Genomic DNA, 57,671 nt, shown 5'->3' on the forward strand with positions numbered 1-57,671 from the left:
CTGCCCTTTGAGTTCAGTATGCGAGCGGTTTAGAGCCCTAATATTAACGCTAACATAAGTGGTACTATGCAGGAGCGATTAATGATAGTTGACCACTTCAGCTTGAATTTAATAGCTTTGTTGGATATCTTGTTTTTATATCGGAAGTCGTGAGGCTCTCTCAGATAAAGTATCCAGATCAATAATTATCTGTTGCATATCGTCAATTTCTCTTTGGGAAATGCCATCCCATAATTTGAGGTGACGGTCAAAAGCAACCCATTTAAGTGCATGAAAACCATTCCAAGCCAATCCTAGCCATGAAGCATAATTAGCATTCAAAATATTCTTTGTAATATACATTTTTCCTGCATTAATTGAGCTACTAGTCCCATAAGCTAAAGCGAGCACTATTCTGAAGCGAGGGTTTATTTTTAATGGCATTGTATCCATGATTGATTCACCAAAAGGCCTATCGTACAATTTCATTTGTTTTATAACATAAAAAGCTCGCAGCATTACTTCCATTATTGTCATTGGAATGCTGGTAACAACGAATTGCCTAAAGTCATATCCATTTACATACATAGACTCTATTTGCTTTCCAAAGTTTGAATTGCCCACAGGTATCCCTTCAAACATGCGTAGGATACCCATGAAAGGTGCGGGTAATCCCATTCCTCGATTGCCTTTCGCAGAAGGTGCATTAACATCTGAAAGCAAATGTCCTAGCATTCTTCCCAGAAGCTGAAAAACACTTCCTTCTGTTGGTGGCTTTGTACTAGGAATACTTTTTATGGTGCCATTAGTCACAACGGTGCAAGTTCCATTTAGCATATCGATGACACCAAATATGAATCCCAAAATTGGGTCATGGGCTAAAGATTTCAGCCTATGATTGAGTGGATTTATGGATATTGGTGGTGCACCAACAAGGTCAGCAATAGTTGATGAGTCTGGTGCACCAATTGGGTTGGCCTTACTGAGTGCATTACTTAAATCAGGAGGAATAATCTTGTTGAACGCTTGTTGAACCCATTTATTGAATACACCATCAACTTCTTGCTCCCATTTTACAGTCGGTTTAGGTGGAGCTTTAACGCATAAAATATCTAACATCGCAGCAAAAAGGCCGCACGAGCCTGCAATTGCATAGTCCCACCTATCCAGCCCATATTGGTTATTAAATGCTTCTACTCGCAAATTAATTTTATTATTAATTTCAAATGAATCCTGCTCGGTTAATACATCACTTAATGAAATCCTATCTTTATAATTGCTTTCAGCCGTACTATGGATTTGTTCTAAGCTAGAATCCTTCAACTGACCAATACCTGACATAGACTCTAGGTGCTTCTTCTTATTCTTAATAAAATCAGGGGAGTTCAGAACCTCTTGGTTATCTATTAGTCCTGACAATGCTGCCTTTATTGACTCTAAATCAGTATTTATTAACTCATGGGTCATAGATATTTCTGATGACCTTTCCTGTAAAAGCTTTATTGCTTTCAGCTCTTTCTGATATGAGGCTTTTTTCATTATGGCTTTTTCTTTGTAAGAAGATCTATTGTCGCCTTAATGCTTGCTATTTCTTCTTTGAAGTATTCAGCATTTTTTATAAGTCTTTCTTGTACATCATAAAGCTTTTGTATTGCAGTACCCAAAGCTGCAGCTAGTTTTGCATTTTTCTTCTTCTTAGCAATTGCATATGCACCAACACCGAGGATTGCCACAGGTGCAGCAAGAACTCCTATTCCTGCAACCATACCTCCACCCACAAGCGCCCCTGCTGCGGATAAGCCAGAAGTTATTCCAGCAGCAGATAAACCGACGACTTTACCTCCAAAATAAAGTGCTCCTAATGAGCCTAGAGCTCCTGTGCTAGATCCCAAGACAGTAGCTAACCCTTCAGTAATTCCTGGGTAATCCTTTTCCAGAGAGTTGAGGGCAGATGAGACATCTTCTGTTGCTTGTATTCTGATTTTCTCGACTTGCTCCTGGGACATATGTTCCATATTTTCTCCAAATTTAACTAGTTTTTATTTAATTATTTAATAATCTTAACCTAAATTAAACTGGGTTGTTATCGATTTTCCGATTCCTTAGGTAGTAAATCGTTAAACTTTCATAATTAGAATCTCGTTTATCGTATTTTAAAGTCTAGTGATGTGGTTGGGTTTACTTTTTGCTCAATCACTTCTTATCGATTCTTAGTGCGGTACCTTCTCAGGAATAAAAATGTATCTTAAAATTGATGAAAACTTTAAATGTTTCTACTTGCAAAGCAGGCTAACCAAAAAAACAAAAATAGCAGATCATTCAATCTGCCACTCGTTATTTTGATAGATAGCTAAAAAATTATTATTTTTTCCTTGCCACACTCATCTTAGCCAACTCTGGGTTACTAGCCTCAAAGATCGATAGCGGTAACTCAACCTTACGACCATTCTGATCTTCCACCGCTTTAACCACTTCAAATTCAGCAACATCCTCACACGGAATTTCCAATCCTGCAAAGGTGGCACGCGTTGCACTAGAATCGCCAAAAGGTTCCACTTCCAGTACCGTATCCCCTAATACTTTTCCTTTTCCATCTTTCATTCGCAGCGTGAGTTCAAGCGCACCAAACTCCGCGTGGTCTAGAACCATATGACTACCGCCATTATCGAGGGTAAATGAGTAACCACAGTAGCCTTGGTTAATAAAATTTGAGCTGGTATGTGTGATGCTCGCATAACGCTGTTGTTCTTCAGCCAAACTAAATGCACTGACTGCCAATAGTCCTATCGCAAATAGGCTTTTTATCTTATTCATTACGTTACCTTTTGTTATCTTGTATTGTCCTCGCTATCGTAAGTAATGGTAGCGAGAATATAGATTTATTGTTGATTGGTTTGCAATCCACCTTTAGTACGGTCTTTTTCTTTCCAGCGCGGTCGATTCTTGCCTGAGAACTCTTTTTGCATACTCCAATACCCAATGGGGTAACGAGCTACAATCGTCCCGCCAACACCAATATCGACTGAGGAGTACTGACCATTATTAATGGTTCCTTTTTGGACGTAGGCGTTAGGGCTACAAGTGCCCGTATCGCGTTGTTGCCAATTTCCGTCAGTTCTTGCCACGATATAAAAATCACCAAATGCACAACCTGACGCAGATTTATGATTCAGTACAGCAACATAATGCTTGGTTGAGCCCACAATCCTACAGGTACTATTTTGGCTTCCACACACTTGCCATAAGGTTTTACCGCCATCCCCTTTATATTCCCAAATGGTATTTTTAGGGGGCTGGCTGGTGGCAGAGGCGGGTGATGTCATCAACCACAGTGAGGCCAATACAGTTACAACTACATATTTTTTCATTATAAATTCCTATCAATATAAATAGAAACGTCAGATTGACGCTTGATGAACACCGTCTAATGGGTGCTTGGTTTTCCCTGATATGGCGTATTCGATGGTTATCTGGCGAATGGTGAATAAGGTATCCACAACAAAAATTGCTGATCATGGTTAATGTGATGACTGACGGTTTAGTCGCACTGAAATCCAGTGACGAATTCGCCGATGAAGATAAAAGGCAGTGCCAGTGGCGATAAGCAAATCAACCAGTAATATCGTGGTGGCGATACCTTCAGTAAAACCGTATAGCCAACCGGATGACATGATAATCAGTAGGCTAGAGAGGGCTAATCCGATAATGATGGACGAGATAATGGCAACTAATTTGGGGTTGAAATGGATTTTATAGTCAACCCCCTTAAAAGCACTCAAAACCCATAGGCCTAATTGCGCCAAGAGTTGTGGGGTAACCAAAGCCAAGAGGTATAAAACGAAGTACATCAATGTGATCCCATACGGGTTCATGATAAGGGCGATAAGCTGGAAATATGTTAACAATGCGCCAGTGATCCAAAGGCATAACAACATACTGATAACGATAGCGATCCGTTCAAAACCCAGTTGTAAGTGTGAAACGGTGTTCATATTTTTAAGCTTCCTTATGTGATGATGAATTCACGATGTGAGGGTGATTTTGAATAGGCACGGCCCATTCGTAACCGCAATCGCGGCATATCCAGCCCGAGCCCCATGCAATGATATCTTGCTCAGAAGAACAGTGAGGGCAATGTGTGGGATGCGATGCTGGTGGGGTTAATAGCGTCATGGTCGGCTCCTTTCTTTGTGTGATGGAAGAGAGGTAATTACTTGTGATATCAATCGAAAATGCGGTAAGGCAGCGATAAAACTGTTTTGTTGTGACAGTTGCATTACTTCGTTTTTTGGTGTGAAAGGGATATTGAGTGGTTGAACTTGCTGGATATCCTCCAACAACAAGACATGGACTTGCTGGTGATATTCAGCCAGTAAATACCATTGACCTTCACGGTAAATGAGTTGATAGGGTTGTAGTGGATTAAAACGACGTTCAGGCGTAAGTAAGCTAATAGATTGCTTACTGGTAATGGCATACACCAATTGATAGAAATGGTCGGCATGTAAAGCCGAAATCTTATGGGCGTGGTGCCAAATCAAACAAGGCGCATGGGGTTGCTGAGTTAACAGTAACCCGAGTAAGCGGCTGTCTAGCCCCGGGAACAACCGAGTCATCCCAATCTGTTTCACAAAGGTAAGAACATCTTTGTCTCGGTAAGCTTTTAGCGTATTGATGGGCAAGCGATAACAACCTTGCCGACCTTCTACACCCAGATAAGCCAAGCGTTCACGTAAATCCCGTTGTAACGTGCGTTCAGAAACATTGAACTCTTGGGCTAAATGCGAGAGCACAAGGCTTTCGCCTGCCATTAAGCGGGCAATCAGCGCAGAGAGTCGCACAGCCATGCGGTCATATTTTCGGTTGGTCTGAAACATAACGTATTGCTCTCAATAACAGACAGTTAGAAATTACAGGAGTGAGGGAGTTTAACTTAGGGGATTGACAGTTTATGTCTGTTGGGAAAAATTCTCATTAGGCATTTTAATGAAAAAACACTATAAGTAATTCATTGATAAATAACGTTATGCTTTTTATTTGAACGATAAGAAAGTAAGGCGTAACGACACAACCTGTCAGGGCGGGAAAATTAGTTGGGATGGTGAGGAGTGAGTTGGTTAAATAAGGTATCCGCCATCACCCACAGCGCTTTATTGAGTTTGATATCACCATCAATCCCATTCACCGAACGAGTTCGGGCACGTTTACCTTTTGCGGTACGACCTGATAATCCCCCTTTAATCAAGTTCTCTTGTAAACGTTGGTACACCGTCCAAAGGTCTTCTTTCTTATCTTCAACGCGTCGAGGCTGTAAAACTTGCTCTCGTGTAACGGGTTGATGTTCTTCACCAAAGCGATAAGTCAACGCTGCTTCCGCAAAGGCTTGCTGGGCTGGTGGGGGTAACAATAACGACTGCATACTTTCGCGTTTTTCAGCCACTTGCTCAAACGTATCGAGTACCTCATACGCCCCCTCAATCACTTTCCCCACCACATCCCCTTTATGGGGTACTCGCACTTCCCCTAACACATCACCGCACACCAAACCGTTAGAACAGACGGCTCTAAAGAGTCCCGGTAACATCTGGTAGCTGCTTGAGCCATCATGGCTATTAAGTAAGATGATTTCAGGCACTTGTACGCCTGTAATTTGGTCATGACGACGCAGCCTCAACATATGCTTGGTGTGCTCTCGACGGCTGATATCACGAACACGAGTTTGACAGGCAAAGAACGGATAAAAGCCTTCTTTTTGCAGGCTATCGAGTAAGGTAATAGTTGGAATATAAGTATATCGTTCACTGCGTGAATCGTGTTTTTCTTCAGAAAACACACTCGGTACAGTACGGAATAACTCTTCGATGGTAAGTGGACGGTCACGGCGAATACTGTTAGCAGAGCCAAAACGCGAAGCTAATAAACTCATGATAAAACTCCGGATTAATCAATTAAGTGGAAAATGGCAGAGGATTCTGGATGTTGTGAAGCGTAGTCACGCAGCTGATAAAAGCGGTCACACATCACTTCGCTTTCTGTTTGGAATGACCAGATGCTGTACAGGATCAGACACACCACAATCCCTGCCGCTTCTTGGCTCACCGTGGCTTCATTGCCGTTGTGCATGTTGAATAGGGTTAAAGTGTCTGCGTTGATATCGGGGAAGATAAAGGCACCGCCATTATTGAGCGAGCCGTACTCCCAGTAACCGCCATGATATTCGTCGCAGAATTGACCCATCGTGGTGAAGATGACCACTTCAAAGGTGGCCCAACCTTTTACTGCACCAAAATGGTTGAACCAAAAATCAAGGCGTTGATCATCAGGGACGAGTGTCATTGCAATAGCGGATTCGGTTGAATGATTCATAAGTTAATGCTCCAATAAAAAGAAATAAAAAAGCGCCAATCCCGTTAAGGATTGGCGCTTGATGTCATCAATGTTGCGTTAATTTAAGAAGCTAAAAGAACAGGCTCCACAGCGATTTAGCGACGGAGACGATGCTGTTTTTGACTGTACCAATAGTGCTTTTTATCAAGACAGGCAGGGGAAGGATGTCTATCAGCGTATCGACGATATCACTGACGCATTGTCCAAAATCGTTACATGCAGAATTTTCCACAGATTGCGTCCGGTAAGTGCTGTTCAGTTGCCTAGCGACACCGCTACTGGCTTGCGCTGGTAACGCCTGTATTAATTGCTCTGCTAATTCAGTGAGTTGAAAGCTTTCTGCCGCAGAAACGGTCATCACAGGATGATGCGGCTTAAATGCTGTTATCATGGCTTGCTGCTTCAATTCTAAGTTAGCCACTTGCTCGGGAGATGGCTGGTGGTACAGTTCATCCCACTGACGACAAGGCTCTATTTTGTCGGCTTGGTTCAACACAAATAGAAATCGCTTAGGTTGATAGCCACATTGCTCAGTGAGAAAGCGATAACACTGTTCATCGGAAGACCATGCTCTGTCATCGGCTTTAAGTACCCAAATGATTAAATCCAGTTCTGGCAATAAGTTATGATAGAGCTGGTGGTATTCTCTATCTCGCTCAAGGCTTTCCCCTACGCCGGGTAAATCAATAAATGTCATCACATGGCAGCCCATCGCCATGGTGAAACTCTGGGCTTGGCGGGTACAGCCGGATACATCACTTACAGGCGATAGGGGCGATTGGAATAGTGCGTTAATTAAGCTGGATTTTCCAGCCCCTGTTTTACCCATCAGGCCGATGGTGGGAGAGTAGCTAATTAGGTGATTGAGTTGGTTAAAAAAAGAGGTTTGGAATGAATGAGGTAGTGCTGATAAGAGGGGTTTAAAGTAAGACTGCTGAGGCATATGACTCCTTGAAATAAAAGAAAATTATGATTATTCAAAGAGATAATATATATCTGAGATTTTTTAACTTATATGTAATTATTGTAAACAATAAGTTGACGAAAAAATATTATATTTTCTTATGTATTTTTGGTGGACTATAAGAATCAGTGGTATGGTTACTATTAGTTAATGAGGTCAGCATTAATCTTTATTATTCAGGAGGGGGGGGGATAATGGCAAAGGGTTTAAAAATGTTTTTTGCTAGACAATCTAAAAACGATGATCAATTGGTTTCTATTTCTGCGATTACAAAAGATAGTAAAGATGGGCTTATTTGTGAGTATTGCGATGCGAATGTGACTTGGGTGGATTCTTTTGTGCGTTTAGGTAGAACGATATCGCCATATTTACGCTTAGGCCCTAATCAAGAACATTCTGCTTCATGCAAAAATAATGTTAGAACGGCGGTAGAAGTATTGGTTGCAAAGTCTACAAATATTGAAGATACCAAAGATATTTTTCTTTCAGAGCAAGGTACATTCACATTTCGGATGAATGTATTGTTAGAGGCTGAATCAGATTTCAAACGAGCAAAAAAAGCGTATGAAGATGAATGTGATAGTGAAGTTAGAGTGCGTAAAAATCGAGAGTATAAGGCATCTGAGAGAAGGCTTTCTAATTATTTTAACTCTGCAGCAGGCATAGCAAAAATTTGGGAAAGAATAGAAGAGAGTTCAGATAAAAAGCTGTTATCTGAACTTGTCGTTATCGAATTTAATGGCAAAAAAATCAAATGGAATAATTTTTTTTATGATGAAAGTCGATATCCTATTTTGCATAAAAAAGGGGATGGAATTGAGCATCCCGTCGCTATTGCTTTTACCGTGAAGGAAACAAGCAAACATATAGATACTGATAGCTCAAATTTTTATACAGTCAAAGGGGACAAGTACATTGTCCATTCGGCTGAAAAACAAGTAATACATTATGTACCGTCATTAAATGCTCATACAGATGATTATTTTAATAACTTACAAGAGGGAGATGAGCTTATTATTATTGGTAAACCTAAGTGCCCAATAGGAGAACCTTGGCGTCATCTTATTTATAAAAATCTAAAATTTTGGGTATCGAATGAAAAACAACTGACAAAGCTAAGTGAATAACGCCTTTAGTATTTCTGGTTGTTTCATGTTTAGGAGAGAGTAGTGATGCAACCATTTATTTATACCTCTGAACTTTGCTGGTCACCTCAAGAACTAGACTCAATGGCCCAAGCGATTGAATCTTGCTTTTTGCAATACCAAATAAAAGGTGAGGTTGTCGGTTATGATGAAGGTGCAACATTTACACTCTTTAGAATCGAACTGGGCAGAGGGATAAAAGCATCTCAAGTGACAGCGTTAGTGCCAGAATTGTGTCGTTTCCTTAGTGTCATTGATATAAAAGTTATTGATTTTATTGTGGGTACACCTTATATCGGATTGCGCGTGACCAATACCTACCGTAGAGCGGTGCCTTTTGTTGAATGCTTTAATCAATGGTGCGGAAACAATGGGTTGTCTTCGCTTTCTATCATGTTAGGAGAAGATATTATAGGGGATCCAGTTGGTTGGGATTTGGCTCAAATGCCGCATTTACTGATTGCGGGCGTGACGCGCGGAGGCAAGTCAATGTTAATGCATTCACTGATAATGAGCATTTTGTATAGAAACTCGCCGGATAAAGTTCGCTTTGTGATGTTTGATACAAGCCAGCTTGAACTCAGTTTATACAATGATATACCCCACTTATTATTTCCTTCCGCTTCTGATCCCGTTGAATCAATAAAACCATTAACGTTTTTGGTTAATGAGTTAAAGCGTAGACAAAAATTATTTGGAGCATTAAATCAACGTAATTTGAGTGGCTACAATAAGGTAATATCAAATGCGAAAGAGTTAGGTAGACCTATACCGGATCCCTTCTGGCACCCTAATGAAAATTATAGTGAGCATCCTTATTTAGGTAGTGAGCCTGAAATTGTTGTTTGTGTTGATGATTACGTTCAATTCATTGGCGAGTATAAACAAATAGGGGAAATGTTAGTTCTATTGAGCCAGCAAGGTCATGCGGTTGGTATTCATCTAATACTAACGACTCGTAGCCCTTTATCCACCGGTATCGGTTCACAGCTTCGAATTAATATTCCTACGCGTATTGCTCTTTCTGTGTCGTCTAGGGCTGATTCTAATTTAATCCTTGATCAATATGGTGCCGAATCACTATTTGGTTTGGGGGATATGCTATTTGCATCACCGAGTTTATCTGAACTGACTAGGATCCAAGGTACTTATGTGAGTGATTTAGATATCAGGAATACCGTCGATTATTGCAAACGATGGGGAAACGCGAGTTATCTTAATCTTTATGATGATGCCCAGAATACAAGTATGTCAGATGAAGAGCTTGACCCATTATTTGTTCAAGCAGTTGAGTTTGTTGTAGAAAAACAGCGGGTTTCTATTTCAGGAATTCAGCGGCAGTTCCGAATCGGTTATAACAGAGCCGCAATGATTGTAGAGCAGTTAGAATTGCAAGGCATAGTCAGTGAACAAGACCATAATGGTAATCGCGAGGTATTAGCTCCACCGTATGAGTAGTCACTAATATCTATATGTTGTATAGGTGGCCCTAAGGCCACCACAAATATCAATACTGACTACGCCCTAAACTACGACGGACAGGACTGTACTGTTTGGAGTATTCTTTTGCTAAATAACTTAATCGTTTCATGACTAATTGGTAATCGTCAGAAAATGATGATGAAAGTTTATTTAAGCAATATCGGCAGTTTTCTGGGTAGTGTATTAATGTGCCTGTAACAAAAGAAGGATCAAATTCGAGCTGTAATGCATTGTACCAAGCTGTGGTGATCATGGTCCGTAAACTAGGCTCGGACAAATTGTAGTCCCCTAAGTGGTAGTATGCGTCTTTATTGAAGACTAAAAATACATGGTAGTGAGGGAGTGTCGCGGTTGCAATTTCTTTTACCCACATATAACGCATGTTGTTTTCAAAAGTACGTTTACCTTGAAGCTTTTTACGGTGTTGATCGTGCTTAAGTTTAGCCTTTAAGGAATCAGTAAATCGGGATATAGGACTTCCTTCTAAATAAGGGAAACATGTCGGCATATCTCCATTATCGATAATAGGCGGAAAGTGAAGGTCAACTCGTATTACAGTGATACGAGAGTATTCCTTTAAAGCATAATTCAATGTATCAGCAATGCATTCTAGATAAAATTTATTATATTCATTTTTAGACATGAGTATTCCCTAGAGTAATATTAACTTACCCTTTAATATGATTAAAGTAATATAGGGATAGGGCAAAGGAGCTGCGTTATCCCTTTTTGTATAATTATAGCTAATAAGGTTTAAAATGGTTTTTTATTAAATTAGATATCGTCTTCTTGGTGGTTTTTTATGTAATGTATCCCTGCTGTATTTTTATTATTTGCTAGTTATAATAGATGGTATATATAATACCTATCCAACACGAAAACTATATTTAGAGTCGCGCTGCAACTGCATTTCCTATTAATTAATGACTCTGGAGTTAGCCCTATTCGAAAATATCTTTATTCCAGTGTCGCTTTATAGTTGAAAGACTAATATTAAGTTTATTTGCTATCTCCTGCTGTTTATATCCTTTGCACTTCAGCTCGTAAATATAATACTTATACTTACTTCCTGCTGGTCGACCTAATGACTTATTTTGGGATAACGAAATGTAATGTCGCCTGCTTAGTTTTAGTGCTTCATAGCTTTCTTCTAAATCATTTAATAGATTCAGTACGTCTAGCAAGAAAAATTTCTGTTCAAATATATTCGTGATAGACTGATTAAGGATGATAACAGCCATACCAAGTTCGTGGCATCGAGATAAAATCTGTGCAGCCTGCTGAGTATTATTTCCTATATCATAGAGACTCCTTGTTATTAAAGTGTCTTCTGGTGTTAAAATATGGTCAATATGCTCCATAAGTTGTGGTGGAGGAAGTTTCACATCAAGCAATGATTGACGTTCAATGATGATATTATCCTTAACCTCAGGGCAAAACGTGACAATTTCCTGTGTGTATTGCTCAAGATTTGCTAAGGCGTCACTGTCATCATGTCTTACTCGGATATATGCATAATGGCTCATTTTATTCCCTTAGGTATCAAAAAACGTATTAATGACCTGTTATAGTGGGTTTATGATTATGGTGTTTGAGCTTGTGTCTATTCTTCTGTTGGCATTGTTCCTATCAATAACTCCAATTAGAATGCACTGATGATTTGTGTGATAAATGGGTATAAAAGCCTCATAGGTATGTTTTAACTGTACCTTACTTTTCTTTATCGCTTCTTCAGTGCCAAAGAAAACAATATCATTCATCGGTATGTTAATGATCCCATTAAAGTCAAAAACATAATTTTTATACTCAGTGTTTTTAATTAAAATCGTATTTGATAATCCACCTGCTTTATGTAGCTTATAGTGAACATGCCTATCAGTATAAATAAAGATAGCTTTCTTAATATTGGGTTCGCTAATATAGTGTTCTAGTTCTTCTTGAATGCTTATTTTTTCTTTGAGGCCAACTTTAGGACTTTTAAATGCATGAGGATAAGCATGTTGATCAATAATGATACCTTTTTCTATTATGTGCGTTTGCCATATATCTAAAAGATGTTCAGCTAAAGAAAATGTCGATGCTTTCCCTTGATAATTCATTGCAGATTTATCAGGGGAAAATAATTTACTTTCAAGTTCGTTAGTTAATTGAGTGTATTGGTTTATCTCTGAAAGTAATGGGCAAGCACTCTTTAATATACTGGATATTAAAGATGAACGTGAAGTTTTATGCTTACAGCAGTACTCATCTATCTGTTTTAAACTGTCTTCATTTTTTACAGTAATAGTTATCCGTTGAGACATGATAGTTATCCTCTCTTAAGTTTTTTATAAATAAATTTTAACGTTATTGAATAGTCAATATTCGATAATTTAGGCCAGTTTTGGTTTTACTTCTTTAACTTCTTCACAATAATAAACATTCTCAATAAAACATTAATATCGTTAATGATAAAATAATGACTAGCTAAGTTGACTCTCGTTGAAGTAACCAATCGTTGATTTCGGATTCGATCCAACCAACAGATTGTTTCCCTAATTTTTTTTGTTTAGGAAACGTTGGGTCATACCTTGGTGATGTTGGGTTGATCCAGTCATAGATGGTGGAACGACCGATACCAATACGTTCGATTACAGTGGGTAGTCGAAGAATCATGATATTAGATTGATTCATAGTGTAATTTCCTCTATTTATTAAGTTATGTCTAACTCTGTAATAACTATTCTATTGCAGCTTAGAGATAGAAAATATGGGGGAAGCAAAAATAATATTGAGGGTGTTTTAAGTGGATGATTTAATTGATTTAATACGTGTCGTTTGTAAGGCAACTGAAACTAAACAGGCACAATTTTATGATGAAATAAATAAAGGAGGGTGGAGAGGTTTAAAAGCTGATTCAACGCTAAAAGTTTTAGGCATGTTAAATGGGGAAGATGATGAAGTTAAAAAGTATGCAACAGAGCTATACGCCAAAATATCAAATAATAAAGACCCAGTAGGTAGTTATCGTAGACGAGTTAGGAGCCTGCATCTTAAATTTAATGATAAAGATAAAGGCGTTAATGTTTATCTTTTAAACAGTGTATTTTGGTCAAGTGTTAATTTTCAATTAGCGATGAACTTTTATGAGAGAAACTCCCCATTCGATCATAAAATTATCGTTGTTGAGTGTTTAATGCAAAGTCTAGAAGTGGTAAGTGAGATCTTTGGATTAGGCGTCTATAGTTATTTTAGTGAAGATTTAAATCGATTGAATAGACAGCGATCTGAGGCTGCTAAAAAGGGAATCCGAACTAGGCGCGATGGCTACGCTAAAATAAGACAAAAAGCATGTGAGTTGTTAGGTGAATGGCAGCCTAGGCCTTTAAAATGGAAAAATAAAACTGTTGCAGCGAAGGGCATTGCAGAATATTTATGGGAGTATATTGAAGTAGTAAAAAATAAATATCCACAAATAGAGATCAAATATGATGATTTAACTAACAAAATTGTCAATTGGTCTAGAGATTACGATGATGTCAGAGCTGCCATGGAGGAAGTAGCTATAACCAGAAAGTATAAAAAGAAAAATGCCAAGAAAAGATCTAAGTGAGTATGATTAAATAAACCAGTTTTGATAGCTATGTTGATATACTATTGGTTTAGTTATGATTATTCTAAGCTAATAGTCTCAAATTAGAGAGGCCTGAGCTTGTTAGGTGGTACTGAATTACTAAAGGTTAGGCATCCCTATAGTAGATTGAAAAAGGAACTATAATGTCAGAAGCAACTACCACCACACCATTATCTGGGTGTATATCACTTCGATTTATTGAGCTTTGTCAGTTCCGCCGGCTTGGTAAAATTCAACTGGATGTTGACCCTAAGACTACTATTCTAGTAGGTGCTAATAACAGCGGTAAAACGTCAATTCTAACAGCTCTACGTCATTTTCTTGCAGATGGGGCATCATTTAGTGCTTTTGACATCAGTATTTCTCAATGGTCAAAATTGCGGGAACTTGGAAGAGCTTGGGATGTATTAGAGGAAGATCCGTCTACGTCTGGCGCATCTGAAGATGAATGGGGAGAGCAACTTGGAACCTTACTTTCGGCGATGCCAACGCTGGACCTATGGTTCGATGCTAAGGCCGGTATGTTCCATTATGTCTCTCCGTTTCTATCAAAATTTAGCTGGAAAGGTGGCGCAGTAGGTGTCCGATTACGTCTGGAACCTGCTACTAACATTGAAGATCTGAAGCAGTTGGCTTGGAAGTATCACTTGGCGAGAATACCAGTGAAGAATATGGGAAAGGATTCACTTGTATGGCCAATTGATCTTCTTGATTTTTGGCTACGAGAACCTTCTCTACTCGGTCAAGTTCGGGCCTATAAGTTGGATGCCGATAACAATCCTTTGGACGGAATAAAGACCTATGTTAGCCAGATACTAGATGCTGACTCTAACCCAATTGATCGTAAACATCTGCAGAAACTCATAAAAGTAGACTTTGTGGCTGCGCAGCGTGGGCTTGGTCGTGAAGAAGCTGATTCCCGATCTGCTTCTGGCACCCATCGCATAGGTTTATTCTCTAATCAGCTTCTCAAATTTGCTCGACAGCATCTAAATGTGGCAGCAACGGGTCATGGGCATCGAGCTGATCTCATAAAAGCTATTGCTGAGGCACAACAGGAACTGGATAAAAAGATTCATGAGGCTATTGGACCATCGGTAGAAGAGGTTAAAGAGCTTGGGTACCCAGGTTTGCATGATCCCCAAGAGATTCGTTTCCGAACGCGTATACAGGCAGCTGAATTACTCGACCATGGGACAGCCGTTCAATACAGTATGCAAAAGGATTCGTTAGAAGAGCTTCTCCCAGAATATTCCATTGGGCTAGGTTATCAGAATTTACAATCCCTTAGTTACCAATTAGTTTCTTTCAAAGCTGCTCGTCTAAATCCTGAAAAGGGCGCTCCAGCACCTGTTCATCTGGTTATGATTGAGGAACCAGAGGCTCATTTGCACGTACAGGTACAACGCATTTTCCCGGGTAAGGCACATAAGTTAATCAGCCCTAATGGTAGCGATGAGTTAGGTCTTAAAAGCCAATTGATTATCAGTACTCATTCTAGTCATTTAGCTCATGCTGAGAATTTTGACCGGCTACGATATGTTCGCCGTATTGCTAAGGGTGAAAAACAAATCATGCCTACTACTGAGGTGGTCAATCTTGGTCAAGTTTTTGGTGATGATAAAACGACCCGTCAATTTGCTGAGCGTTATTTTCGTGTTCAGCATACAGACCTTTTATTTGCCAATGCTGCAATCTTTGTCGAGGGGGTTGCTGAGCGTATGCTGTTACCTCTTTTCATTGAAAGAGATTTTCCAATACTCAACAACCGCTATCTGTCCTTCCTTGATATTGGTGGTAGCCATGCTCATCGGCTAAGGTCTCTCGTTGAAAGACTCCGTATTCCAACTGTAATTATTACTGATATCGATCCAGTTGAAGAAAAACCAGGTAAGCCTAAAAAAAATGGGGAGCCGACTACAATCTTGGTTGCTGTAGCTAATACAGGACAATCTGGGCTGCAATGTGGGAACCCGACTCTTCGCGGATGGCATCCTAAGCTGCAGCAACTTGAGGATTTCAAGAACCCGAAAGATGAGCATCTTGTCTGGAGCGAAGTAGCTGATTGTTCTGTGCGTTTCGCATGGCAATTGCCTGTAACCGAAGCTGATAGTCAGTGGCCAAGTACTTTTGAAGATTCTCTAATTCTTAGAAATATCCCTTGGTTTAAGCAACTGATTGATGAAAAAGTCGATAGTGATGGGAAGAAAATCAAACCACCGAAGGGGGCGTTGGGCTCTGTCGCTAGAAAGGTTGCCGATAATGATAATATTCCAGATCTGCTCGCAGCTTTGCATAATCTAATGCATGGGGCTTTTAATAAAGGAGACTTTGCCGCAAGCATCTTTGAAATGATTGCGTTGGATGAGCCGATCGTCTGTCCCAAATATATTGAGGATGCATTGGAATGGCTCCAGACACAGCTTGAGCCAAGCAAGGAGGTAGCGCATGACTAACTCACCAATCCTTGATAGCAATGATCGCGATGTAGGGGTAGTAGAAGAGATTTGCGGCTACCTTACAGATACTCCACCTCGTAACTACTTCCTTTTTGCGGGGGCAGGTTCTGGTAAAACACGAACTTTGGTGGAAGTATTACGTCGCCTAACTGGTGTAACTGAGCATGATAAGGGTGGGCAATTGGCACGGTCCCTGCAGATGTACGGGCGTTCGATTAGGGTGGTAACGTACACAAAGAATGCTGTCGCTGTCATCAACAGACGTCTTGGGGATAATGACTTAGTCAGTGTGTCTACAATCCATTCATTTTGCTGGGAGTTAATTAACGGGTTTAACGATGATATCCGTGAGGCTCTTATTGCATTAAAAGAAGCACGTCTTGCTAGAGACACAGCGGAGGCTGAAGCAAAACCGAGAGGTATAACTGCAGCTAAACAACGCGCGCTCGACGAAATTATAGATGAAATAGAAATTCTGCGAGCGACAGAAGTATTCATATACCATCCCGACCATAATACGTATGGTCCTGGAGCTCTACCACACAATTATGTACTGGACGCAACTGCGTGGTTGCTTCAGAATAAACCAACACTTCAAAACATTCTCAAAGATCGACATCCAATCATACTTATTGATGAGTCGCAGGACACGATGAAAGGTGTACTTGACTCATTGATGTTACTTGCCGAAAAGCAGGAGCGAGATTTGACTCTTGGTTTGCTGGGAGATCATCGACAACGAATTTATACAGATGGCCATGCAGATCTTCCGAGCATCGTTCCTGAAAATTGGGCAACACCTGAATTAAAAATGAATCATCGTAGTCAGCGGCGGATAGTCACACTGATTAATAAAATCTGGGAAACTGAGCTGGAAGGTAGAACCCAACCAACAAAAGGTTCAGCACAACATCCACGAATGGAAAAAGCTGGTGGAACGGTTCGGCTCTTTTTGGGGGATACATCACGAAGTCCAGAAGATAAGGTGCTTAGTGAACGCTTGTGCGCTGAGCGAATGTTTAAAATTAGTGGTTTAGCAGATTGGAATCAAGGCCAATATCAGTTGCTTGCGCTTGAGCATAAGCTTGTCGCCACTCGTGGCTCGTTTCTTGATGTTTATGAGGCAATGGTTCTGTTAGATCCTCACTCAGCAGCTCCATCTGGCAGCGGTGATAATAAGGGGCCTTCATCTGTACAAACATTGCTTAATGAACTTGGGCATTTAGAAGCCTGCGTGAGTAATGAAGGAATTGTGAATGAGTTCCAGGCTACCGAAGTTTTTCGACGTTATGGCGGTTTGGACAATATGCCAGAGGACTCGGACGCAAGAATAGAACGTATGGATGAAATGCTTGAGGCGATAGAGATATTTGCATTGGCTTGTGCTAACACAGAGTCAACGGTCGCTGAGGTATTAGCACCAGTTTTAAAAGCAAAATTATTTGAAGTAGATCCTCGTCTCCAGGAGGCTTATGACGATAAGTCACCAGCACCTCCAGCTCCAAGACGAGGTGAGGATGAGTCAAAACAAACAAGAATGCGGCGTGGATGGTGTGCACTGTTTGCGGCCCCATGGAAACAATTAAAGTGCTATCGGAATTACCTTGCAGGGATTTCAGAGCTTGCAACACATCAGGTAGTTAAAGGTTCTGAGTTCAAGCATGTCATGGTTGTAATGGATGATTCACTTGCAGGTGGATTCCTTATTTCTTACGACAAGTTTTTTGGTGGTACGGAGCTAAGTAAAACGGACAAACAGAATGTTGAGATGGGTAAGGAAACAACTATTGACCGGACTTTACGCTTACTGTACGTAACTTGTAGCAGGGCGCAAGAATCACTCGCTTTAGTGCTTTGGTCATCCGATCCTACCGCTGCAATGGTTCGAATTAAGGAGAGCGGTTGGTTTGCTGAGGATGAAATACTGATAATCCCATAATGTTTCACACATGTTTAATATTTAATTGGCAGATATTCTATACCTAACAATGGATTTAGTTGAGGTTATTATCTGCTTTACACGATTTGAATATTGAAGGGTAATGTGGCAAGAACTGAAGAGGTAATTCGGTTAGAAGGAATGTGGTCACTGCTCGATGTCTATCGAAAGTTCAGGCTGTTATTTAGACGTTTGCTACTATCCACCCCTTTTAGAATCAGACCGCTAAAATTGGATAGTCAGGCCTGAGCGAGGAGCGGAAGTTTATTATTCATGCCTGTTTTAGTTCCACACTCCTTTTGAGAGTTCAGATTTTTCATACATCAGTAAGCACTCTTCGGGTGTGCCTGAGAGGCGCATTCCAGATCCAAATTGTGTCTCTCTCATCGCAAAAAAACTCCTTGTACCTTTTTCCTAAGGTGTCCTAGGTGGTTCAGGTTTGAGCGAGAAGTGGACTTTACTCTTGGAACTGATGGCTCAGAAGTGGCAAGATTATTTGTGGAAATTTAAAACACATTTTCGACGAACTACGGATGAATGTTGTATCGGTCAAAGGTGATAAATAATGAAGAACGAACGTTACCCGTTGGACTTGGCTATTTCGGTTCAGGACTTCAATACGTCAGACTGGAAGGATTCAATTGCGCAAGCTGCCCGCGAAGGATATTCGGCGATGTGGCAAGCGCTGTCGGTTGCTGCGCGTGATGCCATTGAGCAAGGACGAATTGAACACGGCAAGGTATTATGGTTGCTTGCAGATGCTTGTTCGATGATGCTTTCACCGTCGAGTCCTAATGAACCCTTTAAGCCTTTTGCTGTATTCCATGACCGCAGGTCAGTCGTCCCTGAGGACTTTTCTGATTCAGATATTCTGTTCTTTGCGGAGATCGTTGATGAGGTAGACAACGATTGGCTGAAGGCGCGACTCAGTGATTTGGTCTGGTTGAAGAGTAAGCCTCGTAACATCGAATTCGCTTTGAAGGCTATCGACGCTTACTGCTGCCTTCCACTAGACACTGATACATGGATACATGGAGGTCGGGACTGTTGGCCTCGTGCCATAAGCTTGGCTCGAATGCTTAAAGGTGGCGCTGGAGATAGACTCCAGCAAATTGAGACGAAAATCTTTGCTGCGTTTCATGCGTCAATTCGAGACGACGGTTTTCTTGGGGTTTGGTTGGCCGACCTTCTAAAATCGAACCGCTTGGGGTGGTCACATCGAACGGGTGTGTCGACGAAGCTAGAAACGTTGGCCCGCGAGTTTGATGATGAAGGGGATTTGCATAAGGCGCGGGAGTATTTTTCTGCTGCTGCCGAGTGGTATAAGTCTATTCCTGACGAGGTCAAAGCTGCAGGAATGACAGTATTGGTTGCTGAAGGGTGGGTCAAAGAAGCCGTTGCGCGAGTAGCATCGGAAAGCCCTAGCCACATGGTGGCAGCGAGCTTTTACGAAAATGCCATTCAGATATACAGAACGATTCCTCGGGCCGAACGCTCTGCACATCAGGTCGATGAGCGAATTGCCGAGTTGCGAGTCCACCTAAACAATTCGGGTGAGAGAGCTATAGGAGAGATGGAGCTCATTCAAACTTCTGAAGTAGATCTCACTCAGAACATCGAAAAGGCGAGGGAATCCGTCACCGGAAAATCTGCACAAAATGCGTTGCTCGCATTTGCGAACTTACATCGTGGCGTGAATGCAGAAAAACTGCGCAACAGTACATTGGAAAGAATGCGTCAGCATCCCTTGCAATCACTGTTTACCGCAACCTTGATGAGTCGCGATGGCAGAGTCATTGCTAAGCGCCCTGCGATGGGACTCGGTGGAGAATTGACAGAGGACGACAAAATTGCAATTCGCGCCGAGATGATTCATGACTATGGAATCTTAGTGAGTATTGTGGTTCAAGCCAACATCTGGCCAGCCCTTGAAGTACTTTTGCTTGAGCATCGGTTGCGCGAGAGCGATTTTATCGAGTTAGCTCGCTATTCACCCATTGTGCCAAAAGAGCGAGTTGGCCTTTTCGGCAAGGCACTATTTGCAGGTTACGAACGTGATTTCGTTACCGCGCTTCATTTACTGATCCCTCAGATTGAGCACTTGGTGCGAGTGCATCTTAAGCAAGCAGGAACCAAAACCACTAACCTCGACAAGGATGGAATTGAGAACGAGAATGGCATGAGCACGTTGGTGGGTTTGCCAGAAGCCGAGCAAGTATTTGGTAAAGATCTCGTCTTTGAGTTCGAATCGTTGTTCTGTAACGCCTTTGGTCCAAATTTGCGGAACGAATTGGCTCATGGACTATTGGATGAGGATGGATGCAATTCCCCTTTCGCTATTTATGCGTGGTGGCTAGCTTTAAGACTAACATTCAATACATGGTGGAACTCAGCAAATCCTATTTCTGAGCCTCAATAAAGTAGCGACGAGCAAGCAGTGATCTAGTAATCCCTATGAAAAAGCGGAGCGTATATAAGTAAAATTACCTATTAACCTGAATATATGGGGTGACCTGTGTATACACAGGTCACCCCATTCAATCACACACAGCGATGTTTGTAGTGTCCGCTTTTGGCACTAAGCTGTTCTCAAACAGCGCTCAATGGTCTGATTTTAGCGAGGAATGGACGTTAAGCTTCAACTATTTATTACAGGCCTGAAGCCTGAACTACAACATTAATTGTGATTTCCTTATGTCTGCACCTGCTATATATGGTCAAAAAAACTCTTCCATTATCATAAATGATAGCTGAGTGCCCTGTCTTTCAGGCTTTAAATGCGGGGCTATGTTGTTATTAAATAATTTTTTACAATCTGCTAATTCGTCATCTGGATAAATTAGTGTATAAACCCCATGCTTATTAAAATACTCTCTATGCTTCGACATTTCCTTTGAAAAGTTATCAGCAGCCATTTCATTAATTTCTTTTTGTGTTAGACCTTTTATTTTATGAAGATAACCATGTGAAGACCATGGTGATAATTCAAAACCTACACGATTTAATGTATAAGGGTTAGTAATCATAAAGTCTAAGCGATATTTATGTTGCTTCTCCAGTCCACGATACCTGAACTCTGGGATCATCAACGGAACAGATAAAGGATCATCTGAGTCTCTAACAAAGTTATTATAATAGCCGGAAATTTCATACTCGTATTTAGACCCAGAATTGCGAACTAATACATTTCGGAAAAATGTTAGGTAACTTTCAACACTATCAAAATTGACCTTTTCGTTTTGACCGGGGATAACTAAACCGGTGGTTAATACATGACCTATCGTCCAGTAACCCTGATTAAAAGCTCTAATCTCACTCCGATCATTTTCCCACTTCCCATTTTTGAATCGTGGTGTAACCAATAGGCCATAATTTGCATTTTGCTGACCAATCCATATTTCTGAATCATCTTCATCGGGGCGGTTCTTTGATAGTTCATCAAAATGCTTTAAGAAACTCCTTTTAAGAAATAGTAATAAGTAATTTTTAAAATTAACACTACTTTTGGATTGTTCATCAATCCATTCATAAGCAGGTCCAGCGCCACCTTCAATTGCTTGTTTTAATCCACTTAGCCACTTGATAGTAAACTCATTATCGGAGTGAATTACTTCTGTTTTTAAATCAAAAAAATCATCTGTTTTACTGCCTATTTTGGCATTTAGTGAAGCCTCATTTTCTACACCTGTATCATTCAAAACAGATGGAAGTAAATCCCTTAGCTCGTCCTTGATTTTTTGAATTATTCTATTACGCGCCGACTTGTTTGGGTCTCTTCTAGCCATGATGCTACATTCCTTTTTTAATGATATAAATTGATGGGCTGAACTTTCCCTTCTTTCGGGTTGGGAAGATCATTTATCACTTTTACACTCATTTTAATTATCGAGTTTATATAGTTTTATCAGTTAACCAGAGAGAAAAAACCCAGATAGTTATGAATTCACAATAAAAACTATTATTAATCTAATTCGGATAACGTCCGATCCTGGCACAAAGCTGACATTTGGTCGATGCATCGTTCTGTGCCCTTATAGTACCAGCTCAAATCTGAGCTGGTATACAGTAAGTTACCCAACTAATGATATCCCCCTTATCCCGCCTTCTATAATACTTCCCCTGTCAGCTTCTTCAATAAAATCAGCCCACCATTGCATCATAGGGCGTCTTTGCTCTAGGTAATCACTACGATTATAGGCACGTCTAACTTCATTTTTATCAACGTGGGCGAGGGCGGCTTCAATAACGTCAGGTGGGAAGCTTTGTTCATTGAGAGCGGTGCTAGCAATTGAGCGAAGGCCGTGTGAGACCAGTACACCACCGAATCCCGCGCGTTTTAATGCAGCATTGACGGTTTGGCTATTCATCGGTTGAGTCGGCTTGATACGGCTAGGAAAGATAAACTCACGATTACCACTGAATGGTTTCATTAGTTCTAAAATAGCTAAGGCTGCGTCAGATAACGGAACTGTATGTTCTCGGTTCATCTTCATTCTAGCAGCAGGTATTTTCCATTCCTTGTTTTCAACGTTGATCTCATCCCAACGGGCTTCAGCGGCTTCGGCAGGGCGGGATATGGTAAGCAGCTGCCACATAAACAAGCATCGAGTGGATAGGCTAATACTAGCTGTACGCATTGTCTGCATGAGCTTTGGTAGCTGATCAGGGGGAATACTTGGCATATTCTTTTTCTTCGGTTTTTCAAAAGCTTTACCAATGTTGATACTTGGAACGGCATCAATTAAGCCAGTATTTTGAGCATAGATCATGACTTCGTTAATACGCTGACAAAGACGACGAACAGTTTCTAATGCACCTCTAGCTTGAACTGGTTGTATTGCTTGGACCAATATATGCGCTTTGATATCAGTAACGCTGATGTCACCAATGGCAGGGAACACGTCTCGTTCAAGTGAGCGCCAGATATCATTACCGTAGTCTTCTGTTACAGTGGACTTCTTCACTTCCCACCAACGTTCAGCGACAAGTTGGAAGGTATTGGTTTTAGCCTCTTGAGAGTTTCTTATTTGATCTTTCTGATATTCTTGAGGGTCAATATCTTTTGCCAGTAATGAGCGAGACTCTGCTCTGAGTTTTCTAGCATCTGAAAGTGTGACAGCAGGGTAGGCCCCAAAACTTTGTTTGGTCCTTTGTTTTGTATAAGGGCGGTAGTAACGGAATTGCCATAACTTGCTTCCGCTAGATTTGATTAGCAGTGTGAGTCCATCACCATCATACAACTGATAGTCCTTGTCCTGCGGTTTAGCTGCTTTGATTTCGGTATCGGTTAATGGCTTAGTTTTTCTTGCCATGAAAAATCTCCATGCGTTTAGGCCCAACAAAGATGTTAGTTCTTTTCATTGGGCCTATCAATGGGCCTAAAGGAATTAGCTTGGGTGGGATAAAATAGGACAGCGTAGGACATAAAAAAGCCCGCAACTCATTGAGTTAGCGGGCTTTTCAGTCTTCTTTGGACGTCCTTAGAAGATAATTTGGTGGAGCTGGCGGGAGTTGAACCCGCGTCCGAAATTTCTACATCCTCGGTACTACATGCTTAGTCTAGTCTTTAAATTCATTTGCCAGCTGCGGACAGACACGCCACCAACAAACTATCCTGATTAAATTTAACGCTTCAACCCCAGGCAAGGCATCCACGCGATCTCTTTTGGGTTTGACCTCTCTTGATCCCCGTCCTAAGAGCGGAGGCTAGGGAGAGAGGGCTCTATGCAGGTTATTAAGCTGCTAGTGCGTAGTTTTCGTCGTTTGCGACTATTTTTTTGCGGCTTTTATCGAGGCCAACCGCCCCTCGGCATGCACCTTGGGTTTCGCAAATCCCGTCGAATCCAGAATCAGCCCCAAGTTGTTAAGTGCAGTATAACAGAAAAATACTCTAAAAAGCTAGAACTTAGCGATTAGAATGTTTCATTATACGTGCTTTATCTAGTTTCCATTCGCGTTCTTTAATATCAGAACGTTTGTCGTGTGCTTTTTTACCTTTTGCAACGCCAATTTTGACTTTGCACCAAGCATTTTTCCAATATAAAGAAAGAGCAACGACAGTATAACCTTCACGGTTTACGCGACCATAAAGGGTGTCTAATTCTCGTTGGTTCAGTAACAACTTTCTGCTGCGTGTTGGGTCACAAACTACGTGAGAGGATGCAACATTTAAAGGTGTGATATTCGCACCAAATAAATAGGCTTCACCATCCCTAAGCAGGACATAGCTATCACCAATGTTCGCTTTACCAGCACGGAGCGATTTTACTTCCCAACCTTGTAGGGACAAGCCAGCCTCGAATTCATCTTCGATAGAATACTCGTGGCGAGCACGTTTGTTTAGGGCAATAGTTGCCGAACCAGGTTTATAAGCTTTTTTCTTTGTCATAGTTTGTTCATTATACTGTAAGCTGAAGTGAAATAAATCTTTCCGTGTTTAAAAATGTGCCGATTGTGCAATTATTGTGCTTAATCCGTTTTGTTTTTTGTTTAACCAATCAATAGTGGTATTATATGGGCAGTTTTTGGGGATAGGAATTGATATGCCACAGATTAGTCGCTCTGCGTTAGTCCCATTTAGCGCGGAACAAATGTATAAACTTGTTAATGATGTCATTGCATATCCAAGCTTCTTGCCTGGATGTGTAGGTAGTCGGGTGATTAGTCATAGTGATGATGAAATGACCGCTTCTGTTGAGGTTTCAAAAGCAGGTATCAGTAAGACCTTTGTAACCAAAAATGTGTTAGAGGATAACAAGGGTATCCATATGCAATTGGTTGAAGGGCCTTTTAGTAAACTGACGGGAGGATGGCGCTTTATACCTCTAAGCCCAGATGCTTGTAAGATAGAATTCCATCTTGATTTTGAGTTTACTAATAAGCTGATTGAACTTGCATTTGGCAAAATCTTTAAAGAACTTGCGAATAACATGGTACAAGCTTTTACGTTGAGAGCGAAGGATATCTATAGTGTCTGAGCTAAATGTTGAAGTCACTTATGCTTTGCCGGAGAAGCAATATCTATTACCAGTTAAGGTTTTGGAAGGTGCTACAGTTGAAGATGCAATAATGGCATCTGGTATCCTTGCATTACGGGCAGATATTGACCTTAAAAAAAATAAGGTGGGTATTTATAGTCGCCCTGCAAAACTGAGTGATAAGTTGAATGAGGGTGACCGAGTGGAAATTTATCGGCCTCTTATTGCTGATCCTAAAGAGTTACGCCGTAAACGGGCTGAAAAATCTAAAGATAGTAAAAAATAACTCTCTTTTTTGTGATTAAACCGAGTACTTGCTCGGTTTTTTATTGCCTGTTTTTGGATGGTTTAATCGGGCTGGTAGTATTACGGCTTAATCAGTATCTTTTCAACCAAATGAAAGAATTTTGCTATTATCATGTCTGGGTGCATATATTATGCCAGTACAAAAGCGCAGTATATTGACAGCATTCTATGAAAGCGCTGTTGGTAATGAGAAGAACACTGGCGAAATAACGCCAATGAAATAGAGCTTAGCACTAGAGACAATGGCATTAGTGTAATAGAGGATAGGGGGGAGACTCTTACTATTGCATTAAGTTGAGAGTTTTTATTACCTGTTGATGAGTGCCTTGATGGATTAAACGGTATTAATGTAAGACGCGATACTCATTATGCCAGTCAAATAGAGTGCAGCAGTAAAAATAGCTTTTATTGAACAAATTGAGAGTTTTTGGTTTTGATAGTGCGTACTTTGAATGGCTAAGTGGCTAATTGTATTCATCGCAGCGCAATTTAGTGCTAGGTTTGAGAATTCTTTAGATAGCCTAAAGCAGCAATAACTACCTGTTTTATATTGATGACAGGTAGCTATTGTAAGGCTAATTAACAAATAAGTGGATAACGAATATCAGTTAACAAGCTTATTTGCTTAGCATCTTTTTAGTCGCGGGAGCTGCGGTTTGTGGCTGCTCTGAAACAGGTTCACTAGCTTCAGTGTTGCTAGAAGCAGGCTCAGCAGATACTGGCTGTGCATTTTCAATTTCTTTTGCTTCCATAGATTCCTGCTCTGAAAGATCCTTCTCATTTTTGATATCAGTCAGGATACCATTACGGTCAAAGCTAAGAGTCAAAGTTTGTTGCTTAACGGGATCATGACCAAGCTCTTGGCGGAAAACATAATACCAAGTTTGAGTACCAAACGGGTCGGTTAACATTGGTGTGCCCAAAGTATACGCGACCTGTTGCTGAGTCATTCCTTTTTGTATCTTAGCAACATCTTTCGCTGTCAGGTAATTACCTTGGTTAATGTCAGGGTGATAGACCAGACGCTCCATCATTGAACAACCTGATGACATTAATGCGAGTGATAGTGCAGCAGCAGTTAACAGTTTATAACGCATGGATATCTCATTCCTTTTGGAGTCAGAACATCAATGATAATCGACATTGATACATTTTAAAACCTTCCGTATTGACTCTAAGACCATAGGAGTGCAAAAAAGTTGTCAAAATTTATGCGGCAAGTAACTCTTTTGCATTTGCCAATGTGTTTTTGGTCACTTCACTGCCTGCTAATAAACGTGCAAGTTCTTGTAAACGTGATTTTTTATCAAGTAATTGCATATGTGTCTCGGTTTCTATGCCGTTCGTTTCTTTACTGACATAAAAATGATGGTGCCCACAACCTGCAACTTGGGGTAGATGTGTTACACACATGACTTGGGTTGATTCACCTAATTCACGGAGTAATCGCCCAACAATAGCAGCCGTTGGGCCGCTAATACCGACATCGACTTCATCAAAAATCAGTGCTGGTGTATCCATTTTTTTCGCTGTGATCACCTGAATAGCCAATGCGATACGTGATAATTCACCTCCAGAAGCGACTTTAGCAAGTGCTTGATGTGGTTGCCCTGGGTTTGTTGTGACATTGAACTCCACCTTGCTTGCCCCATCTGGCTGTAGATGCTCAGGGGTAAACTTAACATCAATAGTAAACCGACCATGAGGCATAGAAAGTTGATGCATACTATTAGTGATCAGTTGACTCAGTTCTTGAGCATACTCTAAACGAACTTGGTGCAGATCTTGAGCACAAGCCATCGCATGTTGATGATCTTGGTGAACTTGCTCACTTAGTATTTCACAATCTTCATTTTGGTTGGCTATTTTTTCTTGTTCGTCTAATAACTGCTGATAAAGCTCAGGTAATGCCTCTGGCATAATATGATGTTTACGAGCAAGGCTAATTTGTTTTGATATACGCTGTTCAAGTTCATACAAGCGATTAGGATCCAATTCATACTGCTCACAATAATGCCTTAACTCATCGCTTGCCTCGCTGACTTGAATAGATGCTTCTTCTAGCATATCGAGTAGACTAGAAAATTTAGTATCAAGGGATGCTAGCTCGGCTAATTCATGCTTGGCGCTGTTGAGTAAACTCAAAATATTAGCATCATCACTCTCGGACATAATTTGCATGGCATTTTGCCCAAGCGTTAAAAACTGCCCGTAATTAGCGAGTTGCTTATATTCCTGCTCAATACTTTCAAATTCACCTTGAACAGGTGAAAACTCAGCTAATTCTTTTAAATGATAATCAAGCAACTGTTGACGCGACTCACGCTCTTGCATCTGTTTTTGAAACATGGCGAGCTGTTGGCATGAATCATGCCACTTTTGCCATGCGTGTTTCATTTGTAAGAGACGCTCTTGTTGATTGGCATAGGCATCCAGCAGTGATTTCTGATGGTTATTATCGAGTAAAAGCTGATGTGCGTGTTGCCCATGGATTTGGATAAGCAGAGCGCCCAGTTCACGAAGCTGTGAAAGTGGCACCGCTGTACCATTAATAAAACCACGTGAACGGCCATCTAACGTAATGGTACGCCGTAAAAGACATTCACTTTGATTATCAAGTTCATGTTCAATGAGCCACTTGGCAGCCATATCTGCATCCACTAAGGAGAAGCGTGCACATAAGTCAGCGCGTTGTGCGCCGGGACGTACCATATTGGCATCGCCGCGGCTACCTAAGCAGAGACCAAGTGCATCAATAGCGATAGATTTACCTGCACCAGTTTCACCTGTAATTGTGGTCATACCGCTACGAAAATCGATTTCCAGATCACGAACGATAGCAAAATTATTAATGGTAAGTTGGGTAAGCATCTGCGCTCTCCTGTGAAAATACACACCTGTGTTTGTATACAGTGTATCCTGTTTTTTTATACAGTAAAGAGGCAGATGAAAAAAATTAGAAAGTTTTTTTGGCCCAGCCTAATTTTGAGCTTAACGTATTGAAATAGTTATAATCTTTTGGGTGAATAAGATTTAAACTTTTATTACTACGCTGTATGACGACTTCTTCACCATCTTGTATAGGAAGCATGATTTGGCTATCACAGCTCACTTCATAATCAATATTACTGCGTAAAAATTTCAGGCGAATACGACTATCACTGCTGATCACTAATGGGCGTGAAGAGAGCGTATGTGGGAACATAGGGACGAGTACAATTGCATCAAGATTTGGTGTGAGAATTGGCCCTCCAGCAGAGAGTGAATAGGCTGTCGAGCCTGTCGGAGTGGCGATAATTAACCCATCAGAGCGTTGTGAAAAGGCAAAACGATCATCAATGTACACTTCGAATTCAATCATATGAGCGACTTTACCGGGGTGTAATACCACCTCATTAATTGCGCTACTTTTTCGTGCTTTCTGATTCGGTTTTATTACTTGTGCTTCCAGCAAAAAACGTTGTTCTTCATGATATTCGCCATCCAACACGCGAGATAATTGCTGTAAAGCATTATCAGGGTCAAGATCAGTGAGAAATCCAAGGTTCCCGCGGTTAACACCAATCACTTTATTATTGTAGCGAGATAGAATTCTAGCAGCCCCTAGCATGTTGCCGTCACCGCCAACAACAATAACTAAATCAGCCTGTTGACCAATCTCTGTAAGGTTACCTGTGTTCGCATTTTGTAGTTTTAAATCTTTGGCCACTTGTTTATCAATAATGGCATGATAGTTTTTAGATAATAGCCAATTATAGATTAATTCATGGGTCGCTAAAGCTTCGGGATGACGTGGATGCCCCACAATACCGATAGTTCGAAAATTTGTTTTTTGCGTGTTATTACCCTTACGCATAATTTTTTGGCCTCTCATTGCGTGACGTCCCTTGAATCCCTGTTTTATATCCCCATAATACTCTAATAAATGGGATTAATGCTAAATACGCGGAGAAATTCATGAGTAGTAAAGAACAAAACATGCATGATGAGCAAGCCCCTGAGCTAAATGAAGAGCAAAAGTCGGAGTTAGAGCAAGAGCAAGAAGCGCAGCAGGCGGATCCACAGGCAGAAGTACAAGCGTTAGCAGCGCGTATTGCTGAGCTTGAAGAACAACTCGCAGCGTCACAAAAAGTGGAGCGCGAAGCGATGCTACGTGCACATGCTGAAATTGAAAATATCCGTCGTCGTACGGAGCAAGATATTGAAAAAGCGCATAAATTTGCGCTTGAAAAGTTTTCAAATGAGTTGTTACCCGTGATTGATAACTTAGAACGTGCTATTGATGCCGCTGATCATGAAAGCGAAACATCAAAAGCAATGTTAGAAGGCTTAGATTTAACTCTTAAAACCTTTTTAAGTGCTGTCGGGAAATTTGGTATTGAAGTCGTTGGTGAGTCCAATGTGGCCTTTAACCCTGAAGTCCATCAGGCAATGACAATGGTTGAATCGCCTGACCATCAACCAAACCAAGTGATTGATGTGATGCAAAAAGGTTATCTTTTAAACGGTCGCTTATTAAGACCTGCAATGGTTATCGTTTCTAAGTAATTAACGCATAACTAAATTGAAACCGGGTGAGCAATAGCGACCCGGTTTTTTTGTCACTCAAAAAGTTAAGCTTCGATAACAGGCGTCCAATCGATGGCTTCAAGCCCTTGCTGCTGCAATAGTTGATTCGTTTGTGAGAAGTGCCCACAACCTAAAAAACCCCGGTGAGCTGACAACGGCGATGGGTGAGGGGCTTTTAGTACATGATGGCGCTTAGTATCAATGATACGGCCTTTCTTTTGGGCATGTGAACCCCACAACAAGAAAACAACGCCTTCTCTATGCTCATTAATGGCAGCAATCACTTTATCTGTAAAAGTTTCCCACCCTAAATGGGCATGAGAGTGCGCATTGCCTTGCTCTACGGTTAATACTGTATTTAACAAGAGCACCCCTTGTTGCGCCCAACTCAGCAGATAGCCATGATTGGGGCGTTTAAACCCAGGGATGTCGTTTTCTAACTCTTTGTACATATTGACCAATGAGGGAGGGGGCTTAATTCCCGGAAGAACCGAAAAAGATAAGCCATGGGCTTGACCCGGACCATGATAAGGATCTTGACCCAAAATGACGACTTTAACATCGGCAAGCTCGGTATATCTAAAGGCGTTAAACACATCTTGCTGTGGGGGATAAATAATTTTTCCTTTTTGACGTTCGTTCGCCACATAGGCAAGCGTGTCTTTAAAATAAGCCTGTGTTTTTTCTGAGCCAATGACGTCGTGCCAAGTAGGTGTGTTTGACATGAAAATTCCTATAACAAACAAATTATGTCTATAAGCTTACAGTTTAAGACCCAAGAGATAAAGGCGAGCTTTTGTCTATTTGATTAAAAATTTTTTTAAAAATAACTAAAAAAATTGATTTTTATAAATAATAAAAATTGATTTAAAACATAGTGTTGGGTGAATGACGGTTAATTACCCCTTGAAATTGTTGATAAATATCAAAGAAGCTGAGGGTTCTAGCTGGTATATAGTGTGTAGAAACATTGGTTAGACCAAATATTTTATTGGCAGTCAAATGAGTGGATTGATCCCAATCCTACCCGAACGTGGAGGTCGACATGATTACTGGTATTCAAATTACTAAAACTGACAATGCAGCGCTATTGAACTCTTTTTGGTTACTTGATGAAGAGAAAAATGAAGCGCGTTGTGTTTGTGCAAAAGCAGATTATAACGAAGGACAAATTGTTGCTAAGGATGAGTTAGGTGCTTTTGAGTACCGTGAAGTACCTTTAGAAGTTAAGCCAACAGTCCGTGTTGAAGGTGGTCAACACCTGAATGTCAACGTTTTAAGCCGTGAAACCTTAGAAGATGCGGTGAAAAACCCTGAAAAATATCCACAGTTAACAATTCGTGTTTCTGGTTATGCAGTGCGTTTTAACTCTCTGACACCAGAACAACAACGTGACGTGATCACTCGTACTTTTACTGAAAGCCTGTAATTGTTGTATTGTTCAAGGTAGAAGTATTAGTTTAAAATTAATTCAAAAAGCCATTGAATTCAATGGCTTTTTTATTCTTCTCTAATAAAGTACATTCTTTTTCCCTGCTGAAATTTCGCCTTTAATGATCTCCCTTATCACATCTTCAATGGGGAGAGTCTATGTCTTCTATCAATCAGAGTATCCAAACTAACTCATTAAATGAAATATCGTTAATTAAAGAAAGCATTAATATCTATCAGAGAAAAAGTGGTGTATTGGCATTGTGCTCTGAACAAAATCAATGGACGCAGACGCTATCGCCAAAGCAACTTTTAGGCCCACATGCTCAATCGCATGATTATCTTATTGGGTTAATTGCTTATGGGGTCTATCTTAAAGATTGGAAAAATCTGCATGGTGTTGAGCGCCTTAATGCTCTGCAACTCAAAGAAATTGGCATTGATCCAAGCTTACTACGCGATAAATCAACAGGTTTTGAAGCTAATATTTGTCGCTTTAATGATTTGTATATTATTAGTTTTGCTGGTTCTGATGAACTCGTTGATTTCTATGCTGATTTACGACAAGGGCTGGGCTACTTTGAACCGCAATATTTTCAAGCGGTAAATTTAACCAACATTCTACATCGGGTCTCTAAAGGGAATATGATTTGTATAGGTCACTCTTTAGGCGGCGGATTAGCCACATTTGCAGCTCTTGCAAGCCAGACACCTTGCATCGCCTTTAGCTCTGCTGGTGTTTCTGCGAATACTATCAAGCAGATTGGTATGGATTACGAGACCGCAAAACAAGTGGCAAAGGATGGTCTCGTTCGCTTTTATGTGGTTCGTTATGATTGGTTAGATTTGTTGCAGTCAGTGATGCCATTTCCTCCCGCCTTAGGTAACAAAATTGTGTTGGATTACTATAAAGGGGAAAAAACGTGGCGGGATTGGCTCCCTCATCGTCTGTTAACACGTAATTTTATCGCCCATACGATGCCAAAAATTCTCAAAATGATGTGTCATTTTACACCGTGGGTAAATAAACAGGCGATGGTTAATGATGATTTTAATACACAGTTAGAAGAATTTAGCTGCAATTTTGCATTGAGTCATGACAGCACTCTGGCAGATTGGCAAAACAGCTGTGAAAACAGTATTAAGCAAGGCAATGTGACTGAATTTTCTACCTTGCTTTCAATGAGAAATAAACCAGCGAATTTTAATGAGCTACTAGGGTATGCCGTTCGTTCGACTGATCCTCGCTTTATGAAAATTCTTCTGAGTTCTGCTTATACAGATGAAATCAGAAAAACGTCATTGCCACAAAATCGAACTTATTTGCATTTAGCGGCGCAGTCAGGAAGGTTAGAGCAACTGGAAGTTTTATTAGCTGAAGGGGTAGAAATCAACGCAGTAGATGATTTAGGTAACACATCGTTACATGATGCATTAGGGAGCCATGCATTATCAGTTGCTGAGTTTTTACTGAGCCAAGGTGCTGATTGGCGTATTAAAAACTATCAGGGGTATGATTGCCGTGATGTTTTAGTAAACCATATGATTAAAGTGGATATGTTATCTGCGCAAGGAAAAAGAATGCGTGAAAAATTGCAGATGATAATGATGCAATAAAAAACGGGCCGTAGCCCGTTAGTTGCATTATTCAGCGTTATCGCGAGTTGGTGTCGTAGAAGAGGAATTTGGTTTACGGCGTTTGCCAATGTTCTTTTTGTCACGATGACGAACTTTGGTTTTCTTTTTGGACTCTTCTTCTTTTTTCTTTTTCTCTTTACGTTTTGCGAGCACTTTCTTAGATGGTTTTGGTTTATTCATCATAGATTCTGAAGGTGCTTTGGTGCTTGGGCGTAGACTATCGATGACTCGCATTTTAATGGAGTCTTCAATATAACGGCTGACTTTACCGAACAGCGGATAGTCATGAGCTTCTATCAGTGAAATAGCGGTGCCTTTGCGGCCTGCACGACCGGTACGACCAATACGGTGGAGATACACATCAGCGGTGCGCGACATGTCAAAGTTAAAGACATGACTGACATTATCGATATCAAGTCCTCGCGATGCAACATCGGTCGCTACGAGTACTTTGACTTGCCCTGTCACTAAACGACGAACGGCTTCATTGCGTTTCGCTTGAGCCATTTCTCCTTCAAGATAACAAGACTCAATACCTGCATCTCGTAACCATTGTACGACTTCACGGACACGCTCACGCTTACGAACAAAAACAATGGATTTAGTCACATCCTCTTGTTTTAGCAGATGGCACAACAAGGCTGTTTTGTGTTCTAAATTATCGGCACGATAGTAAAACTGTTGTATTTTTTTACGTTCGCGACGTGACGATTCGGCATCAATTTCAACAGGATCTTCTAGCAGTCGTTCAGAAAAATCACGAATAGCTTCGCCTTCAAGGGTAGCAGAGAACAGCATAGTTTGTTTACGCCAGCGTGTTTCACCTGCAATTGTTTCAATATCATTGGCAAAGCCCATGTCGAGCATGCGATCAGCTTCATCAAGGATCAGGATTTCAACGGCGCGGCAGTCAAAATTTTCTTCTTTGATGTATTGAAGCAAGCGGCCTGTTGTCGCGACAACAATATCTTGGTTTTCGCTAAAAACTTCAGCATGGTTCATATACGCGACACCGCCTGTAATCGTAGCGATATCGAGATGGTTATGTGCACATAACTCTTTTGCTTGGTCTGCAACCTGCATGGCTAGCTCACGCGTTGGTGTTAATATCAGCACTCGCGGAGGACCGGACTTTTTCCTTGGAAAGTCAAGTAAGTGTTGGATGGCTGGCAGCAAAAATGCGGCGGTTTTACCCGTACCAGTAGGGGCTGAACCTAAAACGTCACGCCCATCCATTGCGGCAGGGATAGCGGCAGCCTGAATTGCAGTTGGGCGTTCATAGCCTTTGTCTGCCAGCGCGTTGATCAGGCTTTCATCGAGTTCAAGTTCAGTAAATGTGGTTGCAGTCATGATATACCTCTATTTGGGGCGCTGATTATAAACAGGTTAGCCAAATTGTTCATCAGAAAATATCGATCTTTTAGCAAAGTGTACCTGTTTTAAGTTTCAACGGGCAGTGATATTGCCAGAAAGCGTGCTTTTCCGAGGTGAAAAGCACGCGATGGGGGTTAGCTGAGGATATTAATTAACCAAGTATGATAAGGGATACCAACTAAATCAATTAAAACAGCACCACTTAGCGGAACGATCATGAACGCTTTCATTGAGACATGTTTATAGCGTTCGCACACAGAGGACATATTTGCCATTGCATTAGGTGTCGCTCCTAATCCATGTCCCATTAATCCAGCACACATAACAGCGGCATCGTAATCTTTGCCTAAAAGTTTAAAGATCACGAATACAACCAATAGAACGAGGACAACCACTTGGGCGAATAGAATAATAAAGAGTGGTAAGGCAACGTCTTTGAGCTCCCAAATTTTTAGCGACATCATTGCCATGGTTAAGAATAGGCCGAGAGAGACCTCAGAAATTAAATCAACAGATTTTTGGTTGATTTTAAATAGGTTAACTTGGTCATTAATATTACGAATAATAATCGCAATGATCATGGCACCGACATAGCTAGGCAAAGAGAAGCCCGTTGCTTTGGTAAATTGTGCAGATGCGAATTGACCAATTACCATGATCCCGAGTACCAAAGCGAGCATTTTCAAAAAGGCATGAGCGTCAATGGACTCAATCTTACCTGCAATGGTCTCTGTTACTTTTGGGCTTTGCACTGACTCATCCGCTTGGATGGTCACCTTATATTTTTTAATCAGGAAAGAGGCAATGGGGCCGCCTAGTAGGCTACCGGTGATTAAACCAAAAGTTGCCGCTGCAATCGCCGCAACCGTCGCTGACTGCACACCTAAGCCTTCTGCCATTTGACCAAATGCAGCTGCACCGCCATGGCCTCCTGTTAATGAAACACCACCTGCCATAACGCCAATGACTGGGTCAATGCCTAATAAATGCGCCAGTCCGGCACCAAACGTATCTTGGAAGATCACTGTAAACCAGCAAATAAACAGATAGATAAACAGGAGCTTACCGCCGTTTTTGAGAATGCGAAAGCTGCCATCAATACCAATCGTGGTAAAGAAGGCAACCATTAAGAAGGTTTGCAAACTCGTGTCAAATTGGATTTCAGCTAAATTAAAGGATTTTAGCCCCCAAATAATCAGGCTTACTAAGAAGCCACCAATTACTGGGGATGGGATACAAAAACGTTGTAGCCATTCGATACGTTTTTTTAAATGGATGCCCATAAGCAGGCACAATACAGTAAGCAGGAGTGTAGATAATGTGTCTAGTTGTAATGTCATATAATTTTCCCGGTGTGCCCGCTTTCGCAATTTGTCGTCTTTAGCGGCTAACCGCATCCTTATTGATACTTTAAAGGTTGCTTGTACGCTGCCTAGCGACAGTTTTGAAATCCCAAAGCCTATTTCTACTTAGCTGATTAACTAAAGAAGAACATGCTAGAGATCTATCATTGCCGCTTTATTTTTTGTCAGTATTTTTTCAAATACTGTTATTGTTATATCGCTACAAATTGAGTCTACGGGCGATTTATCAGTCGCGTTATTGTGTTTATTAGAATAAAAATTGGTAAATCAAATAAGCTGCTAATTTTGAAGTATGATTATCGATATCGAATTCTGGGTTGCACTCTGCAATATCAAAGAGTGCAATTTTGTTGCTGGCTTTAATCACCGAAAACAGTTCATCAAAGATCTCAGTAGTGATCCCTTTCGCTGCGGGAGCGCTGACTCCAGGCGCAATTGCGGCAGAAAAGACATCCAGATCAACGGTTACATATAAATAATCGACGTTATTAATAAACTGTTGAAGCCGCTCTATGGCCTTAGGTAATTGACTGTGATTTAGTTCTTTATCACGAATATATTGGCAACCTAATTTATCCGCCGTATCAAATAACACTTTCGTATTACCATGATCAGCAATACCTAAACAGAGATAATTAAATGGGCGATGATGCTGCTGGCATAAGTGTGCCGATTGTAAAAAAGGTGTGCCGGAAGTGGCTTCAGGTGCCGTTCGTAAATCAAAATGCGCATCAAAATTAATGATACCTATTGTTTTTGTAGGCTGGGTTTGAGCGATGAAGTCAAACAGTCCTTGAAAGCTGGCAAAAGCCACTTCATGACCGCCACCTAAAACAATGGGGGTCTGATTTGATGATAAAATATTGATAAGTTCATCCGAAAGACGACGTTGCGCTGCTTCTAAATCGCCATCGTCACAGCGAACAGTGCCGGCATCCCGGATGGACAAGGGGTGATGTATCGGAAGGCCAGCCAACTGCTGACGGATTGCATCAGGTCCTGCTTTGGCACCGAGCCGTCCTTTATTGCGCCTAACGCCTTCGTCAGATGCAAAACCAATTAAAGCAAACTGTGCAGGGGTATTTTTATTCATGACTTGATGGATACGTAGGTGCTCCTCAGTATCACCATCAGTACGGCCTTGCCAGATAAAAGGTGCTGCCATAATTACTCCATATTAATTAGTTTAGTCATGTTATGAGCTGCTTTGCAGGTCTCAGAGATAAACTCGTCAACTCGATGGGTTGAACGAAATTCAGGTGCCATCACAGAGACGACGGCAATCACATCGTTTCCTTTAAAAATAGGGGCTGAAACGCCTAAGACTCCTTCATCTATTTCACTGCATGAAACGCCATATCCTTGCTGGCGGATTTGCATCAGTGCATTTTTTAATTGCGTTATACTTTCAGGGGAGAGTAACTGTTCTTTATGAGTTTCAAATACTAATGATTGGTAGTCTTCATCTCGAAAGGCGAGCAAGGTTTTCGCGCTAGCGCCTTTAATTAGAGTATTACCACGGCCAATGACAAAAGAGCAGCGTAAGGCTTGTGAACTCTCAATCATGTCAACACAGATAGTTTCACATAGGTTTGATGTAATAATAGCGACCGTTTCTTGGGTCTTTTTACTCAGAGCTTGGAGTTCTAGTTGGGATGAATTCATGAGTAAGCTGTGGTGATAGTATTTTTCTTGAGTTTTGATACTCTGCGCACCAACAGTGTAAGTGCCATATTGTTTTGCATGGGTCACAAATTCCCAATTTATGAGAATGGCTAATAATCGATAAACAGTAGAAACTGGAATATTTAATGCGTTAGAAATCACTTGCGGAGTTACCGGAGCCGCGCTTGCAGTGATGTAAGATAAAATATTCAATGTCCTGTTAATACTGTTCATGGTATCCCCTTTTTTTCGAACTTAGCAGTAAAAATTTTGATGCTCAAATAATATTCTCATAATGTGAGAATTATTTTGTAGAAAAAGTGTAAAATTTGCATTCTTAAATTGTCACATAATGAAAGATTGATTGATTAATATACGATTTAGAGTGGTTGAATAACGTGAAAAAAAGCTATCGCAAAGGTGGTTTTACCTTTAAGCAGTTTTTTGTTGGTCATGACCGTTGCGCTATGAAAGTCGGAACCGATGGAGTATTACTTGGCGCATGGGCACCTGTTCAGCAGGCTAAAAAGGCGTTAGATATAGGGAGCGGCAGTGGACTCATTGCGCTAATGCTCGCACAACGCAATCAGCAAATGACCGTTGATGCTGTTGAACTAGATAAAGCAGCGGCTCAACAGGCACAGGAGAATTTCGCTGAGTCAAAGTGGGGAGAGAGGCTACAGATTTTTGAGCAAGATATAACGCAGTTTAGTGTATCAAGGCAAAAAGCGTATGATTTGATTGTCAGTAATCCACCTTATTTTGAGCCATCAGTATCATGCAGTAGTGAACAACGAGAGCAAGCTCGCTATACCGCGACGTTAACCCATCAGGCATTATTAGATAGTGCGATGGATTGTTTAACCACAGATGGCCTATTTTGCCTTGTATTACCCTATGATGTCGGTGAAAAAGTTGAGCTTATGGCGCATCGTAATGGCTGGTTTACTGCTTATCGCGTTAATATTCGAGATAAAGCAACGACGCCATTTCACCGTATGTTGTTGGGATTAAAGCGGGAATTAGTTGAGCCAGAAATTTCAACGTTAGTGTTAAAAGAAGCAGACAATAACATCTATACTGAAGACTTTCAGCGGCTTATTCGGGATTTTTATTTGAAATATTAATAGCCAACCCTCAGGTTGGCTAGGTATGAGATTACGGTTTGAGTACGGTGGGGCCTGAATGCTCCAGTAGATCAGGGTAGTCTAACGTATAGTGTAGCCCGCGGCTCTCTTTACGCTCTAAAGCGCAGCGAACCATCAGTTCAGCCACTTGGACGAGGTTTCTCAGTTCAAGTAAGTTATTAGAAATACGGAAATTGGCATAATAGTCGTGAATTTCTTGCTGTAACAAATGGATGCGTCGCAAGGCGCGTTCTAAACGCTTAGTGGTTCGTACGATCCCCATATAATCCCACATAAATAGGCGTAGCTCATGCCAGTTATGTTGAATCACAACTTGCTCATCTGAGTTGTGTACACGGCTATCATCCCATTCAGGGAGAACGGGAATATCCTCGATCTGCGTGATCGCATGGCAAATATGCTGTGAGGCGGACCATCCGTAAACGAGGCACTCTAACAGCGAGTTAGATGCCATGCGGTTGGCTCCGTGTAACCCTGTATAACTGACTTCACCAATGGCATAAAGGTTGGGGATATCGGTCATACCGTTTTGATCGACGCTGACACCGCCACATGTGTAATGGGCTGCGGGTACAATGGGGATCGGCTCTTTCGTCAGATCCAAACCAAGTGTTATCAGTTTTTCATAGATGGTAGGAAAGTGGCTTTGAATAAAATCAGCGGGTTTATGGCTAATATCAAGGTACATGCAATCAGCACCTAAGCGTTTCATTTCATGATCGATCGCTCTCGCAACAATGTCTCTCGGCGCTAATTCACAGCGTGGATCATAGTCGGGCATGAAACGGCTTCCATCAGGGCGTTTCAAATAGGCTCCTTCACCACGTAACGCTTCCGTTAATAGAAAATTGCGAGCTTGCGGATGAAAGAGGCAGGTTGGATGAAATTGATTGAATTCTAAGTTAGCGACACTACATCCAATACGCCATGCCATCGCAATGCCATCCCCAGAAGAGATGTCGGGATTTGTTGTGTATTGATAGACTTTTGCGGCGCCGCCTGTAGCCAAAACAACGATTTTTGCTCGGATCGTTTCAACGTGCTCTTTTTGCCGATTCCAAACATAGGCACCGACAATACGGCTTTCGCCTGCTAATCCGATCTTATCGGAGCGAATGAGATCAACCGCATTATAGCGCTCTTTAACATGGATATTCGGATGCGCAAAAGCGAGATTGACGAGAGTCGTTTCAACCTCTTTGCCAGTTGCATCTGCATGATGAAGGATCCTGCGATGGCTGTGTCCACCTTCGCGAGTGAGGTGATATTGGGTTTCACCTGTTTCAGTCACTTCCGTGTCAAATAGTACGCCTTGATCAATTAACCACTAAACGCACTCTTTGGCATTCGAGGCGATAAATTCGACGGCCTCTCTTTCACAAATACCTGCGCCTGCAATTAAAGTATCTTCTACATGGGATTCAATGCTGTCGGTATTATCGAAAACGGCTGCGATTCCACCTTGTGCGTAATAAGAAGCCCCTTCATTGAGTGTGCTTTTACTTAGGAGAGTAACTTTATGAAAAGGAGCAAGTCGTAAAGCGGCGGAAAGCCCAGCGACACCGCTGCCAATAATCAGAATATCAGTGTAATGCTGTGTGGGATCGTTCATAAGTGTTTGCATGTTGTATATACTCGTCGTTTCTACCCATAAGGGGCAGCATAAAACCCGTTATACAGACGGTTGCGCCCTAAGAAGTGGCAGGCCTAGCCGTTTACGGCAGAGAGCAGTCACAGTATAGTATCTATTGGAAGTTTCATGTTAGCCTATCAGGCTTGGCAATGCTATTTGTGAAATAGCGTTCAGCCTTGTATATCTACTAGGGGGTTGAGTCAGGTTTGGTACTTAGGGTAAATAAAGCGGTGTGATACGTAGAATAATGTATAAATTAGCGATAAATTAATTAGGATCACTTAGATCCTCTATCGGTAGTCACACGGTTTTTTGTCAATTTTTTACTATTTTTATGTATTAAATTGAACTTCACTTGTTTTTACTACTCAAAGTAACGCTTGCTTTAGGAAGGGAGACATGATCAAGTTAACAAATTTACAGCCTGAGCGCGGGAGATTTTCCCAGTAATGAGCGAGCAACTAACGGACCAGATGTTGGTCGAAAAAGTCCAAAAGGGCGATCAAAAAGCGTTCAACTTACTGGTTGTAAAATACCAGCACAAAGTTGCAAGCTTGGTTTCCCGTTATGTACCACAAGCGGATGTACCTGACGTTGCTCAGGAGTCTTTTATCAAAGCTTATCGTGCGATAGGGTCGTTTCGCGGTGATAGTGCTTTTTATACTTGGCTATATCGTATTGCGGTAAACACGGCTAAAAATTATTTAGTCGCTCAAGATAGGCGCCCACCCGCGTCAGATCTTGAAGCAAGCGATGCAGAAAACTACGAAACTGCAAGCGCTTTGAAAGAAATATCGAACCCAGAGAACTTAATGTTGTCTGATGAATTGAAGAAAGTAGTTTTTCGAACCATTGAGTCGTTACCTGAAGATTTAAAAATGGCAATAACACTCAGAGAACTTGATGGTTTAAGCTATGAAGAGATCGCCGAGATCATGGATTGTCCTGTAGGCACCGTGCGTTCGCGTATCTTTAGAGCAAGAGAAGCTATTGATAATAAAGTACAGCCACTGATCCAGCAGCACTAATATGTTTGTGTTTATTGAATTGTTTTTTGGAACACAAGATAACGTGCAAAAAATAGCGAAATCAGGGCATTAAACTGTAATTGTGATGCAATTAACTGAAGGTATTCGGGCATGCAAAGAGAGAAACTTTCCGCAATGATGGATGGCGAAGTTCTAGATGTAGAACTGTTAAATGCCATTTCATGTGATTCAACGTTACAAAAACGTTGGGAGAGCTATCATCTTATTCGTGATACTCTGCGTAATGACACACCTGATGTCATCAATTTTGACATAGCGGGTAAAGTCGCCGCAGCATTAGAGAATGAAGTTGTGCGTATTAATCCTCAGGTAGTTGTTGAGTCACAGCCTGAACCTGCAACATGGGGCGCGATGCCGTTCTGGCAAAAAATTCGTCCATGGGCAAGTCAAATCACCCAAATTGGTGTTGCAGCATGTGTATCCCTTGCTGTTATCGTTGGGGTGCAGCAGTATAATCAAAGTAATTCAACGGAATCGGTGATTGATGAACCTGTGTTTAACACCGTTCCCGTTGGAGCAGGCGCACCTGTGAGTTTAAATTTCTCTGATGGTCAACTTTTTGGTAACGAGCAACAAATGCAACAAGTTGAGCAACAAAATCAGCGTGTAAATGCAATGCTACAGCAATATGAAATTGAAAGACGTTCAATGCTTAATCAGCAATATCATGATAATGATGATATTACTACAGCACCCGCTGGAGCTAAAGCGCGCTAATGAATAAGTGGTTATCCGTCATCTGCCTGGCGGGCAGCCTGATTTTATCTAATCAAGCTTCGGCATCTCAACAAGATGCCGAAGCTCTCTTTAAAGAGATGGGGAGCGCTGCCCAAAATCTTTCCTACGAAATGTCTTTTATGTCCTTTAGTCCCAGAAGCATCGTGCCTGTCCGTTATCGACATGGGATCATTAATAATGTTCCTGTCTCTCAAATGATCCAAATGGATTCTACGCGGCGTGAAATAGTGCAAAAAGGGGAAAGGATCAGTTATTTTGAACCCGGTTTTGATGCCTTCAGCTTAAATGGGAAGCATATTGTCGATAATTTGCCTTCGGTATTATTTGCTGATTATGACAAAATCAAACCGTACTATAATTTTATCGATGCGGGGCGAACCCATATCGGTGATAAGCCTTCACTCGTCATTCGCATTATTTCTAAAGATAACTCTCGTTTTAATTATGTTCTTCTGATTGATGAAGAAAATAAGTTGCCATTACGGGTCGATCTCTTAGATAACAATAACCAAACGTTAGAACAGTTTCGCGTCATTTCAACAGTGCTAGACAGCAAAACGGTGAATGACTCTCTGGTGAATTTAAGTAAGATTAATTTACCACCGCTGCTAGTCTCCCCTCAGGATAATCGTCCGTCATTTAAATGGCGTGTTGGACTTTTACCTCCTGGGTTTGAAGAAGTCTCTCGTTCAAAACGTAAACTTGCCGAAAATGATGAGGTAGAGAGCGCATTATTTAGTGATGGCTTATTCACTTTTTCGGTTAATGTCACTAAAGCTGAGCAAGGCTTGCCTTTAGAACAACCAGTCCAAAATGGCCGCCGCACAATTTATACAATGACTCAGAAACAAAATGTGATTACCATAATAGGTGAACTGCCGTTATCAACGGCACAGCAAGTCGCTGCAAGCATTCGTTTTCAGGAGTAGATGATGATAAAAGAGTGGGCAACAGTTATTCGTTGGCACCAAGGAAGGGCGTTATTGCGTTATGGGGCTTCTTCTGGGTGTGGTAGCTGTAGCGCGCGCGCGGCATGTGGTTCGTACGCATTGAGTAAAATAGGGCCAAATACCGAACATCAGCTCGAAGTTGACATTGAGCAACCTTTAGTTGTTGGGCAAAAAGTGGAGGTTGGAATTCCTGAAGGGAGTTTGCTGCGCTCTGCTATGCTCGTTTATTTAACCCCGTTGATTGGCCTATTTCTGGTTGCAGCGTTAGTACAATTAGCGGGGTTTGAACAATTCTGGGTTGCTCTTTCTGGTGTCGCTGGTGGCTTTTTAGGCTTCTTTTTAGCGCGTAAAATCGCCTCTTATTGGCGGGATGAGACTGCATTTCAACCAGTTATCTTACAAATAGGCTTACCCCCCAACGAACTGTCAGTTCAAGTTGATTGCTGAGTGAAACCGCCTTGCTTGATAGGCGGTTTGGCGAGTTCAGCGCTCCTATCTAGCAAAAACCCGCATAGTTTACAGTTGTTTTACATTGAACCTTTGTGTTACAGAGATCTTCTATGTAAAATGCAGCTAATTAGTAATCTTGTGATAATCATAGCATTTTAGTTCTGCGATACCTATTTATGCAGAGCTGATTTTGTAGGCAATTTAAAAGAAGATATTACCTTGAAAATCAATAACATAAGAAACTTTTCTATCATTGCTCACATCGACCATGGTAAATCCACGTTGTCTGACCGTATTATTCAGATTTGTGGTGGTTTAACGGACAGAGAAATGGCGGCTCAGGTTCTAGACTCTATGGATTTAGAACGTGAACGCGGAATTACAATCAAAGCGCAAAGTGTGACGCTGGATTATAAGGCCTCCGATGGTGAGACCTATCAATTGAACTTTATCGATACCCCAGGCCACGTTGACTTCTCTTATGAAGTATCACGCTCATTAGCTGCCTGTGAAGGTGCGCTGCTCGTTGTTGATGCTGGGCAAGGGGTTGAAGCTCAAACGCTAGCTAACTGCTATACAGCGATTGAAATGGATCTTGAAGTTGTTCCTGTGTTGAACAAAATCGACTTACCAGCGGCTGATCCTGAACGCGTTGCAGAAGAAATTGAAGATATTGTGGGCATTGATGCGCATGATGCGGTACGTTGCTCGGCAAAAACGGGGATTGGCGTTCAAGATGTTATTGAGCGTTTAGTGCAATCTATCCCTGCGCCAGAAGGTGACGCAGAGGCACCTTTACAGGCGCTTATTATCGACTCATGGTTTGATAATTATTTAGGTGTTGTATCACTTATCCGTATTAAAAACGGTACGTTACGCAAAGGCGATAAAATTAAGGTGATGAGCACGGGCCAAGTGTACAACGCGGATCGTCTTGGTATTTTCACACCAAAACAAATTGATCGCGACTCTCTCAGTTGCGGTGAAGTTGGTTGGTTAGTGTGTGCGATTAAAGATATCACAGGGGCACCTGTCGGGGATACTTTAACGGGCGCTCGTAATCCTGCTGATAAAGCATTACCTGGGTTTAAAAAAGTTAAACCTCAAGTTTATGCAGGTTTATTCCCAGTCAGTTCAGACGATTATGAAGCATTCCGTGATGCACTAGGCAAGTTGAGCTTGAATGATGCGTCACTCTTTTATGAGCCTGAAACCTCTAGTGCTCTTGGCTTCGGATTCCGTTGCGGGTTCCTTGGCCTGCTGCATATGGAGATCATTCAAGAGCGCTTAGAGCGTGAATACAATTTAGATCTGATCACCACGGCTCCGACCGTTGTGTATGAAGTTGTGCAAACGAACGGTGAAATCGTTTATGTCGATAGCCCCGCTAAGTTGCCACCATTGAATAATATCGAAGAGTTGCGTGAGCCAATTGCTGAATGTCACATGCTGATGCCTAAAGAGTATCTTGGCAACGTTATTACACTTTGTGTGGAAAAACGCGGCGTTCAGACAAATATGGTCTATCATGGTAATCAAGTTTCATTAACGTATGATATTCCAATGTCAGAAGTGGTATTGGATTTCTTCGATCGCTTGAAATCAACATCTCGTGGTTATGCTTCTTTGGATTATGCATTTAAGCGTTTCCAAACGTCAGACATGGTTCGTGTTGATGTTATGATCAACGGCGAGCGTGTGGATGCCTTGGCATTGATCACTCACCGAGCTAACTCACAGTATCGTGGTCGTGAATTGGTTGAAAAAATGAAGGATTTAATCCCTCGTCAACAGTTTGATATCGCGATCCAAGCTGCAATTGGTAACCATATTATTGCTCGCTCTACCGTTAAACAATTGCGTAAAAACGTACTGGCTAAATGTTATGGTGGTGATGTTAGCCGTAAGAAGAAACTGTTGCAGAAGCAGAAGGAAGGTAAGAAGCGCATGAAGCAAGTGGGTAATGTTGAATTACCTCAAGAAGCTTTCCTCGCTATTTTGCATGTTGGTAAAGACAACTAAAATTACAAGGAGTCTCAATGGCTAACACCTTTGCCTTGATCCTAACACTGGCGACAGTGATTACGGGGATTATTTGGTGTTTAGATCGCTTTAAATTTTCGCCTGAGCGGAAGAAAAAGCTCAAACATATACAGGAAGTGAGTCAAGGCTCATTAACTCAAGATGAGATGGATAAAGCTGTACGCCGTCCATCGTGGGTTGAAACAGGCTCCTCGATTTTCCCAGTATTAGCGATTGTATTGGTGGTTCGTTCATTTATTTATGAACCCTTTCAAATTCCATCTGGGTCAATGATGCCAACGTTGTTGGTTGGGGATTTTATGCTGGTTGAGAAGTTTGCTTATGGTCTAAAAGATCCCATTACGCAAACGACGTTAATTAAAACGGGAAAACCTGCGCGTGGTGATATTGCCGTATTTAAATATCCAGAAAATCCAACAATTGACTATGTAAAACGGGTTATTGGCTTACCGGGTGATAAAATTGTTTATGATCCAAACGCTAAAGAGCTGACAATTTATCCGAATTGCGCAGATAATAACTGTACGAAACAACTTCCAATAAAATATGGTCCGTTAGCGCCGAGTGAGTGGACCATGTTTTTCAATGTGGAGTCTTTGGTCGATAGCCAAAAAGGTAACTATGAAATTCCTCTTGACGAACCATTGCCAAGAAATGCATTACGTCAATATCAAAGAAGTGAAACTCTCGATACCGTCGAGCACCAGATTTTGATTATTCGTCAGGCCATTACGGAATCTCGTTACATACAGCCTAATATGCCGCCAAATGAGTGGATTGTACCTGAGAAACACTACTTCATGATGGGGGATAACCGAGATAATAGCTCAGACAGCCGTATGTGGGGCTTTGTTCCAGAACAAAATTTGGTTGGTCGCGCTGTATTTATCTGGCTAAGTCTTGAGAAACAAGAAGGTGAATGGCCGACAGGTATTCGCTTTAGCCGAATTGGGCCACTAGGTTCATAAGGTAGATTTATACGGGTTTTCGTGTGAAAACCCGTATAAACCGAAGCATTATTGTTTATCTCAGTGTACAATATAATTTAAATTAATATTTATTGGCTTCTTAATTAACTCTTATCATTTTATTCATTAATAGTGTTATGCTGAATTTTAAGCTTAGTTCTATTATATAAATGAAAGATAAAAGCGTTAAGAGTCAGTGCAAACGCAACAGTTTTGTTTTTTACAGGTCTGTTGCGTGTGCTTTTTTGTCAATCAGAGAAATGGCTGAACGCGCATGAACCCCTCTTTACTTGAGCAATTGCAACGAAAACTTGGTTATAAGTTTAATCAACACGATCTTTTAATTCAGGCGCTTACGCATCGCAGTGCAAACAGTAAGCATAACGAGCGCCTAGAGTTCCTTGGCGATTCTATTTTAAGTTTTGTGATCGCAAATGATTTATATCATCGCTTCCCGAAAGTGGATGAAGGAGATATGAGTCGCATGAGAGCAACGCTAGTGCGCGGAAATACACTGGCGGAAATTGCTCGTGAATTTGAGCTTGGCGAGTGTTTACGTTTAGGGCCAGGCGAACTAAAAAGTGGCGGTTTCCGCCGTGAATCTATCCTCGCTGATACAGTGGAAGCATTGATCGGGGGGATCTTTCTCGATAGTGATATCCAAACAATAGAAAAAATTATTTTAGATTGGTATCAAACTAGGTTGAATGAAATCAGCCCGGGTGACAAGCAAAAGGACCCGAAAACGAGACTACAAGAATATCTACAGGGGCGTCATTTGCCTTTGCCTAACTATATCGTTGTCCAAGTTAAAGGTGAGGCTCATGATCAGGAATTTACTATCCACTGCCAAGTCAGTGGTATTGAACAACCTATTAACGGGGTTGGTTCAAGTCGACGTAAAGCTGAGCAGGCCGCTGCGGAGCAAGCATTGAAAATTTTGGAGATTGAATGAGTGAAAAATTACCCCACTGTGGCTTTGTAGCTATTGTTGGGCGACCAAATGTCGGTAAGTCAACGCTATTAAACCAGCTATTGGGGCAAAAAGTTTCAATTACGTCGAGAAAGCCTCAAACGACGCGCCACCGTATTATGGGGATCCATACTGAAGATGAATATCAAATCATCTATGTGGATACGCCAGGCCTGCATATTGAAGAAAAACGTGCAATCAATCGTTTGATGAACCGTGCAGCTTCAAGTTCAATAGGGGATGTTGAGCTAGTTATTTTTGTCGTAGAAGGCACGAATTGGACTGACGACGATGAAATGGTACTCAACAAATTAAAAGGTCTTCGCTGCCCTGTGATTTTAGCAATTAACAAAATTGATAATGTCACGGATAAAACAGTGCTGTTACCGCATATTGGCTTTGTCAGCCAAAAAATGAACTTTTTGGACGTTGTGCCAATTAGTGCTGAAAAAGGTAAAGGCGTTGATACGATTGCAAAAATTGTTAAGCAGCACATTCCTGAAGCTGAGCATCATTTCCCTGAAGATTATATTACCGATCGCTCTCAGCGATTTATGGCATCAGAAATCATTCGTGAAAAATTGATGCGTTTCTTAGGTGATGAACTTCCTTATTCTGTGACTGTTGAAATTGAGCAGTTCAAAATGATGGAAAGGGGGGGATACCATATCAATGGCTTGATCCTTGTTGAACGTGAAGGCCAAAAGAAAATGGTGATTGGTAATAAAGGTAGTAAGCTTAAAACAATCGGTACGGAAGCCCGCATCGATATGGAAAAGCTGTTTGATACCAAAGTACACCTTGAACTGTGGGTTAAAGTGAAAGCTGGCTGGGCGGATGATGAACGCGCATTACGCAGCTTAGGCTATGTTGATGACCTAAAATAAATTTATTGGTGAAATTGTGAGTGGCTGGCAACGTGCGTTTGTACTCCATTCTAGACCCTTTAGTGAAACGAGCTTATTAGTCGATTTCTTCACTGAGGGGGAAGGCAAAATCCGCTTATTAGCAAAAGGGGCTCGCCGAAACCGTTCACCTTTTAGGGGCTGCTTGCAGCCCTTTACACCTTTGTTAATCCGCTGGGGTGGCAAAGGTGAGATTAAAACATTAACCCATGCAGACCCTATTTCACTCTCATTACCACTAACGGGAACCGTACTTTATAGTGGGTTATATCTCAATGAATTAGTGACGAGAGTCATTGAATTTGGTACTCCGTATTCAGCATTATTCTTTGATTACCTTTCTTGCTTACAATTACTTGCTGCTAGTGAACACACACCTGAAGCTGCGTTACGCCAATTTGAGCTAGCCTTGTTATCCTACCTTGGTTACGGTGTTGATTTTCTTCATTGCGCAGGTAGTGGCGAGCCTGTTTCAGACACAATGACTTACCGTTATCGAGAAGAAAAAGGTTTTATTGGTAGTTTAGTCATCGACCAACTTAGTTTTACTGGTAAACACCTTAAAGCCTTAGCAGCACGCGAATTCCCCGACAGTGACACACTGAGAGCGGCTAAACGCTTTACTCGTATAGCCTTGAAACCCTATTTAGGTGGAAAACCGCTAAAGAGCCGCGAACTATTCCGACAATTTACTAAGCCCCCTGTTGGTAATACACCAAAATCATGAGCTAAGTGTGACCGACAATGGTCAGTATGCCAAATCAAAATCTGCACCACGCCGATATTTTACGAGCCGCTTCTCAAAATCTAATAAGCTTGCTGAAAAAATCGTCAAAATATGGAAAGGCGCTCGAAGCGATAGAGATTTATTCCCACTCAATATTAAATTGCAGTAGGATAGGGGCATTGAGCGTACTTGACTGTATTTATGATAGGGAGTGAAAAATGGCTGAGCTTTTGTTAGGTGTAAACATAGATCATATCGCAACAGTGAGAAATGCACGGGGAACACAGTATCCTGATCCTGTACAAGCCGCATTTGTTGCAGAACAAGCAGGAGCTGATGGTATTACTGTGCATTTGCGAGAAGATCGCCGCCATATTACTGATAGGGATATTGAGCTGCTAAAAGAGACTATTCAAACCAGAATGAACCTTGAAATGGCAGTGACAGAGGAAATGATTAACATTGCATGTCGAGTGAAGCCTGCATTTTGCTGCCTAGTACCTGAAAAGCGTGAAGAGGTCACGACGGAAGGGGGGCTTGATGTGGCGGGGCAATTACCCAAAATTACTGATGCTGTTAAACGCTTGACTGAAGCCGGTATTCAAGTATCTCTGTTTATTGATGCTGATCACACTCAAATTGATGCGGCGCAAGCAGCAGGTGCACCATTTATTGAGATACATACAGGTGCATATGCAGATGCGAAAACGGAGCAAGAACAAGAAATCGAATATCGTCGAATTCGTGATGGCGTAGCTTATGCGGCAGGGAAAGGCCTAAAAGTGAATGCGGGCCATGGTTTAACTTATCATAATGTTCAGCGGATCGCGCTATTACCTGAAATTTATGAATTGAATATCGGGCATGCCATTATTGGGCGAGCGTTATTTAGCGGCCTAGCGAATGCGGTGGCAGATATGAAAAAACTACTCAGAGAAGCGCGTTACTAATGGCAATCGTAGGTCTTGGTACGGATATTGTTGAAATAGCCCGAATAGAAGCGGTGATTAAACGTTCAGCTGACAGCTTAGCGAAACGGATATTGACTGAAAATGAATTTGCGCAGTTTCAACAACAAGCTCAGCCAGCTCGTTTCTTAGCAAAACGTTTTGCGGTTAAAGAGGCGGCAGCTAAGGCGCTCGGTACCGGAATTCGTAATGGATTGGCCTTTAACCAATTTGAAGTCAGTAATGACTCTTTGGGGAAACCGCTACTAACATTGGTGGGGGAGGCTGAAAAACTAGCGCAGCGTATGAACGTAACGCATATTCACGTATCTATTACGGATGAGCGCCATTATGCCGCTGCGACAGTGATTATTGAAAGTGTGTAATTGACACACAATAGGCTCAATAACTCTTCTTATCCAGAGGGCATATTTGATAAGAAGAGGATGATACCTCGCCGTTATGCGGCGGGGGTAATCAACACTCAGCGATAGCGCTGGGTCGTGAGTAAGTGTCAGGGAACAGGTAGAAAGTGCTAATAGGCTAAATTTTATCAGCATGATGGATCATGACAAACTTATCCCATAATTGTTCTTGTGTTTCAATATGTTGTGGGTCTGTGATAATCGTATTGTTGATAGGGCAAACCGATTGACAGGTCGGTTTATCATAGTGGCCGACACATTCAGTGCAGAGATCTGCATCGATTTCATAAATTTCGTCACCCATATAGATAGCATTATTAGGGCATTCGGGTTCGCACATATCGCAATTGATACATTTTTTAGTAATTAATAGTGCCATTTCAATCAGTTAAATCTGTTACCATAAATAATTCTAATGAGGTGACTAATTCTACACGGAAATAGGGAAATTAAATACTAATTCTATCAATTTCACCTAACATCTTCTTTTTATGTTAAAAAATTGTATTATTTATTATGCATAACTGGAAAAGGGATAAGCGTGGCTATAATTTCCATAGCAAAGATAATAAACATTATTCAATATGATAACATTTATTATTATGTGCTAAATAGAATGTGTATTAGTAATATTATCTTAGAGAGTATGAGCTATCTCTATTTAATAGGGAAAAATAGAATAAACACATCGAAGTCGATTGTATTAAGTTAGCCTGTTTTTTAGATATACAATTTTTTGTATTATTTAGTGTTCTTTGTTATGTGTCATTAGTTTATTATGGATTAAAGGTTTGGCATTACAGTGACTATAAATTTTAGACGGTGGGGTTTTGTTATTTATCGGGTTAATTAATATTGAAAACGCTGACTGTAAGGCTTATCTAAAATTATCTTATTTAGTGTGGTTGCTTTAATCTTATATAAGAGATAACTATTAAAATAAAGGATTGGGGTTACCAATCCTTAAAAGGAACTCTTTAGCTATCAAACACTATTATTTTACAATTACGACAGAGAATGATTCCCAATTTTTTGATTTTTCATACTGGTAGTAATAGTATAAAATGCCGTTGATAACGAAGAACGACGCTGTTCTAATTTGCATGCCGTTAGCGTTAAAAGTAAAGTCGTAAACATTTTCAAGATTGCCATTATCTAAAACAACAAAGAATTGAATGGTCTTTTCTTCTAAATTATAACCATAAATATACTGTTTATTCAGCGTTAAATCTTGTACATATTGTAGATTGCTAAGGTAGCTGTTTAATTTCCCTTTATGGATAGGAGCACTTGTATCAATAATCCCTTTATCACTAACATTATAAATAAAGTAGGCCTTATCTTGGGGAGTATGGCCTAAGAAGAATATTTTTTTTGCAGCAGTGTAGACAAGCGTGGTTGGGTAAAACTGTTCAAATATACCCGCTTGAATACCTGATTGGATCAGAGACATATCAGCTCCTTTATTTATTAGTAAGTTAAATTGTTTATAAGCACTTTGATATTATGAAAATAAGGCATATTTAAAAATAATCATTATTATTAGCTTATTTCATATTTTTAAATGTTATGGTAATAATTGAATTTATAAATATTCACAACTGGTTAAGATTGTGATAGTAATAAGAAAAAAATGGTTAAGGTTTTCATTATGTTTGAAAGTTTTGGTGTTTTGAATTTCTGGACTTATATGGCAGGGTTGATTTTTATCATCATAGTGCCGGGACCAAATTCATTATATGTTTTAAAATCAAGTACATCTCATGGTACTCAAGCAGGGTATCGGGCAGCATTAGGCGTATTTACCGGTGATGCAATACTCATTTTTCTCTCATTTATTGGGGTTGCGTCAGTGATAAAAGCGTCACCTACACTTTTTATGGTCGTAAGGTATTTAGGCGCGGCGTACCTGTTGTACTTAGGTTGCAAAATTCTTTATGCGACTTTTAAGCAAAAAAAATTAGCAAGTTCAGATGCTGAGCCGATGGTGGTTAAATCAGAGAAAATTTTTACGCGTGCGTTGATCCTAAGCTTAACTAATCCAAAAGCGATTCTATTTTATATCTCCTTTTTTATTCAATTTATTGACTTTAATTACTCGCACGCTTGGGTTCCATATCTGGTGCTCGCGTCTATTTTGGAGCTTGTCAGCTTTATTTATCTTAGTCTGCTGATTTTTAGTGGTTATCTTATCGCGCGTTTTTTACGTGAAAAACAAATATTGGCTAAATTGGGTAACTGTGCAGTAGGAAGCTTTTTTATGGGGTTTGCTGCAAAATTAGCGATTTTTAGTAATTAAGGCGAGATTTTGCCTTGTTCACACTGTTGTCTATTTATCAGTTATCGTGGCATATCAAAACCACGGTAACTTCCTCTCTATGCAGTGATTGATAAATTTCCTCATTACCGCCCTACAGCAACTCAAATAATTTACGGTATAATCTATTTAAATAGATAGATTAGAGGTTGCTGTGACACAAGCCGAAGTTGATGAGTTCTGGATGAAGCGCGCTTTAGAATTGGCGAAAAATGCTCAAGATGCAGGAGAAATACCTGTTGGTGCTCTATTAGTGAAAGATAATCAATTAATTGCATCGGGTTGGAATCGTTCAATCGAAAGTCATGATCCTACAGCTCACGCAGAAATAATGGTGTTACAGCAAGGTGGTCGTGCGCTTAGTAATTACCGATTATTAGACACAACACTTTATGTAACGTTGGAGCCGTGCATTATGTGTGCTGGCGCATTAGTACATAGTCGAATAGGGCGTTTAGTCTATGGGGCGAGAGACTTTAAAACCGGTGCTTGCGGTTCATTTATTAATATCTTAGAGCGCCCCGGATTAAATCATTATGTGGATGTAAAGGGCGGGGTTTTAGAAGAAACCTGCTCAGCGATGTTAAGTAATTTTTTTAAAATGCGTAGAGCACAAAAGAAAGCGCAGAAACAGATGTTGGCGCAAACAGAAGGTGAGTGCGGAGGATGTCAGCAGCAAAAATCACCTTAATCCCTCTTTCATTCTGATTAGCTATGATTAAGTTTCTAATTATTTGTTGTTACTGGCTCTGTAGGCTCCTTGGCATGGGAGCCTTCTTGTGTATGGGGTGAAAGAAAATATTGCCCCAAAGTGAGCGTATCCTTCGGGGGAATAGCGGGTAACTTCTGCTGTACTGGAGCAGATTGAACGTGTTTTAGGCTAACCTTTTCTTGGTGGGGATTTTGTGTTGAAGATGCTTGTGGTGCGTTTGAGGTCACATCATCCTGTTTTGCGGTGTCTGCATTTTCAACAGCCTGCTTCTGCTCGTTAGGCGTTGTAAGAGGCGGAAATAAAATGAGCGATTTTTCCGCAATCGCTAGTGCACGCTGTTTTTTATCTTGGTTTTGTAAATACCCAACCAAACTTTGATGGTAGCGGCGAATATTTTCAACATAGCGGTAGGCTTCGTGACCCCGTGCGTAACCATAGTTAAGTTGAGAATAATATTTTTTTTGTGTTAGAAGAGGTAACCTTGATTTCACATCTAGCCAGCGGTCAGGATCACCTCCTTGCATTTCAGTTAGCTTTCTAACATCTTGCATGTGGCCATAGCCCATATTATAGGCGGCTAAAGCAAACCAAATTCTATCGTCATCAGCAATGGATACTGGCAGGCGCTGCATCAGATATTCGAGATAGGCAGCTCCTCCTTTAATACTCTCCTCAGCGTCTAACCTATCAGCGACACCCATGGTTTCCGCCGTTGGTTTTGTAAGCATCATTAGTCCACGTACACCTGTTGGTGAGGTAGCCAAAGGATCCCAATGGGATTCTTGCCATGCAATAGCGGCTAAGAGTTTCCAATCAAGGGTCGTGGCATATTTTTCAAATAGTGGCTGATAATTGGGCAGTTTTTTGTTGATAGCGTTAATAAATGAAATGGTATCAAAATAATCGAATGAACTAACGTGACTGAAATATTTTTCATCAAGTCTTGCGAGTAAGTCTATTTCATTACTGACATTGAAAAAGTCGAGAAGGGCAGCGTTTAGGCTATCGTCATTAAGACGTTTCATATACCAAGTAATGGCGTGATCATCGACTAAATCGAATCCAACAGCAATTTCTGGATGAATGCGTTGTTGGAGGGCAACGGAAATTGAATCTTCGAGTGTATAGTCAATCAGCCCTTCGGCAACCATTTCTAACAATTGATTGGTTGTGTATTCGGTAGTTTCTTGCCAAGTCAGCTCTGGGTATTTACCGGCTAATGATTTGAGGGTGCTAGCGTGTGCAGAGCCTGCCATAACCACCAATTTTCCTTTAATATCATTAAAGCTCTTAGGGCGAGTAGAACCTTTTCGGTAGACCAATTGCTGTGTCACATTTAGGTAGCTTGGCCCAGTTTTCATTTTTTGTAATCTATCTTTATTATAGAGCAGACCAGCAACCCCGATATCTGCATTCCCCTCTTCAATATCATCAAAAATAAGCTCGACGGTGGGTCTCATGGTGATGATTAGTTTTACGCCGAGGTAATCGGCAAAGCTTTGTACAAGCTCATAATCAAAACCATGCAGATTCGCTTCATCGTCAAGATAAATCAGGGGGGAGCTAATCGCGCTGACTCGCAATTCACCTCGAGAGAGGATTTGATTGAGTTGATTATTTTGTGTATTGGGCCAGCGGAGATTCAGTCCGATAATCATGGCCGCAACAAGCGCAATAATCCCAATAATGAAATAATTAACCTTGATGTTATTCAAAAAAAATATCTCGTATGTATACCCTTTATACTTCAAGTCCAGATTGCTTTGCACTGTTTAGCAATCGAAGCTGCTATCCAAGCGAGTCAATAGATGAATGTTGCTATCTCTCAATCGCCCAGAAAATTGTGGGTGTTTGTATGCCGGTGTTGTAATAAAAATTGTTATAAGTAATGGTTATATTTCCAGTGTTTGGACATTTTGCTCAACAATTATGATCCGTGCAACCAATATTGTGCTATTTCGTTCCTAATAATTTTTAACGGTTTGCTTTATTTTTAGTCACGCAAACGGTTTCGTATTGATTCGCATTGCTCTATAATGTGTTCCGGTTCCCCTGCTTTTATGATCAGGGCTGGCGTTTAAATGAGAGAATTTAAGACTATGGAAATTTTGCGTGGTTCACCTGCTCTATCAGCATTTCGTATTGCTCGCCTGTTGGCGTTGTTTGCTGAAAAACAGCTTCCTGTTACGGATATTTATGCTGAATATATGCACTTTGCTGAACTATCAGCGCCTTTAAGTGAAAGCGAGCAAGGCAAACTGCGTAGTTTGCTGAAATACGGTCCTTCTCTCGCGGAGCACGAGCCTTTTGGTAAACTCATATTAGTGACACCACGCCCAGGAACAATTTCTCCTTGGTCATCTAAAGCGACAGATATTGCTCACAATTGTGGTTTATCTCAGGTCGAAAGAATTGAACGTGGTATTGCTTACTATGTGCAAGCCGATTCACTATCACAAGCACAGTGGCTAGACGTTGCAGCGCTACTACATGACCGCATGATGGAGAGTGTTTTTGGCTCTTTTGAGCAAGCTGAGGCACTGTTTGTTCATCATCAACCCGCACCAATGAAAGTTATTGATATCAGTCGTCATGGCCGAACTGCCCTCGAAAAAGCTAACGTAGAAATGGGGTTAGCACTTGCTGATGATGAAATTGATTACCTTCTAAATGCATTCACTGAGTTAAAACGCAACCCAACGGATGTTGAACTGTATATGTTTGCACAGGCAAACTCAGAACACTGCCGCCATAAAATTTTTAATGCAGATTGGATCATTGATGGTGAAAAACAGCCTAAATCGCTGTTTAAAATGATTAAAAACACCTTTGAAACGACGCCAGACTATGTGTTATCTGCTTATAAAGATAATGCGGCAGTGATGGAAGGATCTTCCGTGGGGCGTTTCTTCCCAGAATCAGATAGCCGTACTTATCGTTATCATCAAGAAGATGCTCATATTTTGATGAAAGTCGAAACACATAACCACCCTACAGCGATCTCTCCATGGCCGGGGGCAGCAACGGGCTCGGGCGGTGAAATTCGTGATGAAGGGGCGACAGGGCGCGGTGCCAAACCGAAAGCAGGTTTAGTTGGTTTCTCAGTATCGAATTTACGTATCCCTGGGTTTGAGCAGCCATGGGAAGAAGATTTCGGCAAACCGGAACGTATCGTTACCGCTCTCGATATTATGCTAGAAGGGCCATTAGGTGGCGCGGCGTTTAATAACGAATTTGGTCGCCCAGCACTATTAGGTTACTTCCGTACCTATGAAGAAAAAGTTAACAGTCATAACGGTGAAGAGCTACGCGGCTATCATAAACCTATTATGTTAGCTGGAGGGATTGGCAATATCAGGGCGGATCACGTGCAAAAAGGTGAGATCCCTGTTGGAGCAAAACTCATCGTCCTTGGTGGGCCATCAATGAATATCGGTCTTGGTGGTGGTGCCGCATCTTCTATGGCTTCTGGTCAATCAGATGCTGATCTGGATTTTGCATCAGTGCAGCGTGATAACCCAGAAATGGAGCGACGTTGCCAAGAGGTTATTGATAATTGTTGGCAGTTGGGTGAGAACAACCCCATTTTATTTATCCATGATGTGGGAGCGGGTGGCTTATCGAATGCCATGCCTGAATTAGTGAGTGATGGGGGCCGTGGTGGTTGCTTTGAACTGCGCAAAATTCTGAATGATGAGCCTGGAATGAGCCCATTAGAAGTATGGTGTAATGAGTCTCAAGAGCGTTACGTCTTAGCCGTTGCTCCAGAACAAATGGCTCTATTTACGGCAATTTGTGAGCGTGAGCGTGCTCCTTTTGCAGTAATTGGTGAAGCAACCGAACAGCGTGAATTAGTTTTAAAAGATGCGCATTTTAATAATCAACCTATTGATATGCCTCTTGATGTGCTGTTAGGTAAAACCCCTAAAATGTTGCGTGATGTGAATACATTAAAGGCACAACCAGGGGCGTTAGATAGAACGTCTATCCATTTAAATGAAGCAGTAAAACGCGTGTTGCATCTTCCAGCCGTCGCGGAAAAAACATTTTTAATTACTATTGGTGACCGTACAGTGACTGGTATGGTTGTGCGTGATCAGATGGTTGGGCCTTGGCAGATCCCTGTCGCGGACTGCGCGGTCACAACAGCGAGTCTTGATAGCTACTATGGCGAGGCTATGTCAATTGGTGAAAGAACCCCTGTTGCATTGTTAGACTTCGCCGCTTCTGCCCGTATGGCGGTAGGGGAAGCATTAACTAATATTGCTAGCGCATATGTGCAAGATCTAAAACGAGTAAAACTTTCAGCTAACTGGATGGCGGCGGCGGGGCATCCCGGGGAAGATGCAGGTCTGTATGAAGCTGTGAAAGCGGTAGGCGAAGAACTGTGTCCT

54 protein-coding genes, 1 other RNA gene and 1 pseudogene (1 of these 56 running past the window's edge) are annotated in these 57,671 nt (G+C 41.2%); 26 read left to right on the plus strand and 30 right to left on the minus strand.

Annotated features, from left to right (window positions below):
• Positions 1-135: 135 nt before the first annotated feature.
• From PR833_RS00005 to PR833_RS00050, 10 genes are all read right to left on the minus strand, one after another.
• The gene (locus tag PR833_RS00005) at positions 136-1,518 is read right to left on the minus strand and encodes a hypothetical protein (protein ID WP_140186991.1); all 1,383 of its coding nucleotides are present in this window, start codon (positions 1,516-1,518) and stop codon (positions 136-138) included.
• A complete protein-coding gene (locus PR833_RS00010) occupies positions 1,518-1,994 on the minus strand; it encodes a hypothetical protein (protein ID WP_140186989.1) in 477 nt (158 codons plus the stop codon). Before PR833_RS00010 ends, PR833_RS00005 begins: the two co-directional genes overlap by 1 nt.
• Positions 1,995-2,340: 346 nt before the next feature.
• A complete protein-coding gene (locus PR833_RS00015) occupies positions 2,341-2,793 on the minus strand; it encodes an IrmA family protein (protein WP_272525776.1) in 453 nt (150 codons plus the stop codon).
• A 65-nt stretch (positions 2,794-2,858) separates the two neighbouring features.
• The gene (locus PR833_RS00020; RefSeq protein WP_272525777.1) at positions 2,859-3,347 is read right to left on the minus strand and encodes a hypothetical protein; all 489 of its coding nucleotides are present in this window, start codon (positions 3,345-3,347) and stop codon (positions 2,859-2,861) included.
• Positions 3,348-3,497: 150 nt separating this feature from the next.
• Positions 3,498-3,971: a hypothetical protein gene (locus PR833_RS00025; protein ID WP_272525778.1), complete on the minus strand. Its 474-nt coding sequence runs from the start codon at positions 3,969-3,971 to the stop codon at positions 3,498-3,500.
• Between the two features lie 4 nt (positions 3,972-3,975).
• Entirely contained in the window at positions 3,976-4,152 is a 177-nt protein-coding gene (locus PR833_RS00030; protein WP_272525779.1) for a hypothetical protein, read from the minus strand.
• Entirely contained in the window at positions 4,149-4,856 is a 708-nt protein-coding gene (locus tag PR833_RS00035; RefSeq protein WP_272525780.1) for a helix-turn-helix transcriptional regulator, read from the minus strand. Before PR833_RS00035 ends, PR833_RS00030 begins: the two co-directional genes overlap by 4 nt.
• A gap of 212 nt (positions 4,857-5,068) precedes the next feature.
• Positions 5,069-5,905 (minus strand): DUF932 domain-containing protein, encoded by an 837-nt coding sequence (locus tag PR833_RS00040; protein WP_272525781.1) that lies wholly within the window; start codon positions 5,903-5,905, stop codon positions 5,069-5,071.
• 14 nt (positions 5,906-5,919) lie between these two features.
• On the minus strand, positions 5,920-6,345 hold the full coding sequence (locus PR833_RS00045; RefSeq protein ID WP_272525782.1) for an antirestriction protein: 426 nt from the start codon (positions 6,343-6,345) through the stop codon (positions 5,920-5,922).
• Positions 6,346-6,436: 91 nt separating this feature from the next.
• On the minus strand, positions 6,437-7,309 hold the full coding sequence (locus PR833_RS00050; RefSeq protein ID WP_272525783.1) for a GTPase family protein: 873 nt from the start codon (positions 7,307-7,309) through the stop codon (positions 6,437-6,439).
• A gap of 215 nt (positions 7,310-7,524) precedes the next feature.
• Between PR833_RS00050 and PR833_RS00055 the strand changes: the two genes are divergently transcribed.
• Both PR833_RS00055 and PR833_RS00060 read left to right on the plus strand, forming a co-directional pair.
• Positions 7,525-8,457, plus strand: a complete 933-nt coding sequence (locus PR833_RS00055; RefSeq protein WP_272525784.1) for a hypothetical protein — start codon at positions 7,525-7,527, stop codon at positions 8,455-8,457.
• Positions 8,458-8,502: 45 nt separating this feature from the next.
• The gene (locus tag PR833_RS00060; protein ID WP_272525785.1) at positions 8,503-9,933 is read left to right on the plus strand and encodes a DNA translocase FtsK; all 1,431 of its coding nucleotides are present in this window, start codon (positions 8,503-8,505) and stop codon (positions 9,931-9,933) included.
• A 49-nt stretch (positions 9,934-9,982) separates the two neighbouring features.
• Here PR833_RS00060 and PR833_RS00065 read toward each other — a convergent pair whose 3' ends face one another.
• The 4 genes from PR833_RS00065 to PR833_RS00080 form a co-directional block, all read right to left on the minus strand.
• Complete coding sequence (locus PR833_RS00065) at positions 9,983-10,600, minus strand: inovirus Gp2 family protein (RefSeq protein ID WP_272525786.1); 618 nt, start codon at positions 10,598-10,600, stop codon at positions 9,983-9,985.
• A 298-nt stretch (positions 10,601-10,898) separates the two neighbouring features.
• Positions 10,899-11,483, minus strand: coding sequence for a recombinase family protein (locus PR833_RS00070; protein WP_071548235.1), 585 nt, complete (start codon positions 11,481-11,483; stop codon positions 10,899-10,901).
• A gap of 39 nt (positions 11,484-11,522) precedes the next feature.
• Complete coding sequence (locus PR833_RS00075; protein WP_272525787.1) at positions 11,523-12,260, minus strand: hypothetical protein; 738 nt, start codon at positions 12,258-12,260, stop codon at positions 11,523-11,525.
• A 163-nt stretch (positions 12,261-12,423) separates the two neighbouring features.
• A complete protein-coding gene (locus PR833_RS00080; protein ID WP_048608913.1) occupies positions 12,424-12,630 on the minus strand; it encodes a helix-turn-helix transcriptional regulator in 207 nt (68 codons plus the stop codon).
• A gap of 112 nt (positions 12,631-12,742) precedes the next feature.
• Here PR833_RS00080 and PR833_RS00085 point away from each other — a divergent pair, with 112 nt between their 5' ends.
• The 4 genes from PR833_RS00085 (at position 12,743) to PR833_RS00100 (ending at position 20,387) form a co-directional block, all read left to right on the plus strand.
• Positions 12,743-13,549, plus strand: coding sequence for a hypothetical protein (locus PR833_RS00085; RefSeq protein ID WP_272525788.1), 807 nt, complete (start codon positions 12,743-12,745; stop codon positions 13,547-13,549).
• A gap of 164 nt (positions 13,550-13,713) precedes the next feature.
• Complete coding sequence (locus PR833_RS00090) at positions 13,714-16,026, plus strand: AAA family ATPase (protein ID WP_272525789.1); 2,313 nt, start codon at positions 13,714-13,716, stop codon at positions 16,024-16,026.
• On the plus strand, positions 16,019-17,968 hold the full coding sequence (locus tag PR833_RS00095; RefSeq protein ID WP_272525790.1) for a UvrD-helicase domain-containing protein: 1,950 nt from the start codon (positions 16,019-16,021) through the stop codon (positions 17,966-17,968). Before PR833_RS00090 ends, PR833_RS00095 begins: the two co-directional genes overlap by 8 nt.
• A 565-nt stretch (positions 17,969-18,533) precedes the next feature.
• On the plus strand, positions 18,534-20,387 hold the full coding sequence (locus PR833_RS00100; protein ID WP_272525791.1) for a DUF4209 domain-containing protein: 1,854 nt from the start codon (positions 18,534-18,536) through the stop codon (positions 20,385-20,387).
• Positions 20,388-20,685: 298 nt separating this feature from the next.
• Here PR833_RS00100 and PR833_RS00105 read toward each other — a convergent pair whose 3' ends face one another.
• From PR833_RS00105 to smpB, 4 genes are all read right to left on the minus strand, one after another.
• Complete coding sequence (locus PR833_RS00105) at positions 20,686-21,753, minus strand: topoisomerase (protein ID WP_140186956.1); 1,068 nt, start codon at positions 21,751-21,753, stop codon at positions 20,686-20,688.
• Positions 21,754-22,038: 285 nt separating this feature from the next.
• Complete coding sequence (locus PR833_RS00110) at positions 22,039-23,280, minus strand: integrase (RefSeq protein ID WP_272525792.1); 1,242 nt, start codon at positions 23,278-23,280, stop codon at positions 22,039-22,041.
• A gap of 181 nt (positions 23,281-23,461) precedes the next feature.
• Positions 23,462-23,825, minus strand: a transfer-messenger RNA (tmRNA) gene (gene ssrA / locus PR833_RS00115).
• Positions 23,826-23,873: 48 nt separating this feature from the next.
• On the minus strand, positions 23,874-24,356 hold the full coding sequence (smpB, locus tag PR833_RS00120) for an SsrA-binding protein SmpB (RefSeq protein ID WP_004921558.1): 483 nt from the start codon (positions 24,354-24,356) through the stop codon (positions 23,874-23,876).
• A gap of 154 nt (positions 24,357-24,510) precedes the next feature.
• Between smpB and PR833_RS00125 the strand changes: the two genes are divergently transcribed.
• Both PR833_RS00125 and PR833_RS00130 read left to right on the plus strand, forming a co-directional pair.
• Positions 24,511-24,945, plus strand: coding sequence for a type II toxin-antitoxin system RatA family toxin (locus PR833_RS00125; RefSeq protein ID WP_014656346.1), 435 nt, complete (start codon positions 24,511-24,513; stop codon positions 24,943-24,945).
• On the plus strand, positions 24,938-25,231 hold the full coding sequence (locus tag PR833_RS00130) for an RnfH family protein (RefSeq protein ID WP_060561153.1): 294 nt from the start codon (positions 24,938-24,940) through the stop codon (positions 25,229-25,231). Before PR833_RS00125 ends, PR833_RS00130 begins: the two co-directional genes overlap by 8 nt.
• Positions 25,232-25,868: 637 nt before the next feature.
• On the opposite strand, the gene bamE is transcribed toward PR833_RS00130, so the two are convergent.
• The 3 genes from bamE to nadK form a co-directional block, all read right to left on the minus strand.
• On the minus strand, positions 25,869-26,348 hold the full coding sequence (bamE, locus tag PR833_RS00135; protein ID WP_004921543.1) for an outer membrane protein assembly factor BamE: 480 nt from the start codon (positions 26,346-26,348) through the stop codon (positions 25,869-25,871).
• 112 nt (positions 26,349-26,460) lie between these two features.
• A complete protein-coding gene (recN, locus tag PR833_RS00140) occupies positions 26,461-28,122 on the minus strand; it encodes a DNA repair protein RecN (RefSeq protein WP_272525793.1) in 1,662 nt (553 codons plus the stop codon).
• A gap of 85 nt (positions 28,123-28,207) precedes the next feature.
• Positions 28,208-29,107, minus strand: coding sequence for an NAD(+) kinase (gene nadK / locus PR833_RS00145; RefSeq protein WP_040133505.1), 900 nt, complete (start codon positions 29,105-29,107; stop codon positions 28,208-28,210).
• Positions 29,108-29,208: 101 nt separating this feature from the next.
• On the opposite strand from nadK, the gene grpE reads away from it, so the two are divergent.
• Positions 29,209-29,799, plus strand: coding sequence for a nucleotide exchange factor GrpE (grpE, locus tag PR833_RS00150; RefSeq protein ID WP_004921530.1), 591 nt, complete (start codon positions 29,209-29,211; stop codon positions 29,797-29,799).
• A 65-nt stretch (positions 29,800-29,864) separates the two neighbouring features.
• On the opposite strand, the gene ung is transcribed toward grpE, so the two are convergent.
• Positions 29,865-30,545 (minus strand): uracil-DNA glycosylase, encoded by a 681-nt coding sequence (gene ung, locus PR833_RS00155; RefSeq protein ID WP_004921528.1) that lies wholly within the window; start codon positions 30,543-30,545, stop codon positions 29,865-29,867.
• 320 nt (positions 30,546-30,865) lie between these two features.
• Here ung and grcA point away from each other — a divergent pair, with 320 nt between their 5' ends.
• Both grcA and PR833_RS00165 read left to right on the plus strand, forming a co-directional pair.
• Positions 30,866-31,249 (plus strand): autonomous glycyl radical cofactor GrcA, encoded by a 384-nt coding sequence (gene grcA / locus PR833_RS00160; RefSeq protein WP_004921525.1) that lies wholly within the window; start codon positions 30,866-30,868, stop codon positions 31,247-31,249.
• 161 nt (positions 31,250-31,410) lie between these two features.
• Positions 31,411-32,868 carry an ankyrin repeat domain-containing protein gene (locus tag PR833_RS00165; RefSeq protein WP_004921520.1) on the plus strand — a complete coding sequence of 486 codons (1,458 nt, stop codon included), beginning with the start codon at positions 31,411-31,413 and terminating at the stop codon, positions 32,866-32,868.
• A 27-nt stretch (positions 32,869-32,895) separates the two neighbouring features.
• Here the strand turns inward: PR833_RS00165 and srmB are convergent, their stop codons facing one another.
• The 4 genes from srmB to PR833_RS00185 all read right to left on the minus strand — a co-directional run bounded on the left by srmB (position 32,896) and on the right by PR833_RS00185 (position 37,526).
• Positions 32,896-34,239, minus strand: coding sequence for an ATP-dependent RNA helicase SrmB (gene srmB / locus PR833_RS00170; protein WP_072502419.1), 1,344 nt, complete (start codon positions 34,237-34,239; stop codon positions 32,896-32,898).
• A 158-nt stretch (positions 34,240-34,397) separates the two neighbouring features.
• Positions 34,398-35,603: a sodium/glutamate symporter gene (gene gltS, locus PR833_RS00175; RefSeq protein ID WP_014656340.1), complete on the minus strand. Its 1,206-nt coding sequence runs from the start codon at positions 35,601-35,603 to the stop codon at positions 34,398-34,400.
• 271 nt (positions 35,604-35,874) lie between these two features.
• Positions 35,875-36,792 (minus strand): formimidoylglutamase, encoded by a 918-nt coding sequence (hutG, locus tag PR833_RS00180; RefSeq protein ID WP_040133320.1) that lies wholly within the window; start codon positions 36,790-36,792, stop codon positions 35,875-35,877.
• Between the two features lie 2 nt (positions 36,793-36,794).
• A complete protein-coding gene (locus PR833_RS00185) occupies positions 36,795-37,526 on the minus strand; it encodes an IclR family transcriptional regulator (protein WP_060561150.1) in 732 nt (243 codons plus the stop codon).
• A 164-nt stretch (positions 37,527-37,690) separates the two neighbouring features.
• Here PR833_RS00185 and trmN point away from each other — a divergent pair, with 164 nt between their 5' ends.
• Entirely contained in the window at positions 37,691-38,419 is a 729-nt protein-coding gene (gene trmN / locus PR833_RS00190) for a tRNA(1)(Val) (adenine(37)-N(6))-methyltransferase TrmN (RefSeq protein ID WP_004921501.1), read from the plus strand.
• A 31-nt stretch (positions 38,420-38,450) separates the two neighbouring features.
• Here the strand turns inward: trmN and nadB are convergent.
• Positions 38,451-40,052 (minus strand): annotated as a pseudogene (gene nadB, locus PR833_RS00195) (L-aspartate oxidase).
• 470 nt (positions 40,053-40,522) lie between these two features.
• On the opposite strand from nadB, the gene rpoE reads away from it, so the two are divergent.
• From rpoE to acpS, 11 genes are all read left to right on the plus strand, one after another.
• Positions 40,523-41,101 carry an RNA polymerase sigma factor RpoE gene (gene rpoE, locus PR833_RS00200; protein ID WP_004921494.1) on the plus strand — a complete coding sequence of 193 codons (579 nt, stop codon included), beginning with the start codon at positions 40,523-40,525 and terminating at the stop codon, positions 41,099-41,101.
• Between the two features lie 111 nt (positions 41,102-41,212).
• Positions 41,213-41,839 (plus strand): anti-sigma-E factor RseA, encoded by a 627-nt coding sequence (gene rseA / locus PR833_RS00205; RefSeq protein ID WP_014656335.1) that lies wholly within the window; start codon positions 41,213-41,215, stop codon positions 41,837-41,839.
• Positions 41,839-42,789, plus strand: coding sequence for a sigma-E factor regulatory protein RseB (gene rseB, locus PR833_RS00210; RefSeq protein ID WP_004921489.1), 951 nt, complete (start codon positions 41,839-41,841; stop codon positions 42,787-42,789). Before rseA ends, rseB begins: the two co-directional genes overlap by 1 nt.
• Positions 42,790-42,792: 3 nt before the next feature.
• A complete protein-coding gene (gene rseC, locus PR833_RS00215) occupies positions 42,793-43,257 on the plus strand; it encodes a SoxR-reducing system protein RseC (RefSeq protein WP_072502999.1) in 465 nt (154 codons plus the stop codon).
• 228 nt (positions 43,258-43,485) lie between these two features.
• Complete coding sequence (gene lepA, locus PR833_RS00220) at positions 43,486-45,282, plus strand: translation elongation factor 4 (protein WP_036943946.1); 1,797 nt, start codon at positions 43,486-43,488, stop codon at positions 45,280-45,282.
• Positions 45,283-45,299: 17 nt separating this feature from the next.
• Positions 45,300-46,271, plus strand: a complete 972-nt coding sequence (gene lepB, locus PR833_RS00225) for a signal peptidase I (protein ID WP_004921482.1) — start codon at positions 45,300-45,302, stop codon at positions 46,269-46,271.
• A gap of 274 nt (positions 46,272-46,545) precedes the next feature.
• Positions 46,546-47,226: a ribonuclease III gene (rnc, locus tag PR833_RS00230; RefSeq protein WP_004921478.1), complete on the plus strand. Its 681-nt coding sequence runs from the start codon at positions 46,546-46,548 to the stop codon at positions 47,224-47,226.
• Positions 47,223-48,131: a GTPase Era gene (gene era, locus PR833_RS00235; RefSeq protein WP_004921475.1), complete on the plus strand. Its 909-nt coding sequence runs from the start codon at positions 47,223-47,225 to the stop codon at positions 48,129-48,131. The genes rnc and era overlap by 4 nt, the downstream gene beginning before the upstream one ends.
• A gap of 16 nt (positions 48,132-48,147) precedes the next feature.
• Positions 48,148-48,876, plus strand: a complete 729-nt coding sequence (gene recO, locus PR833_RS00240) for a DNA repair protein RecO (RefSeq protein WP_004921473.1) — start codon at positions 48,148-48,150, stop codon at positions 48,874-48,876.
• A gap of 218 nt (positions 48,877-49,094) precedes the next feature.
• A complete protein-coding gene (pdxJ, locus tag PR833_RS00245; protein WP_004921469.1) occupies positions 49,095-49,826 on the plus strand; it encodes a pyridoxine 5'-phosphate synthase in 732 nt (243 codons plus the stop codon).
• Entirely contained in the window at positions 49,826-50,209 is a 384-nt protein-coding gene (gene acpS, locus PR833_RS00250; RefSeq protein ID WP_004921465.1) for a holo-ACP synthase, read from the plus strand. The genes pdxJ and acpS overlap by 1 nt, the downstream gene beginning before the upstream one ends.
• A gap of 157 nt (positions 50,210-50,366) precedes the next feature.
• Here acpS and PR833_RS00255 read toward each other — a convergent pair whose 3' ends face one another.
• Both PR833_RS00255 and PR833_RS00260 read right to left on the minus strand, forming a co-directional pair.
• Positions 50,367-50,627, minus strand: a complete 261-nt coding sequence (locus PR833_RS00255; RefSeq protein WP_004921463.1) for a YfhL family 4Fe-4S dicluster ferredoxin — start codon at positions 50,625-50,627, stop codon at positions 50,367-50,369.
• 615 nt (positions 50,628-51,242) lie between these two features.
• Positions 51,243-51,701: a hypothetical protein gene (locus PR833_RS00260; protein WP_004921460.1), complete on the minus strand. Its 459-nt coding sequence runs from the start codon at positions 51,699-51,701 to the stop codon at positions 51,243-51,245.
• Between the two features lie 198 nt (positions 51,702-51,899).
• Here PR833_RS00260 and leuE point away from each other — a divergent pair, with 198 nt between their 5' ends.
• Together leuE and tadA are read left to right on the plus strand one after the other, a co-directional pair.
• A complete protein-coding gene (gene leuE, locus PR833_RS00265; RefSeq protein ID WP_072502418.1) occupies positions 51,900-52,547 on the plus strand; it encodes a leucine efflux protein LeuE in 648 nt (215 codons plus the stop codon).
• A gap of 172 nt (positions 52,548-52,719) precedes the next feature.
• Positions 52,720-53,256 carry a tRNA adenosine(34) deaminase TadA gene (tadA, locus tag PR833_RS00270; protein WP_004921454.1) on the plus strand — a complete coding sequence of 179 codons (537 nt, stop codon included), beginning with the start codon at positions 52,720-52,722 and terminating at the stop codon, positions 53,254-53,256.
• A 35-nt stretch (positions 53,257-53,291) separates the two neighbouring features.
• Here the strand turns inward: tadA and mltF are convergent, their stop codons facing one another.
• On the minus strand, positions 53,292-54,935 hold the full coding sequence (gene mltF / locus PR833_RS00275) for a membrane-bound lytic murein transglycosylase MltF (RefSeq protein ID WP_230089727.1): 1,644 nt from the start codon (positions 54,933-54,935) through the stop codon (positions 53,292-53,294).
• Positions 54,936-55,376: 441 nt separating this feature from the next.
• Between mltF and purL the strand changes: the two genes are divergently transcribed.
• Positions 55,377-57,671: the 5' portion of a phosphoribosylformylglycinamidine synthase gene (gene purL, locus PR833_RS00280; protein ID WP_272525797.1), read on the plus strand. It continues 1,593 nt past the right edge of the window; only the first 2,295 of its 3,888 coding nucleotides appear in the window; its start codon is at positions 55,377-55,379; its stop codon lies off the right edge, out of view.

The organism is Providencia sp. PROV189, assembly GCF_028480065.1.
In the GTDB taxonomy this organism is placed as follows: Bacteria; Pseudomonadota; Gammaproteobacteria; order Enterobacterales; family Enterobacteriaceae; genus Providencia; species Providencia stuartii.

What these genes read in the sequence shown, in the direction of transcription:
- rseB (WP_004921489.1), top strand. Translation starts at nt 41,839, where the DNA reads ATGAATAAGTGGTTATCCGTCATCTGCCTGGCGGGCAGCCTGATTTTA.
- acpS (WP_004921465.1), top strand. Translation starts at nt 49,826, where the DNA reads ATGGCAATCGTAGGTCTTGGTACGGATATTGTTGAAATAGCCCGAATA.
- srmB (WP_072502419.1), bottom strand. Translation starts at nt 34,239, where the DNA reads ATGACTGCAACCACATTTACTGAACTTGAACTCGATGAAAGCCTGATC.
- PR833_RS00035 (WP_272525780.1), bottom strand. Translation starts at nt 4,856, where the DNA reads ATGTTTCAGACCAACCGAAAATATGACCGCATGGCTGTGCGACTCTCT.
- PR833_RS00040 (WP_272525781.1), bottom strand. Translation starts at nt 5,905, where the DNA reads ATGAGTTTATTAGCTTCGCGTTTTGGCTCTGCTAACAGTATTCGCCGT.
- PR833_RS00125 (WP_014656346.1), top strand. Translation starts at nt 24,511, where the DNA reads ATGCCACAGATTAGTCGCTCTGCGTTAGTCCCATTTAGCGCGGAACAA.
- PR833_RS00025 (WP_272525778.1), bottom strand. Translation starts at nt 3,971, where the DNA reads ATGAACACCGTTTCACACTTACAACTGGGTTTTGAACGGATCGCTATC.
- leuE (WP_072502418.1), top strand. Translation starts at nt 51,900, where the DNA reads ATGTTTGAAAGTTTTGGTGTTTTGAATTTCTGGACTTATATGGCAGGG.
- PR833_RS00015 (WP_272525776.1), bottom strand. Translation starts at nt 2,793, where the DNA reads ATGAATAAGATAAAAAGCCTATTTGCGATAGGACTATTGGCAGTCAGT.
- PR833_RS00030 (WP_272525779.1), bottom strand. Translation starts at nt 4,152, where the DNA reads ATGACGCTATTAACCCCACCAGCATCGCATCCCACACATTGCCCTCAC.
- PR833_RS00070 (WP_071548235.1), bottom strand. Translation starts at nt 11,483, where the DNA reads ATGAGCCATTATGCATATATCCGAGTAAGACATGATGACAGTGACGCC.
- rnc (WP_004921478.1), top strand. Translation starts at nt 46,546, where the DNA reads ATGAACCCCTCTTTACTTGAGCAATTGCAACGAAAACTTGGTTATAAG.
- PR833_RS00095 (WP_272525790.1), top strand. Translation starts at nt 16,019, where the DNA reads ATGACTAACTCACCAATCCTTGATAGCAATGATCGCGATGTAGGGGTA.
- PR833_RS00105 (WP_140186956.1), bottom strand. Translation starts at nt 21,753, where the DNA reads ATGGCTAGAAGAGACCCAAACAAGTCGGCGCGTAATAGAATAATTCAA.
- PR833_RS00005 (WP_140186991.1), bottom strand. Translation starts at nt 1,518, where the DNA reads ATGAAAAAAGCCTCATATCAGAAAGAGCTGAAAGCAATAAAGCTTTTA.
- PR833_RS00065 (WP_272525786.1), bottom strand. Translation starts at nt 10,600, where the DNA reads ATGTCTAAAAATGAATATAATAAATTTTATCTAGAATGCATTGCTGAT.
- lepB (WP_004921482.1), top strand. Translation starts at nt 45,300, where the DNA reads ATGGCTAACACCTTTGCCTTGATCCTAACACTGGCGACAGTGATTACG.
- PR833_RS00165 (WP_004921520.1), top strand. Translation starts at nt 31,411, where the DNA reads ATGTCTTCTATCAATCAGAGTATCCAAACTAACTCATTAAATGAAATA.
- PR833_RS00060 (WP_272525785.1), top strand. Translation starts at nt 8,503, where the DNA reads ATGCAACCATTTATTTATACCTCTGAACTTTGCTGGTCACCTCAAGAA.
- nadK (WP_040133505.1), bottom strand. Translation starts at nt 29,107, where the DNA reads ATGCGTAAGGGTAATAACACGCAAAAAACAAATTTTCGAACTATCGGT.
- PR833_RS00020 (WP_272525777.1), bottom strand. Translation starts at nt 3,347, where the DNA reads ATGAAAAAATATGTAGTTGTAACTGTATTGGCCTCACTGTGGTTGATG.
- rseC (WP_072502999.1), top strand. Translation starts at nt 42,793, where the DNA reads ATGATAAAAGAGTGGGCAACAGTTATTCGTTGGCACCAAGGAAGGGCG.
- PR833_RS00055 (WP_272525784.1), top strand. Translation starts at nt 7,525, where the DNA reads ATGGCAAAGGGTTTAAAAATGTTTTTTGCTAGACAATCTAAAAACGAT.
- PR833_RS00075 (WP_272525787.1), bottom strand. Translation starts at nt 12,260, where the DNA reads ATGTCTCAACGGATAACTATTACTGTAAAAAATGAAGACAGTTTAAAA.
- ung (WP_004921528.1), bottom strand. Translation starts at nt 30,545, where the DNA reads ATGTCAAACACACCTACTTGGCACGACGTCATTGGCTCAGAAAAAACA.
- PR833_RS00090 (WP_272525789.1), top strand. Translation starts at nt 13,714, where the DNA reads ATGTCAGAAGCAACTACCACCACACCATTATCTGGGTGTATATCACTT.
- mltF (WP_230089727.1), bottom strand. Translation starts at nt 54,935, where the DNA reads ATGATTATCGGACTGAATCTCCGCTGGCCCAATACACAAAATAATCAA.
- pdxJ (WP_004921469.1), top strand. Translation starts at nt 49,095, where the DNA reads ATGGCTGAGCTTTTGTTAGGTGTAAACATAGATCATATCGCAACAGTG.
- era (WP_004921475.1), top strand. Translation starts at nt 47,223, where the DNA reads ATGAGTGAAAAATTACCCCACTGTGGCTTTGTAGCTATTGTTGGGCGA.
- rseA (WP_014656335.1), top strand. Translation starts at nt 41,213, where the DNA reads ATGCAAAGAGAGAAACTTTCCGCAATGATGGATGGCGAAGTTCTAGAT.
- recN (WP_272525793.1), bottom strand. Translation starts at nt 28,122, where the DNA reads ATGCTTACCCAACTTACCATTAATAATTTTGCTATCGTTCGTGATCTG.
- PR833_RS00255 (WP_004921463.1), bottom strand. Translation starts at nt 50,627, where the DNA reads ATGGCACTATTAATTACTAAAAAATGTATCAATTGCGATATGTGCGAA.
- grpE (WP_004921530.1), top strand. Translation starts at nt 29,209, where the DNA reads ATGAGTAGTAAAGAACAAAACATGCATGATGAGCAAGCCCCTGAGCTA.
- rpoE (WP_004921494.1), top strand. Translation starts at nt 40,523, where the DNA reads ATGAGCGAGCAACTAACGGACCAGATGTTGGTCGAAAAAGTCCAAAAG.
- PR833_RS00010 (WP_140186989.1), bottom strand. Translation starts at nt 1,994, where the DNA reads ATGGAACATATGTCCCAGGAGCAAGTCGAGAAAATCAGAATACAAGCA.
- hutG (WP_040133320.1), bottom strand. Translation starts at nt 36,792, where the DNA reads ATGGCAGCACCTTTTATCTGGCAAGGCCGTACTGATGGTGATACTGAG.
- smpB (WP_004921558.1), bottom strand. Translation starts at nt 24,356, where the DNA reads ATGACAAAGAAAAAAGCTTATAAACCTGGTTCGGCAACTATTGCCCTA.
- PR833_RS00100 (WP_272525791.1), top strand. Translation starts at nt 18,534, where the DNA reads ATGAAGAACGAACGTTACCCGTTGGACTTGGCTATTTCGGTTCAGGAC.
- grcA (WP_004921525.1), top strand. Translation starts at nt 30,866, where the DNA reads ATGATTACTGGTATTCAAATTACTAAAACTGACAATGCAGCGCTATTG.
- PR833_RS00050 (WP_272525783.1), bottom strand. Translation starts at nt 7,309, where the DNA reads ATGCCTCAGCAGTCTTACTTTAAACCCCTCTTATCAGCACTACCTCAT.
- PR833_RS00260 (WP_004921460.1), bottom strand. Translation starts at nt 51,701, where the DNA reads ATGTCTCTGATCCAATCAGGTATTCAAGCGGGTATATTTGAACAGTTT.
- PR833_RS00110 (WP_272525792.1), bottom strand. Translation starts at nt 23,280, where the DNA reads ATGGCAAGAAAAACTAAGCCATTAACCGATACCGAAATCAAAGCAGCT.
- PR833_RS00045 (WP_272525782.1), bottom strand. Translation starts at nt 6,345, where the DNA reads ATGAATCATTCAACCGAATCCGCTATTGCAATGACACTCGTCCCTGAT.
- PR833_RS00185 (WP_060561150.1), bottom strand. Translation starts at nt 37,526, where the DNA reads ATGAACAGTATTAACAGGACATTGAATATTTTATCTTACATCACTGCA.
- PR833_RS00080 (WP_048608913.1), bottom strand. Translation starts at nt 12,630, where the DNA reads ATGAATCAATCTAATATCATGATTCTTCGACTACCCACTGTAATCGAA.
- gltS (WP_014656340.1), bottom strand. Translation starts at nt 35,603, where the DNA reads ATGACATTACAACTAGACACATTATCTACACTCCTGCTTACTGTATTG.
- bamE (WP_004921543.1), bottom strand. Translation starts at nt 26,348, where the DNA reads ATGCGTTATAAACTGTTAACTGCTGCTGCACTATCACTCGCATTAATG.